We start from the raw sequence: 57,256 nt of genomic DNA on the forward strand, positions 1-57,256 counted from the left end.
GCTGATCACTGCCGCATGCCGATCACCCAACGCCACGACAGATCAGTCGGCGACCCGGCACCGCGACGATCACCCCGCGGGCAACTGCGCATCGACGCCCCGGACCAGGGCAGCCTGGCCGGTGATCTGCTGGGCCAGGTGCTGCTCACCGATCCGGCGACCGGGCAGCCGCGCGGCACCGACCCCGAACGCGGTCTCGCCCTCGAGACCTTGCGCGGCGGCGGCTTCCTCACCTCCGATGTGCAGGGTCCCGCGCAACTGTCGGTCGTGGTGGCCGGCGACGGCGCCCGCGCGCCGGAGAGCAATCGCGGAACCATCCTGGCGCGCTTCGCCGCCGGCCTGCGCGCACATTCGGCCGGAGTGGTGCTGGCGGGTCGCTACGGCGCGGCCGAGGGGCCCGGCGCGATCGCCGTGGCGCGTTCGGAGGCCCCGCTGGCAACGATCACGACCGTGGACAATGTTGACCATCAGATCGGCCGCATCACCACCGTGCTCGGGCTCACCGAACAGCTGAACGGCGGCACCGGGCGATACGGCACCGGGGCCACCGCGACCTCGCTCACAGTCGTGGCGATGCCGCACTGACCGGATCCGGCCGCCGACGGGCAATATTCGCGTTAACGGCGGCCGCCGGGCCGGAATCGAGCGGATGTCCCGCGCGTGGCATTCGATCGGCATCCGGGGTTCGTGTTACCGTGAAGTCCCGTGGGTCAATCACGGATTCCGGCGCGCGCGGCCACGAAACACATCTTCGTCAGCGGTGGCGTTGCCTCTTCACTCGGTAAGGGTCTGACCGCCTCCAGCCTCGGTCAGCTGCTCACGTCTCGCGGTTTGCGCGTGACGATGCAGAAGTTGGATCCGTACCTCAACGTCGATCCAGGCACGATGAATCCTTTCCAGCACGGAGAGGTTTTCGTGACCGAGGACGGCGCGGAAACGGACCTCGACGTGGGTCACTACGAACGCTTCCTCGATCGCGATCTCTCCGGGATCGCGAATGTCACCACCGGTCAGATCTATTCGACCGTGATCGCCAAGGAGCGCCGGGGCGAGTACCTCGGCGACACCGTGCAGGTCATCCCGCACATCACCGACGCCATCAAGGCACGGATCACCGCCATGGCGGAGCCGGACCTGCACGGCCAGATCCCCGATGTGGTCATCACCGAAATCGGCGGCACCGTCGGCGATATCGAATCGCAGCCGTTCCTCGAGGCGGCGCGTCAGATCCGCCACGAGGTCGGCCGGGACAACTGCTTCTTCCTGCACGTCACGCTCGTGCCCTACCTGGGTCCCTCCGGTGAGCTCAAGACCAAGCCGACCCAGCATTCGGTGGCGGCGCTGCGCAATATCGGCATCCAGCCCGATGCTCTGATCCTGCGCTGCGACCGCGATGTGCCGGAACCGCTCAAGAACAAGATCGCGCTCATGTGCGACGTGGACGTGGATGCCTGCATCTCGACCCCGGACGCGCCGTCGATCTACGACATCCCCAAGGTGCTGCACCGCGAGGGCCTGGACGCGTACGTGGTGCGCCGCCTGGGCCTGCCGTTCCGCGATGTGGACTGGACCGTGTGGGGCGATCTGCTCGATCGGGTGCACAACCCGCGCGAGCACGTCACCGTCGCGCTGGTCGGCAAGTACGTCGATCTGCCCGACGCCTACCTCTCGGTCACCGAGGCGCTGCGCGCCGGCGGGTTCGCCTCGCACGCCAAGGTGAACATCCGCTGGGTGCAGTCCGACGAGTGCGAGACCGAGGCCGGCGCGCGTACGCACCTGGCCGACGTCGACGCCGTGCTCATTCCGGGCGGCTTCGGCATTCGCGGCATCGAGGGCAAAGTCGGGGCGATCAAGTTCACCCGCACCCGCGGCATTCCCACCCTAGGCCTGTGTCTGGGCCTGCAGTGCATGGTGATCGAATCCGCGCGTTCGGTGGGCCTGGACGACGCCAACTCGACCGAGTTCGAGCCGGACGTCAAGTACCCGGTCATCTCCACCATGGCCGATCAGGAACAGGCCGTGGCCGGTGAGGCCGACCTGGGCGGCACCATGCGCCTGGGCGCGTATCCGGCGGTGCTGGAGCAGGATTCGGTGGTGGCGCAGGCCTACGGCAGCACGGAGGTGTCCGAGCGGCACCGCCATCGCTTCGAGGTCAACAACACCTACCGGGACAAGATCGCCAAGAGCGGCCTGCGTTTCAGCGGCACCTCCCCGGACGGCCACCTGGTCGAGTTCGTGGAGCTGCCGCAGGACCGGCATCCGTTCTTCGTCGCCACCCAGGCGCATCCGGAGCTCAAGTCCCGCCCGACCCGTCCGCACCCGCTGTTCGCGGCGCTGATCTCGGCCGCGCTGAAGTACAAGGCGGCCGAACAGCTTCCGGTCGAGCTGGCTCCCGAGCCCGCTCCGGCGGCGGAGCCCGCGACGGGCAAGGCCTCGTCGGCCAAGGCCGCCAAGGGCGACAAAGTCAAGAGCTGACGGTCACCGGCGCACCGCCGCCGCTGCCACACCGGCCCGGTCTCGAACGTCCCTCGGGGGTTCGGGACCGGGCCGGTTCGCGTTCGCCCCGACGCTCGCGGCCGGGTCGTCGACCGGGACGGCGGGCGTGGCCGAACAGTTGGTCGTGTTGCGCGGCGAGGCCGGTCGCGTTCGCACGGGGCGCGGGTCGCGGCGGTCCTCCCCGGGCCGCGGAGTGCGCCCGGAGGGGGCGGATACAGTTGGCTCATGGCTGAATCCGCGCCCGGCACGCACGACTTCGACATCGCCTCGAGCCGCACCGTGTACACGGGCGCGATTCTGGCGCTGCGACTGGATCAGGTGGTCATGCCCGGCGGGCGGGTCGCCGAGCGCGAGGTGATCGAGCATCACGCCGCGGTGGCGGTGGCGGCGGTCGACGAGGACGACAACCTGGTGCTGATCAACCAGTACCGCCACCCGGTCGGCCGCCGGCTGCTCGAGCTGCCCGCGGGGCTCCTGGACGAGCCGGGGGAGGATCCGCTGCACGCGGCCAAGCGCGAACTGGCCGAGGAGACCGGGCTGGCCGCGCGCGACTGGTCCGTGCTGGTCGACATCGAGCTCTCGCCCGGCTTCACCGACGAGGCGCTGCGGATCTACCTGGCCTCGGGCCTGTACGAGACCGAACAGCCCGAACCCGAGCACGAGGAAGCCGACCTGCAGGTGCTGCGGGTACCGGTGGCCGAGGCCGCGCGCCGGGCCCTCGCGGGTGAGATCACCAATGCCACCGCGGTCGCGGGTGTCACCGCGTTGCTGGCCGCCCGGGCCGCCGGCCTCGAGCCCCGCCCCGCCGACGCACCCTGGCCCGGCCTGCCCACGAAGTTCCTGGACCGCAAAGCCGCTGAAAAATAGCGGGATTGCGGCACCGCCCGCCGAGCTGCGGTGCTGGTCAGGGCATTTCGAGTCGATCGCGTTCCGCCGGGAGACGCGCGGGCCGGTCGAGGTGCCGTCCGTTGTCGGTGGCCGGTGCCATCATGGCAGCGTGCTGAGCCGCCGAATCGACGCCTACCTGGACCATTTGACGGTCGAGCGCGGTATGGCGCGCAACACGCTCAGCGCGTATCGGCGCGATCTGGGCCGATATCTGGATTTTCTGACCGACCGTGCGGTGGCGGATCTCACCGACGTTCGCGAGTCCGATATATCCGATTTCGTGGTGTGGCTGCGCGCGGGTGACGCGGATCATGCCGCGCTGGCGGCCAGTTCGGCCGCGCGCGCCCTGGTCGCGGTCCGCGGCCTGCATCGTTTCTCGGTCGCCGAGGGCGTCACCGAGGCCGATGTGGCGCATCCGGTCAAGCCGCCGACTCCCGCCCGCCGCCTGCCCAAAGCGCTGCCGTACGACCAGATCTCACGTTTGCTGGACGCCGCCGGCGCGGAGGGCCCCGACGCGCCGCGCGGATTGCGAGACCGCGCGCTGCTGGAATTGCTCTACTCCACCGGTGCGCGCATCTCCGAGATCACCGCCTTGGACGTGGACGACATCGACGCCGCCGAGCGCGCTGTCGTGCTGCGCGGCAAGGGCGGTAAGCAACGCATGGTGCCGATCGGGCGGCCCGCGCTGGCCGCGGTGGACGCCTACCTGGTGCGCGGCCGGCCCGAGCTGTCGAGTCGCGGCCGAGCCACCCCGGCGCTCTTCCTCAATCACCGCGGCGGCCGGCTCACTCGCCAAACCGCTTGGCAGGTACTGCATTCCGCGGCCGAACGCGCCGGAATCGCCGCCGGCGTCTCCCCGCACACGCTGCGGCATTCGTTCGCCACGCATCTGCTGGACGGTGGCGCGGATGTACGCGTGGTGCAGGAGTTACTCGGTCATGCCTCCGTAACCACAACGCAGATCTACACTCTGGTGACTGTCGGCACGCTCCACGAGGTGTGGGCAACCGCCCATCCACGTGCCCGCTAGCGGGGCTGAAGTGCAGCTTTAGGGTGCGTGTCCGAACGTGGGTCTTACGCTGACAGACGGTAGCGTCTATTGGTGACCCGGCCGCACACGCGGTCGGGCGCGTCCCCACCGGCACTTTCGGTCGGGCGGGCAAGGGCAGGTACGTCGAAGGAGTAGCGGACGTGACGAAAGCCGGTGGTGCGGGCCAGCGGATCGAGACCGCCGCGCAAACCCTGTGGGAAGCCGCAGATGTGGCCAGCAGCCCGGAGCTCGGTCCGACCGGGCGCCCGCTGCGCGACATCCCGGACCCGCCGGAGGCCGACCACACGGGGGACGCGCTGGTCGTGGCGATGTGCAACCAGAAGGGCGGGGTGGGCAAGACCACCTCGACCATCAATCTCGGTGCGGCACTGGCCGAATACGGGCGCCGGGTGCTGCTGGTGGATCTGGATCCGCAGGGCGCGCTCTCGGCCGGGCTCGGGGTCGCGCATCACGATCTCGATCTGACCGTGCACAACCTGCTGGTCGGGCCGGGCAAGATCAGCGTGGACCAGGTGCGGATGAACACCAAGGTGGACGGCATGGATCTGCTGCCGTCCAACATCGATCTGTCGGCGGCGGAGATCCAGCTCGTCAACGAGGTCGGTCGCGAGCACACCTTGGGCCGCGCACTGGCGCCGCTGCGCAGTCGGTACGACTACATCCTCATCGACTGCCAGCCCTCGCTGGGTCTGCTCACCGTGAACGCGCTCGCCTGCGCGGACGGTGTGATCATTCCCATGGAATGCGAGTACTTCTCGCTACGCGGGCTGGCGCTGCTCAACGACACCGTGGAGAAGGTGCGGGACCGGTTGAATCCGTCCCTCATCCTGTACGGCATCGTTGTCACCATGTTCGATGCCCGTCTGCTGCATTCGCGCCAGGTCATGACGCGCGTGGTCGAGGTGTTCGGTGACCTGGTCTACGACACCGTGATCTCGCGCACCGTGCGCTTCCCCGACGCCAGCGTCGCGGGTGAGCCGATCACCACCTGGGCGCCGAAATCCGGTGGCGCGGAAGCGTATCGGGCGATGGCGCGGGAAGTCATTCACCGGTCGGGCCGTTGAGCGATGCGGCTGCGCCGTCCGCTGCCGATACCGCGGACGGAGAAACCGGCGTGCCCACCGCCGAAGGCGAGGCCGATTCCGGCGCGAAGACCGGATTTCACCTGCGGCTCACCAATTTCCAGGGCCCTTTCGACCTGCTGCTGCAACTCATCGCCTCGCGCAGGCTCGACGTCACCGAGGTGGCGCTGCACAAGGTCACCGACGAGTTCATCGCCTACACCAAGGCGCTGACCGCGAGCATGTCCGGGGAACAGGGCCTGCGCGCGGACAAGATCCTGGACCTGACCACCGAGTTCCTGGTGGTGGCCGCGACCCTGCTCGATCTGAAGGCCGCGCGGCTGCTGCCCTCGGGCGAGGTCTCGGACGAGGACGATCTGGAATTGCTGGAGGCTCGCGACCTGCTTTTCGCGCGTCTGCTGCAGTACCGCGCCTTCAAACAGGTGGCCGAATTGCTCGGCGAACTCGAGGCCGCTGCGCTGCAACGCTATCCGCGCGCGGTCTCGCTCGAGGAGCGCTACCTGGAGTTGTTGCCGGACGTTACCCTGGGGGTGGATGCCGCGGCCTTCGCGGAGGTCGCCGCGACCGCGTTCACCCCGCGCCCGGTGCCCACCGTCGGGCTCGATCACATTCATCAGCACTCGGTCTCGGTCGCCGAACAGGCGGCCCTGGTCCTCGAGATGCTGAAGAGCCGTGGTGCGGGCGGCTGGACGAGCTTCACCGAGCTGTGCGCCGACTGCGAGGTGCCGGTGCAGATCGTCGCCCGCTTCCTGGCCCTGCTCGAGCTCTACCGTGGCAAAACCATCGAGTTCGACCAGCCCGACCCCCTGGGCCCGCTGGCGATCAGCTGGATCGGCGAGCTCGCGGACCAACCGGCCGAGCCGGTGACGATCGAGGAGGATTACGGTTGACGTTTCCCGCTCTCCTGCGTGGGGAGGGGCATTCGGCCCTCGCGGCCCGACGCTTTCTGCTTCATCGGCGATTGCCGCTCCGGACTGCGCCGTCGAGGCCTTACATCGTCTCCACAGACTGTCACCGCCCGCCCGGCGGCCAAGAGGTTCTTCGCGGCATTCACGTCCCGATCGTGTGCTGCGCCGCAGTCTGCGCACACCCAGAAACGGATCCGAAGCGCAAGGTCTCCGTTTCGCCGGCCGCAGGCGGAGCACAGCTTGGAGGATGGAAACCAGCGGTCGACAACAATCAGTTCTCGCCCGTACCAAGCAGCCTTGTAGGTCAGCATGTCCCGGAACATTCCCCATGCGGCGTCGGAGATTGCTCGGGCCAGTCGTCGGTTCCTGATCATGTTTCGAACAGGAAGGTCCTCGATCACGAGCGTTTGGTTCTCACGGACGAGTCGAGTGGTCAGTTCGTGCAGCTGATTGCGCCGCCGGTCGGCAATTCGGACGTGTGCTCGCGCCAGTCTGATTCGGGCTTTTTTGCGGTTTTCGGACCCCGGAGTCTTGCGGTTCAGCGCACGTCCGGCTCGCGCGACCCGGAGCCGGTCACGCTGTTCGTACTTCGGATTGGCGATCTTCTCCCCGGTGGACAAGGTGATGAGGTTGTGGACGCCGACGTCGATGCCCACTGCGGTGTTGATCCGGGGGAGTGGCTGTATCCGGGAGTCGGCACAGATCATCGATACGAACCAGCGTGCGCCGCTGTCTCGGGTGACGGTCACGCTCGATGGCTCGACGTCCGGAGGCAACGGTCGCGACCAGGAGATGTTCAGGGGTTCTCGCATCTTCGCCAACGTGAGCCGGCCGTCGCTGTAGCGGAAGGCGCTTCGCGTGTACGTCGCGCTCGCTCGAGATCTCTTGCCGGACTTGAATCTCGGATACCTCGCGCGCTTGGTCCAGAAATTTTCGAACGCGGATTGAAGATGCCGGAGTGCCTGCTGCAGCGGGACCGAGGACACCTCGTTGAGGTATCCGAGTTCATCGGTGTGCTTCCAGGACGTCAGCAGCAGCGAGGTTTTGGCGAAGTTGGAGTGCTCGCCGCGCTGTTGCCAAGCCTCGGTCCGTGCTTCGAGCGCGAGGTTGTAGACCTTACGTACGCACCCGAATGTGCGCGCGAGTTGTGCGGCTTGCTCGTCGGTGGGATAGAAGCGATAGCGGAACGCTCTGTTGACCACTGCGTGTGGCACGAGGCGAATCATAGTACGTGTGTTCGAATCATGGTCACTGTTCTCGATACTCGACTCTTGTCGTGTACCCGGAGATCTTTGGAGGAAGTCGTATGACCGAGTCAGTGCCCGGTGTCAGCGACGATGCCGAGGTTGCGGAGCTGCCGAGCACCGCGACGCCGGAGTCGAGCGAATCCGCACCGGATTCGGCCGCTGACGCGAACGTCACAGGTGAGTCCGCACACGTTGCCGGGCCGGTTGAACCCGAGCGAAGCGCGGGCGTCGAGGCTGCCGCCGAGCCCGGGCAGGCGCGGCTGGACTTCGGGGACGAGGCGGAGGCGGGGGAGTTCGACGCCCTCGACGAGGACGAGCTGCGGTCGGCGCTCGAGGCGATGCTGCTGGTCGTGGACGCGCCCGCGCCCGTCGAACTGCTGGCGGCGGCGGTCAACGACACCGCGCGGCGGGTGGAGACCCTGCTGCGGGAGATGTCGGCGGAGCTGACCGTGCGGCGCAGTGGCATGGATCTCAGGTTCGTGGGGGACGGCTGGCGTTACTACACGCGGACGGAGTTCGCGCCCTACGTGGAACGTATGCTGTTGGATGGCGCGCGCTCGAAACTGACCCGCGCCGCTTTGGAAACACTGGCGGTCATCGCGTACCGTCAACCGGTTACCCGAGCCCGTGTGAGTGCGGTGCGCGGAGTGAATGTGGACGGCGTGATCCGCACCCTGCTGGCGCGGGGACTGATCACGGAAAGCGGTACGGACCCGGATACCAATGGCACCCGGTACGCCACCACCGAACTGTTCCTGGAACGGATCGGACTCCCGTCCCTGGCGGAGTTGCCGCCGTTGGCGCCCTTGCTTCCGGGCGTCGACCTGATCGACGAGATCAACGAGAGCCTGGAGACCGACCCCCGGTACACCAGGCTGAAAAAACCAGCCGAGGCGGACATCGACCTCGGCGCCGAGGATTGAAACAAGGACATCGTGAATACTCCCGCTCGCCGAGATGGCACACCGGAACGCAGTAAGGGTTACGAACCCAGAGGGTCCCAGCCGACCCGAGGCAGGGCCGACAGGTCCGCCCGAAGTGGCGATTCTTATGGCTCGCGCGGCGCGTCCGCACCGCGGAGCGGAGCTCGTGGCGACGCGCAGTCCTGGGGCGGCGGCTCCGGCCGCGGCGATTCCCGGGGCGGTTCGCGCGGTGGCGCCGGCTCCTACGACAACTCGCGCGGCAATTCGCGCGGCGCCGGTTCCTCCTACGAGGGCTCGCGCGGCGGCTCGGGGTCGTACGGCGGTTCGCGCGGCGGCTCTGATTCCTACGGTTCGCGAGGCGGTTCCGACTCGCGCGGTGGCGCGCGGGGCGGTTCGGGCTACGGCGAATCGCGGTCGTTCGGCGGCAACTCCGGCCGCGGCGGCTACGAGGGTTCGCGTGGCGGCGGCAACTCCGGCAACTCCGGCCGCGGCGGCTACGAAGGCTCGCGCGGCGGAAACGCTTCGCGCGCTGGTGGTTACGAGGGTGCCCGCGGCGGCAACTCCTCGCGTGGCGGCGGCTACGAAGGCTCGCGCGACGGAAACGCTTCGCGCGGCGGTGGTTACGACGGCTCGCGGGGCGGCAGCTCGGCGCGCGGCGGCTCCTACGAAGGCGCACGCGGCAATTCGCGTGGCGCGGCCCCGTCGGCTCGCACCAATTCTTCGGCTCCCCGCGGCGGCGACGCCCGAGGCACCCAGGGCCGCAGCGGTTTCGGCCGCCCCTCCGCGCCCAGCGCGCAGCCCGCGGCCAAGAAGGTGCACCGGCCCTCGCCCGATGTCTCGGTGCTGCTGAGCAACGCCAAGCCCGCCCGGCACCAGCATGTCGATCAGCCCGAGGCCGGCGGCCCGAAGAAGCTGCCGTGGGGCGAGGGCGAGCGTTTGCAGAAGGTGCTCGCCAAGGCGGGTGTGGCCTCGCGCCGCGCCGCCGAGGAGATGATCGACGCCGGGCGCATCGAGGTCGACGGCAAGATCGTGCGCGAGCAGGGCCTGCGCATCGACCCGCAGAACGCGGTGGTGCGCGTGGACGGCGTGCGCGTCGTGGTGCGGGCCGAGCAGGTCTACCTGGCGCTGAACAAGCCCAAGGGCTGGCAGTCCACCATGAGCGACGAGATGGGCCGCCCGTGCGTCGGCGACATCGTCGCCGAGCGGGTCGCCGCCGGTCAGCGCCTGTTCCACGTCGGCCGCCTGGACGCCGACACCGAGGGCCTGCTGCTGCTCACCAACGACGGCGATCTGGCGCACCGCCTGATGCACCCGTCGTTCGAGGTGTCCAAGACCTACCTGGCCACGGTCAACGGCGAGGTCAAGGAGCGTCAGGTCGCCAAGCTGCTGCGCGAGGGCGTGGAGCTGGAGGACGGCCCGGCCAAGGTCGACAGGTTCGTGGTGCTCGAGGTCGGTCAGGGCCGTTCGCTGGTCAAGGTCGTCCTGCACGAAGGGCGCAAGCACATCGTTCGCCGGCTGCTGGCCGCGGTCGATCATCCGGTCATCGCGCTGGTGCGCACCCATATCGGCCCCGTCGCCCTCGGCGATCAGCGGCCGGGTGCGCTGCGGGTGCTGGGCCGGGACGAAATCGGGAAGCTCTACGAGGCGGTGTCGTTGTGAATGGTGTGGGTTCTCTGATCGACAGGACCGGTGCGGTGACGGGTAGTTCCTCGCTTGTCGTTGCCATGGACGGCCCGTCCGGCACCGGCAAGTCCAGTGTTTCGCGCCTGCTGGCCACGCGCCTGCAGGCGAGCTATCTCGATACCGGCGCCATGTACCGGGTCGCGACGCTGCGCGTGCTGCGCAGCGGCGTGGATCTGGACGATGCCGCCGCGATCGGGGTCGCGGTCAAGGAATTGCCGCTGACCATCGGCAACGATCCGAGCCGCGAGGTCATTCTGCTCGACGGTGAGGACGTGTCCTCGGAGATCCGCGGCGACGCGGTGACCAAGGCCGTGTCCGCCGTATCCGCGGTGCCCGAGGTGCGCGACCTGCTGGTCGCCATGCAGCGCGAGATCGCCGCGGCCGCGGGCCGGATCGTGGTGGAGGGCCGCGACATCGGCACCGTCGTGCTCACCGACGCCGACGTGAAGATCTATCTGACCGCGTCCGCGCAGGCTCGGGCGCAGCGCCGCAACGCGCAGAACGTCGCCGAGGGCCGGGGCGACGATTACGAGGCGGTGCTGGCCGATGTGCAGCGCCGCGACAACCTCGATTCCACCCGCAAGGTGTCCCCGCTGCGTCCCGCCGAGGACGCGATTCTGGTCGACACCAGCGAGCTGAACAAGGACGAGGTTATCGACGAGCTGTATCGCGTTGTGCGGCAGCAGATTTCGGCAGGAGGATCGCAGTGACGCAGGACACCTTCGCCGGTGACGGCATCTGGTCGGACGAATCCGACTGGGAGATCGCCGAACTCGAAGGCGAGGAGAGTGGCGAGTTCCTCGCCATGCCCACCCTGGCCATTGTCGGCCGGCCGAACGTCGGCAAATCGACTCTGGTGAACCGCATTCTTGGCCGTCGCGAAGCGGTGGTCGAGGATGTCCCGGGCGTCACCCGCGACCGCATCTCGTACGAGGCCAACTGGTCCGGACGGCGATTCCTGGTGCAGGACACCGGCGGCTGGGAGCCCGACGCCAAGGGTCTGCAGCAGTCCGTCGCTCGCCAGGCCGAGGTCGCCATGAGCACCGCGGACGCCATCCTGGTCGTCGTGGACGCCACGGTCGGCGCCACCTCCACCGACGAAGCGGTGGCCAAGGTGCTGCGCCGGTCCAAGACCCCGGTCATCCTGGTGGCCAACAAGGTCGACAACCAGAAGATCGAATCCGATGCGGCCGAGCTGTGGTCGCTGGGTCTGGGCGAGCCCAAGATGATCTCCGCCGCGCACGGCCGCGGCACCGGTGATCTGCTCGACGACATTCTGGCCGTGCTGCCCGAGACCCCGCGCGAAGGCACCGGCCAGGTCGGCGGCCCGCGCCGCGTGACGCTGGTCGGCAAGCCGAACGTCGGCAAGTCCAGTCTGCTGAACAAGCTGTCGGGCGCCGAACGTTCGGTCGTGCACGATGTCGCGGGCACCACGGTCGACCCGGTCGACTCGCTGGTCCAATTGGGCGGCAAGACCTGGAATTTCGTCGACACCGCCGGTCTGCGCCGCAAGGTGTCCAATGCCACAGGCACCGAGTTCTACGCCTCGCTGCGCACCAAGTCGGCCATGGAGGCCGCCGAGGTCGTGGTCATGCTGATCGACGCCTCGCAGCCGGTGACCGAACAGGATCTGCGCGTCATCTCCATGGTGGCCGAGACCGGCCGCGCGCTGGTCATCGCCTACAACAAGTGGGATCTGGTCGACGAGGACCGGCGCGAGCAGCTCGAGCGGGAGATCGACCGCGAGATGGTGCAGGTCCGCTGGGCGCAGCGGGTCAACATCTCCGCGCACACCGGTCGCGCGGTCCAGAAGCTGGTTCCCGCGATGGAAACCGCCCTGGATTCGTGGGACAAGCGCATTTCGACCGGCCGCCTGAACAATTGGCTCAAGGAGGTCGTGGCCGCGACCCCGCCGCCGATGCGCGGCGGCCGGCTGCCCCGCGTGCTCTTCGCCACCCAGGCGTCGACCCGCCCGCCGACGTTCGTGCTCTTCACCACCGGCTTCCTCGAGGCGGGCTACCGCCGCTTCATCGAGCGCAAGCTGCGTGAGGAGTTCAACTTCGACGGCTCGCCCGTGCGCGTGAACGTGCGCGTGCGTGAGAAGCGGGACCGGGGCAAGAAGTAGCGGCGCCTCGACCGGCCCTCGATCGCGAGTGAATCCACTTGCGGCCGAGGGCCTTTCGCATTCTCCCTTGGCGGTCCGATCCCGCCCGGCTATGGTTGATCGCATGATCGAGAGAATCGAGACCACCCTTTCCCGGTGAGTGCACCCCACGAGCGCAGTGCGCTCGAGCACCCGGATTCCCTGTTCGACCACATCACCGCCCTGCATCTGCGCAGCCCGGACTCCCCGCTGCCCAAGAGCGGCGACCCCCGCATGGACGCGCTCGAACATCAAGTGCGCGAACGCGGTTCACGGACCAGCCCGCAGAGCCGCGCCGCTGTGTCCGAGATCCTGACCACGTTCTTCGCCGGGCCGGACCAATCCCTGCCCCGGCTGCACGACGCTCTCGCGGATCCGGAGATCGCGATCTCCGCGTTGCGTTTCACCCGTCGATTGATTCCCCTGCCCGCCGTCGGCGCACCTGCTCCGGCTCGGGCCCGCGAGGTGGGCGCCTGGCTGGTGCGCCACGGCCGTGATCCCCGCCCCGTCCTGGTCGGCCTGCGCCTGCTCGAATCCTGTGCCGCCCCCGCCGATATTCCCCTGCTGCGCACGATGGCCCTGCTGCCGTGGTGCGCCGAACGCGCGATATCGATACTGGGCACCGTGCCCGGCGCGGCCTTCGATCTCGTGTGGCTGGGCGAGCGCACCCGTCGCCGGGAGCGCATATTGGTCATGAACGCCCTGGTGAAGCAGGCGGATCCCGCCGCACGCCAATGGCTTTTGCGCAACGCCTTCATCGCCGAGGGGCCCGGCGGCAGCGTCCAGGCCCGCGAGATCGCCAGGGTGACCAGGCTGTCCGACGCACTGGCCGAGGACGGCCGCGACGATCGGCTGCGCGATCAGGCGCTGGCCATCATGGTGCAGTTGATCTCCCATCGGGACTACCGCACCGAGATCGAGAACTATCCGGACGCCCGCCGGGTGCTCGCGCTGCTGGCGGACGATCTGCCCGCCATGGAACCCTCGCTGACGCGTATGGGCGCCTTCGCGGCGCTCATCCAGGACATGCGCACCGGCGCGGCGGCGGGCATGGAATGGCAGCGGGGGGAGCGGGAGTCGCTGCTCGAGCGTATGCGGACCGGGCTGAGTTCGGAGCCGTGGGAGTCCTGTCTGCGGGGAGCTCTCGAGTGGGCCCGCGAGCGAAACCACGAGCACACGCTCTGGCGGGCGCGCTGGATTCGCGATCAGCTCGCAGCGCAGCCCGTCCCGCGCGTTCTGTCGGACCTTCGAGAAGGGCAGAGCCGCTTCGAGATCCGCATCGTCAGCCCGGCGCTACCCGGCCGGGACGTCTGCGGGAATACCGAGGTCAGAGTCCTGGTCGATGGCCATCCCGTCATCGCCACCGCCTTCCCCCACGGACACTCCGAGCCGCCGGAGAATCTGCTGGAAGGCCAGCTGCGGGCGACCGGGGAGCGGCACAGGGTGCGGCTCGCGGTCGCGTACAGCACCGAAGGGTCCGGCGGCGCACTGTATGTCACCGTCGTCCGAGAGGATGACGAGGTCCTCTGGTGCGAGTGGGACAACACGGGTGAGGGTGACTCGCCACCCGAGATGCGTTTTCCCGCATCCGAATACGACCGCGAACTCGATCTCGCCGAGCGGAATACCGACTGGGAGTGGCCCGCCCGCACCCTGAGCCGCCTGCTGTTGCGCGGCCTCCGCGCCGATCCGGGGATCCTGGAACGCTGGAACTGCTCCATCAGCTGGATCTCCGCCTGGGTGCAGGATCTGGACCGCGCCCGCGTCTACCTGTTCTCGACGACCGAACCCCAACCCCGCCAATTCGGCTTCACCGTCCGAGCCGACCCCGCCGATCCCGAAGCCCAGGCCCGAGCCCTGCTCGAGTCGTTCCGCGCCACCGACCCCCGCGAGGTGTCCCGCTCCCACGGCGGCACGACGCCTCCCGCCCCGAAGTGAACCCGCACATCGCGCCCCACGCCCACCGCGGACATCGCCCCACAGACACTTGGGCCGCGGCCGCGTGCCGGCGCGGCGTCCCCGCCGCACCGCGCTCCTGGCGGCGTCCGCCCGCGATCGTGCCGCGAATGAGCAAGGGATCGCGCGGTTCCCGGGCGAGCCCGGTCCGGTAGGCCGTGGCCGCGCGTCTTCGCCGCATCTCCATGGCGCCGCCTCCCCGTCGGCGTCCGCCCGCATTCGTGTCGCGAAACAGCAAGGGTCGCGCGGTTTCCGGGGCGCGCTCGCGATCGGGTGCGAACGTTGTGGGGTCGCGTGGTGGTGAGCCGGCGGCGGCCGGGCCGTCCGGGTCCTGCGGTCAGGGCTCCGGGTTTTCGAAGGTCGCGATGTACTGGGCGTACCCGTCCAGCAGGCGATCCAGGGCGAACGTGAAATCTGCCTCCTCCCAGTTGATTTCGTCGTCGTCGAAAGCGCGGTGGGCTATCGCGCTGGCGACGGCGGGGAAGCGGGCGGGGTCCAGGACCAGGCTCAGGGCGGTGGTGTAGTCGATGTCGCTCTCGACGTTCTTGACCTGGTCGCGCAGGAACCGGGTGCGGCCGATGACGTAGAGCGACAGGTTCACCACCAGTTGCAGGCGAACCGGTTCGGGGGCGGCGATGCCGGACAGGGCCGTCATGCCCGCTTCGAGCCAGCCCATGTTGTTCGGGCCGACCGGGGGAGAGGTAAGCGGAATGTCCAGCCACCAGTCGTGCCGGCGAATGGCGTGGAATTCACCCCAGGCCCAGGCTTCGAGCCCGGTGCGCCAGTCCGCGCCGGTCGGGATCACCGGCGGATCGCCGATTGCCCGGTCCGAGAGCAGCTCGACCAGGGTTTCCTTGCTGTCCACGTAGCGGTAGAGCGACATGGTGGTGAAGCCGAGCTTCTTGGCGAGCTTGCCCATGGAGAGTCCGGCGTAGCCGTCGGCGTCCGCGATCTCGATGGCGGCGTCGAGGATCTGGTCCAGGCTGAGACCGCGTTTCGGCCCACGGGTGCCCGCGCCGTCCGCGTCCCACATGAGCTTCATCGCCGGGGGTAGGACCTGCTCCTCGTGCGCCACCGGGCCTCCTGTTCGTATCCGCCGTGCACATGCCGCGCCTCCATCTTGCGCCATGCCAAGAACTGTGTACGCTATAAACACAGTGTATTGCATACACAGTTTCGCATCGCGATCGGATTCAGAGGACCCCATGACAGCAGTCAGCCGGCAGCCCGCCATCGAAGTCTCCGGGCTCACCAAATCCTTCGGCGACAAACCGGTGCTGCGCGGCATCGACGTGAACGTCCCCGAGGGCACGATCTTTTCGCTGCTCGGCCCGAACGGCGCGGGCAAGACGACCATGGTCCGGATCCTGGCCACGCTCGGCACGCCCGATGCCGGTGAGGTCCGGGTCGGCGGCCACGATCCGGTGCGCGAGCCCGGCGCGGTGCGCGACATCATCGGCGTCACCGGCCAGTTCTCGGCGGTGGACCCGGTGCTGACCGGGCTCGAGAACCTTCGCTTGCTCGGCCGGCTGCTGCACCTGGGTGCGGCGGAAACCGACAGGCGCACAACGCGTCTGCTCGAGCAGTTCAGCCTGACCGAGGCGGCGGGCAAGCGTGCGGGAACCTACTCCGGCGGCATGGTGCGCAGGCTGGATCTGGCCATGAGTCTCATGGGCGACCCGCGCATCATCTTCCTCGACGAGCCCTCGACCGGTCTCGACCCGCGCAGCCGGCGCGAGCTGTGGGCGGTGATCCGCGGCCTGGTCGAGCAGGGCGTCACCATTTTCCTGACCACGCAGTACCTGGAGGAAGCCGATCAGCTCGCCGATCGCATCGCCGTGCTCGACGGCGGTCGCATCGTGGCCGAGGGCACCGCGGAGGAACTCAAGCGCCTGGCCCCCGGCGGTCACCTGCGCCTGAGTTTCGCCGACGCGGAGAGTCTGGCGGCCGCCGCGCGGGCGGTGCCGGGCGCGGAGGTCGACGCCGAGCAATTCGCGCTGCGGGTGCCCTCGGACGGCAGCGTCGCCGACATTCGCGGACTCCTCGATCATTTCGACGGCCACGCCGTGACCCTCGACCAATTGTCCATTCACACACCGGATCTGGACGATGTCTTCCTCGCGCTGACCGGCGCCACCGCGAAAGGCGCACGGCTGTGAACACTCTCGTCCGCGCGGCACAGGACTCGGCCACCATGGCGGGCCGGAGTTTCCGCCACACCCTGCGCAGTCCCGACACCATGCTCATGACGATCGCCATCCCGATCGTCATTCTGCTGATGTTCGTCTACGTCTTCGGCGGCGCCATTCAGGTGGGCGGCGACTACATCGATTACGTGGTCCCCGGAATCATTCTGCTGTGCGCGGGTTTCGGTGCGGCGACCACCGCGGTCAGCGTCGCCACCGATATGCACAACGGCATCGTCGATCGCTTCCGCGCGATGGCGGTATCCCGAACGTCGTTGCTCGCCGGGCACGTGGCCGAGAGCGTGCTGCGTAATCTCGTCACCACCGGTCTGGTCATTCTGGTGGCGGTGGGACTGGGTTTCCGGCCGACCGCCGATCCGCTGCGCTGGCTGGCGGTGCTGGGCGTGCTGGCCTTCTACATCCTGGCGCTGTCCTGGCTGGCCGCGGCCCTGGGCCTGCTGGCCCCGAATCCGGAGGCGGCCAACGGCTTCACCTTCATCTTCATGTTCCTGCCGTACATCAGCAGCGCGTTCGTCCCGGTCGAGACGCTGCCGAGCTGGCTGCGCGGATTCGCCGAACACCAGCCCGTCACCCCGGTCATCGAGACGACCCGCGGCCTGCTCATGGACGCGCCCATCGGGAACAGCGGGGGAGTGGCACTGGCCTGGTGCGCCGCCATCGCGGTGATCGGCTACCTCGCGGCCGGCGCCCTGTACCGCCGCAGCGGCCGGGACTGATTCCACCCCGCTCCACCTCGTCACGGTGATCCGAGTATTTCGGATCACCGTGACATTCCCATACCCGGATATGCGCATCCAGCGATGTGAGCCGTGGGTGTCGTACCCCGCGATCCGGTTCCCTCGCGTCCGGCAAAAACCGCCCCGACCACCGGGGAAGCGGCCGCCGGACATCCTAAGCCGCAGCCGGATTCGAGACGGGGAGGATCTCGGTCGCTGTTGGGTTTCGCACACTCCCTAACAAGCAAATGCTTGGGTTGGTAACGTCGAAGGGGCAGGAGGACGGTGACGGGCAACCAGTCGCAACGCAGCGACAATCGCACTGCCATACCGGACCGCGCGGGCGGTGCCGTCGGAATATCAATGGGGATGTGACCGGGGGCAATTCTTTTCGGCTCGCAGCTGGATCAAGTGTCGGCGTATGTCGTCGCGTACAGCCCGTCACCGGCAACGCAATACGACAGGACAATTTCATGGACAAGACACCCGTACTGCCCGATCCCAACCACCCGCTGCTGCCGTTCGCGCGGGCGTATACGAGCTATTTCACGCCCACGGTGACCGGCATCGAGAACCTTCCGGCTTCGGGTCCCGCGCTGATCATCGGCAACCATTCCTCGATCTACTGGGCGCCCGAGGTGTGGGTCACCTTCATGGCCGCCCTGGATCGCCGCCCGAACGAGCCCACCTATGGCGTCGCGCACGAAATCCTTTTGCGCGCACCGGGAATCGGTGACGGACTGCGCGGCTTCGGTGTGATCCCGGCCTCGCAGGAGGCCGCCGCGACCGGGCTCAAGGACGGCGGCGCGGTCATGGTCTACCCCGGCGGGGACTGGGAAGCCTGCCGGCCGTGGACCGAGCGCGGCAAGGTGGACTTCGCCAATCGCAAGGGTTTCATCCGGCTCGCGCTGAAGCTGGGGGTGCCGGTGATCCCGGCGGTCGCCAACGGCGGGCACGACTCGATCTTCATCCTCAGTCGCGGCGAGGGCACGGCCCGCGCACTGGGCATCGATAAGATGTTGCGCGCCAAGGTGTTTCCGTACACCGTCGGCCTGCCCTTCGGCGTCGCCCCGGTACTGCCCCAGATTCCGCTGCCCTCGCACGTGGACGTCAGCTTCCTGCCGGCCCTGGAGTGGTCCACGCAGCCGGGTGATCCGGAGGACAAGGAGTTGGTGGCCGGCCTCTACGACGAGACCCTCGGTGTCATGCAGGCCGAGCTGGACCGGCTGCGCGCGGCGACCCCCAACCCGGTGCTGACCGGTTTGAAGAACCACGTGGCCGGGCTGCCCGGTCCGCTGGCGGGGCTGGCGAACCTGCTGTAATCGCGCGCGCTCGCGCGGCCGTCGACGAACGGCTCCCGGAGACAGTCTCCGGGAGCCGCTTTCGTTGCCGGCTGTCTTACCGGCGTGCATCCCGGGTGATTTGTCTGTTTTGTGGTTAACTTTCGGCAAGCTTTGGCGGACGGCTTTTCGGCGAGCGGCCCGGTGACGGGCACGGACCGTGGCGCTCGCACCGCCCGGACCGAGAGGCTGGAAACCATGGCGCGCCTTCTGGATTCGTGGCATTCGAGAGGTCCCGCGATAGCGACGGTGGGCGCGCTCGCGGCCATCCTGATCGTTCCGGTGATCGTCGACCACATGGTTCCGACCCGGGAGACCCCGGTCTCGAAAGGCGACACCATCACCCTCGGCGCGGGCGGCGTCGGCGCGATCAGCGGCGGCGTGGATCCGGCCAACGCCATCACCTTCGCGGTGCCCGAGGCCATGGCGCGCATCGCCACCGGCAGCGATTCCACCGCGGTGTTCCGGTCCGAGATCGGCGAACAGCGCCTGGCCATCTCGGTGGTCGACGGCATCACCGATTTCGACACCGCCGCGCCCCGGATGCTGCTGCCCCTGCGCGCGGCCGGTGAAGAGGTGGATTTCGACGGCGGCCGGATAGAGGACGGGTCCTTCCGCGGCCGCACCTGCGTGCTGCCCGGAACCGCGGGCGCGGTGTGCGCGGTGGTCAACAGCGGCGACATCGGGGTGACGATCACCGTGTCCGGACCGACCCGGGAGGCGGGCCGGGCCATGATCGACATGGTGCTCGCGAGCACGAAGGCGGTGGAGCTGTGAGCTGGGTGCAGCGGGATTCGGCGCTGTTCTGGGTGTACTGCGCGGCCCTGGTGCTCGGGCCGGTGCTGTTTCTGGCGCAGGCTTTCGGACTCGTGGTGTACGGCGGCGGCCCGGCGCTGGCGGCCCTGCCGATCACCGCGCTGACCTTCCTGGTGTTCGGCGGAATCCTGTTCTGGCTCGACATGTTCCGGGCGCGCACCCGGCTGCTCGCGCCGATCGTGATGGGTTTCGCGTGGGGATTTCTGGTGTGGCCGGGCACCGCGCTGTGGGCCAACGACCGGGTGACGCGGGTGGTCACGAATCTGGGCGGTGACGAGTTCGCCTCGAACTGGCAGGCCGCGATCGCCGCGCCGATCGACGAGGAGTTCATCAAGGCGATCGGCATCGCGGTGGTGGCGGTGCTGTTCCGGTCGCGGTTGAGCCGCCCGATGCACGGGTTCCTGATCGGCGGCGCGGTCGGGCTGGGCGCGCAGATCTCCGAGGACATGCTGTACAGCCTGCAGACCGCGGTGGCCGCACCGCAGAATCCGGCGCGGGACGTGTTCGTCGTGGCGCTGCTGCGCCTGGTCACCGCGTTCACCTCGCACTGGGCGATGTCGGCGCTGGTGGGCGTGGGCATCGTGGTGCTGCTGACGCGCACCGATCGGTCCTGGGTGTACCGGGTCGCGACCTTCGTGCTGTTCTATCTGCTGGCGGTGTCCATGCACGCGATCTTCGACGCGCCGCGCGCGGCCGGTCCCGGCGTGCTGGCGCTGCTGCTGCCGGTGGTCATCGATCTGGCGATCTTCCTGCTCTCCTACCGCTGGGTGCTGGCCGCGGAACGGAAGTGGTTCCGCGCCACCATCTCCCAGCCGGCCGCGCGTGAGTTCGGCCCGGAGCCGGCGCTGGAGTCGCTGCTGACCCACCGCGGCAGGCACCGGGCGCGGGCGGCGCTGCGCAGCTCGTTCCACTACACGTACGGGCAGGCCAAGCAGTACGAGCGGGATTTGCTGACCCGGATCGCCGCGCTCGCGGACGAATCGGCGCCCGCCGTTCGATACAGTCCGCCGGGCGCGTTGTGGACCGACCAGCAAACCGTTCCCCGGTAGCGCGGAGGTCGCGTTTTTTGCATCGAATGAAATCTCGAGCGCGCCGATAACCTGCCTCTTATGACCCTGGGGCTAGCTTGTTGGGTATGAGTGAGGCCAAATCACTGCCCGCTGATCCCGGAATGGAGCGCACGAACGAGCTGCTGGAGAGACGCCAGCAAGCGCTGTGCAACTACTTGGACGCCAGCGGCGAGGTGGCGGCCGGCCGCATTCGCGCCAATCTCACCGGCTGGCGGCGCTGGCTGCACCGGTTGCCCGGGGCGTCGATCGCGAACGCGGCGGGACGGCGCGATGTGCTGCTGCGCGAGCTCGCGCACCACGGCGTCGGCGCGGAGGACCACGAATGGGGTGTGCTGTCCGGGGGCCTCGTTCGCAGCCTCGGGCGTTCGATCTGCCTCGAGCACACCCTGCAGGATCTGATCGCGGACCACGAGGCGACCGCACCGCACTGGACGCGGCAGTTGCGCGTCATCTTCGAGACCGCCGAGCGGACCCGCCCGCTGGCCGCGTTCGGGGACCGGGCCGCGGTGGCCGAGCTGACCGAGCAGGTGGTCGCGGTCACCCGGGCCGCTCCCGACGAGGATGCCGCGCGCCGCCTGACCGAGCACCTACCCGGCGCGTTGCGCCCGTTGCCGTCGGACGTGCTGGCCCTGCGCCGCGCGGACGCGCCGGCCGAGGTGGTCTTCGATCTGTACGCCGACACCATCAAGCTCGACAACATCACGGTCAATCCGGAGCTGCGCGGTTCGGGTTTCGGCTCCGCGCTGCTGCAGCAGCTGTGCCGGGCGGCGGACGCCCAGCACCTGTACATCGTCGGCCAGCTCGTGCCGACCTTCCGTGACGACGATTCCGCGGTGCCGGCCCTGGCGGCATGGTGCCGCCGGCACGGGTTCGCGGTCAACGAACGACTCGGCGGGCGCATCGTGCGCACGCCCGCCAGCGTCTCGTCCTGATCGCCGGGCCCGCTAGAGCCATTTCCAGTCGGCGACGACCGGGATGTCCTCGCCGTGTTCGCGAGTCCACGCCCGCGCCCGCCAGCGCGCGTCGACCATGTCCTGCCGCAGTTCGGCGGCGTGTTCGCGCAGTGATTCCACGCGGTCGATGACGTCCATGACCAGGTGGTAGCGGTCCAGGTCGTTGAGCATGACCATGTCGAAAGGCGTTGTGGTGGTGCCTTTCTCCTTGTATCCGCGCACGTGCAGCCCGGAGTGGTTGGTGCGCCGGTAGGTCAGGCGGTGCACGAGCCAGGGGTAGCCGTGGAAGGCGAAGATGACCGGTCGATCGCGGGTGAACAGGGTGTCGAATTCGCTGTCGGGCAAGCCGTGCGGGTGATCCTCGCGCGGGAGCAGGCGCATGAGGTCGACGACGTTCACCACCCGGACCCGGAGCTCGGGCAGGCGTTCGCGCAGAATCTGCGCCGCGGCAAGGGTTTCCAGCGTCGGGATGTCACCGGCGCAGGCCAGCACCACGTCCGGGGCGGCGCCGGGCTCGGCGTTGTTGCCCGCCCACGGCCAGATGCCGATGCCGCGCGCGCAGTGCTCGGCGGCGGCCTCGATCGAGAGCCAGCTCTCCTGCGGTTGTTTGCCCGCCACCACCACGTTCACGTAGTGCCGCGAGCGCAGGCAGTGATCGAAGGTGGACAGCAGGGTATTGGCGTCCGGCGGCAGATAGATGCGCACGATTTCGGGGCTCTTGTTGAGCACCACGTCCAGGAATCCCGGGTCCTGATGGGTGAAGCCGTTGTGGTCCTGCCGCCAGACGTGGGAGGACAGCAGGTAATTGAGGCTGGCGATGGGCCGTCGCCACGGCACGGCGGCGCTGGCGTCGAGCCATTTCGCGTGCTGGTTGAACATGGCGTCGACGATGTGGATGAACGCCTCATAGCAGGTGAAGGTGCCGTGCCTGCCGGTGAGCAGATAGCCCTCGAGCAGGCCCTGGCACAGATGCTCGGACAGCACCTCGATCACCCGGCCGGTGCGGTCCAGGCCGACGTCGAATTCCCCGATCTCGCCCTGCCAGTCCCGGCCGGTGACCTCGAGAATGTCCTGGAGCCGGTTGCTGGCGAGTTCGTCGGGGGCGAAGGTCAGGTAGTTGTCCGGGTTGCGGCGGGTGACCTCGCGCAGCCAGCCGCCGAGAACGCGGGTGGCCTCGTGTTTCACCGCGCCCGGGGCGCTGACCTCGACCCCGAAGTCCCGCCAGCGCGGCAGCGACAGATCGCGCAGCAGCGTGCCGCCGTTGGCGACCGGATTGGCGCTCATGCGCCGATCGCCGGCGGGTGATTGCGCGAGCAGTTCCGGCACCGGCCGGCCGGCCTCGTCGAAGAGTTCTTCCGGCCGATACGATTTGAGCCACTGTTCCAGGACCGCACGATGTTCGGCGTTCTGGCGGGCGCTGGGCAGCGGCACCTGGTGGGCGCGGAAGGTGCCCTCGACGGGTTCGCCGTCCACCACCGGCGGGCAGGTCCAGCCCTTGGGGGTGTGCAGCACGATCATGGGCCAGGCCGGTCGCTCCCGGCTGCCGTCCTCGCGGGCGGCGCGCTGGGCCGCGGCGATGCCGTCCAGGGCGGCGTCCAGCGCGGCGGCCATGTCCTGGTGCACCGTGCCGGGGTCGCGCCCGGAGACGAAGTACGGTTCGTAACCGTAACCGCGCAGGAGTGATTCGAGTTCGGTGCGCGGAATCCGGGCCAGCAGGGTCGGATTGGCGATCTTGTACTCGTTCAGCGCCAGAATCGGCAGCACCGCCCCGTCGCGCTCGGGACTGAGGAACTTGTCGGCGTGCCAGCTCGCCGCCAGCGGCCCGGTCTCGGCCTCGCCGTCGCCGATGACGCAGAACACCGTCAGATCCGGATTGTCCAGGGCCGCACCGAAAGCGTGCAGCAGCGAGTAGCCGAGTTCGCCGCCCTCGTGAAAGGAGCCGGGGGTCTCGGGCGCGCAGTGGCTGGGCACGCCGCCGGGGAAGGAGAACTGCGCGAACAGCGCGGCCATGCCGTCCGCGTCCTGTGGGATGCCGCTGTACAGCTCGGAGTAGGTGCCCTCGAGCCAGCCGCAGGCGTTGGGGCCGGGCCCGCCGTGGCCCGGTCCGGCCACGAAGACGGCGTTCAGATCGCGGGCGCGAATGGCCCGATTCGCGTGCGCCCACACTAGATTCAGGCCGGGGACGGTGCCGAAGTGGCCGAGCAGGCGCGGTTTGATGTGCTCGGGTTCGAGCGGGGTGCGCAGCAGTGGATTGTCCATCAGGTAGATCTGGCCGACCGCGAGGTAGTTCGCCGCGCGCCACCAGGCGTCCAGGGCGGTGAGCTCGCCCGGGGTGAGCGGGCCGGGGGCCTCGGACAGGCGATAGGGCTCGGGGGCGATGGTGTCGCCGTCGCCGCTGTCGAGGTTGTCGGCCGAAGTGTCATTGTCGGCCGAAGTGTCGCTCGTAGTGCTCACGGATCGCCTCTCACGGGTCGGGTCGGTCCAGGGGATCGTCCGGTTTCGTGCTTTTCGGGCTCATGGCTGTGCGCTCTCGGGCGCTCGCGCACCGGTATCGAGCGTACGGCAGTCGGTTCGCCGAAGTTAGTAGCGTTTGTGAACTGACTGGCTTACGCTGGGCCGATGAACGAGTGGAAGCCCACGGCCTGCATCCTGTGCGAGTGCAACTGCGGTATCCAGGTCCTGCTCGGGCCAGACGGCCGCTCCTTCGAGAAGATCCGCGGGGACAAGCTGCATCCCGCCTCGGCGGGCTACACCTGCAACAAGGCCCTGCAGCTGGACCACTACCAGAACGGCCGCGTCGGCCGGGTGACCGCGCCGCTGCGCCGCCGCGCGGACGGCGAGTTCGAGGAAATCGATTGGGACACAGCGATTTCCGAGATCACCGCGCGCCTGCAGGAGGTCGGGCTGCGCCACGGCGGGGAGTCGATCTTCTACTACGGCGGCGGCGGGCAGGGCAATCACCTGGGCGGGGCCTACGCGCCCGCGACCATGGCCGCGTTCGGCATGCGCTATCGCTCCAGCGCCCTCGCGCAGGAGAAGACCGGTGACTTCTGGGTGGGCGCGCGGATGTTCGGGTACCCCATGCGCGCCGATGTCGAGCACGCCGAGGTGGCCTTCTTCGTCGGCAAGAATCCCTATCAGTCCCATGGCTTTCCGCGGGCGCGCACGGTGCTCAAGGAGATCGCCCGCGATCCGAACCGGTCCATGATCGTGCTGGACCCGGTTCGCACCGAGACCGCCGAGCTGGCGGACTTCCACCTGCAGTTGCGACCGGGCACCGACGTGTACCTGCTGTCCGCGATGGCCGCGATCATGGTGCGCGACAACCTCATCGACGCCGACTGGCTGGCCGAGCACGCAGAGGGCGTGGACGAGGTGCTCGCGGTGCTTCGCGCGGTACCCATCGAGAAGTACTGCGCCACCGCCGATGTCGACCTCGACCTGGTCACCGCGGCGACCCGGCGGCTGGCTCGCGCGCAGTCGGTGGCCGCGCTCGAGGATCTCGGCGTGCAGATGAACCGCTATTCCACGGTGGTCAGCTACGTGGAGAAGCTGGTGTGGCTGCTGACCGGCAATGTCGCCAAGCCCGGCACCCAGTACGCCTTCACCGGGATGGCCGCCATCGGCCACGATCGCGGGCATCCGGCCGGGGAGGGGCCGGCCTCACCGGTGGCCGGCGCGCCGATCATCAGCGGGCTGGTGCCGTGCAACGTCATCACCGAGGAGATCCTCACCGATCATCCCGCGCGCTACCGGGCCATGTTCATCGAGAGCAGCAATCCGGTGCACTCGCTGGCGGATTCGGCCCGCATGCGCGCGGCGCTGCGCTCGCTGGAACTGGTGGTGGTGATCGACGTCGCCATGACCGAGACCGCCCGCGAGGCGGACTACGTGCTGCCGGCCGCGACCCAGTTCGAGAAGTACGAGGCGACGTTCTTCAATTTCGACTTCCCGCGCAACATCTTCCACCTGCGCCACCCGGTGCTGCCCGCCCCGGACGGCGTGCTCGCCGAGCCCGAGATCCACGCCCGTCTGGTCGAGGCCGCCGGGGTGCTCACCGAGGACGACTACGCGCCGTTGCGCGCCGCGCTCGCCCAGGGCCGCGAGGCCTTCGCCATGGCCTTCCTCGGGGTACTGGCGGATCCGCAGCGCTCGAAACTCGCTCCCGTGCTGCTCTATCGGACCCTCGGGCCGACCCTGCCGGGGGACGCCGCCGCGGCCGCGCTGCTGTGGGCGGCGGCCTACAACTGCGTCCGCAAATTCCCCGACAGCGTCGAACGCGCCGGGTACGGCACGGGATTGGCGGCGGGGGAGCGGCTGTTCGAGGCGATTCTGGCCGGCGAGCACGGCATCGTCATCACCGAGGACGACTACGAGGTGACCTGGAATCGGTTGCGCGGCAAAAAGGTCCGCCTGGTGGTGCCCGAACTGCTGGCGGTGCTGGCCGGGCTGCCCGACGCCGAGGGCGAATCGGGGGAGTGGCCGTTCGTGCTGTCCGCGGGTGAACGCCGGGCCTTCACCGCCAACACCATCGTCCGCGACCCGCGCTGGCGCAAGCGCGACGGCGGCGGCACCCTGCGCATCAGTCTCGCCGACGCCGAACGTCTCGGGCTGGCCCCCGGGGATCTGGTGCGGGTGACCACCCGGCGCGGCAGCACCGAGGTCCCGGTCGAGCCCACCGACCGCATGCGCCCCGGGCACCTGTCCCTGCCCAACGGCTTCGGGCTCTCGGTCACCGGACCCGACGGCGTGCCGGTCACGACCGGGGTGGCGCCCAACGAACTCACCGAATTCGACTCCCGGGACGAGTGGGTCGGTACCCCGTGGCACAAGTACGTGCCCGCCCGCTTGGATATGGTGCCGGTATGAGTCTGGACAGCGTGCCGGTATGAAGCGCACGACCTTCGCGAACTGGCCGTGCACCGTCGCGCGTACCGTCGATCTCATCGGGGATTGGTGGACGCCGCTGATCCTGCGCGAATCCTTCTACGGGGCCAAACGTTTCGACGAATTCGAGCGCACGCTGGGCCTGAGCCGCAATGTCCTGACCCAGCGCCTGAACCGGCTCGTCGAGGAGAACCTGCTCGAGCGGGTGCGCTATCGGGAGCGCCCGCCCCGGTACGAATACCACCTCACCGCGCAGGGCCGCGATTTCTTCCCGGTCATCGCGGCCATGATGCGCTGGGGCGATCGCTGGCTCGCACCCGAGGCCGGGCCGCCGGTCATCCTGCACCACAACACCTGTGCCCACGACACCCACGCCGAGGTGGTGTGCGCGCACTGCCGCGAACCCCTGGCCCACGCGGACGTGTCGGTCCGCCTGGGTCCGGGCTTCCCGGCCCGGCACCGGGAGTCCGCCCTGGCCACCGGCCGCTTCGACGACCCCGATCGCGCGGGTGTCCCCTCGGCCTGAGCGGTTCGGGCACCGGCGCGGACCGGTCAGGAATCGAGAAGCACCGGTCCGGTCGCAGGTCCTAGCGTGGAAGCCATGGAACTCACCATTCAATCCAGCTTCCTGCCGCACGACGACGCGGACGCCGCGATCGCCTTCTACCGGGACCGGCTCGGCTTCGAGGTCCGTCAGGACGTGGGCTACAACGGCCTGCGGTGGATCACCGTCGGCCCGCCCGGTCAGCCGGCGACCTCGATCGTCCTGCATCCGGTCGACGGGGATCCGGGCATCACCGAACCCGAGCGCCGCACCATCGCCGAGATGATGGCCAAGGGCACCTACGGCACCATCGTGCTCGCGGCCGAGGATCTGGACGCGGTCTTCGAGCGGGTGCAGGCCACCGGCGCCGAGGTCGTCCAGGAACCGACCGTGCAGCCCTACGGGATTCGCGACTGCGCCTTCCGCGACCCGGCGGGCAATCAGGTCCGCATCAACGAATCGTCTTGAACCCCACCAGCGCCGGGCCGACCCAGGTGTGCAGGTAGGCGCGCAGCCGAGCGCCGTGCCGCGGCGGCCGGCCGGGATCGATGACGAAGGACTGCACCACCCGCAGCATGTGCTCGGCGAGTTCGTCGAGGGCGGCCCCGGACAGCCCGGCCGCCGCCCAGTCCACCGCGTACCGATCCAGGATCGAACGCCCGAAAGCCAGTGCGACATCGGAGGTCACGCCCGCCGAGAACGCGCCGGCGCGGCCCGGGCTCAGCAGCAGATTCAGGTACTTCTCGTGCGGCAGCCGTTCCAGGGTGTAGGCGATGCCCTCCACGACCGCCTCCGCCGGATCCCGGATATCGCCGACGTGGCGGGCCAGCACGTCCAGGAACGCGTCGGTCTGCGCGATGGCGGTCGCGGTCAGCAGCGCTTCGGCGCTGGGGAAGTACCGGTAGACGGTCTGGCGGGTGACGCCCAGATCGCGGGCCACCTCGGCGATGCTGAAATCGCCGCCCGAGGCGTCGATCGCCCGCCGGGCCGAGGCCAGGATGCGGGCGATGGCCTCGTCGTCGTCGACGGGCGCCGACCCCGACCAGCCATGCGTGCGCACCGAATTCACTCCTTCACCGACTCGTCCGGGTCCGACGGTACCGGGTTGCCCCGCGGCAGACCTTGACCATACACATGGTCATCGATGTATGGTCATCGTGCTTCGACGGAAGGAAGACGATGGCCGCCACCCCGCCCCCGCGCCCCAAACAGCTCGATCACCCCTCGCTCCCGACCATGTTCCGGATCATGGGCCGCGCCCAGGTGTGGATCTTCAAACGCACCGGCGGCCGGATCGGCAACAAGTGGCGCATCGGCGCGGGATTCCGCAAGCCCGTCGCCACCCTGCTGCTCGAACACCGCGGCGCGAAGTCCGGCGCGGACTACACCTCGCCGCTGCTCTACATGCCCGACGGCGACGACATCGTCATCGTCGCCTCCCAGGGTGGCCTGACGAAGAACCCGCACTGGTACCACAATCTGCGCGCCAACCCCGAGACCCACATCCGGATCGGCCGCGAACACCGCCCCGTGCGCGCCGATCTGGCCACCCCCGCCGAACGCGCGCGCCTGTGGCCCCTGCTGGTCGAGACCTACGCCGACTTCGACACCTACCAGTCCTGGACCACCCGCGAGATCCCGGTGTTCGTCCTGCGCCCCCGCTGACCACCGCGTTCCGCGCACGGTCCGGCGCGCCTGTGCCAGACTGACCCCGTTGCGCCGCCCTGACCCACGAGGTGGTGGCCTCCGGTTCGAGCGGTGACCTCGCGTATCTGGTCGCCATCGAGCGCATCACCGCCACCGCCAACGGTTCGCCCGTCACCTACGCGCTGCGCTCGACCACCGTCGCGCGCCGCGAGGACGGCGAATGGCGGGTGGTGCACCGCCACGGCGACAGCTACCGGGACCCCGGCGAGTGATCAGAACTTGCCCGAATGGTGCTCGACGCGGTGGGCCAGGAACGTCGTCAGCTCGGCGACGAACTCGTCGGTCAGGGGCGGCCAGCCCCAGAAGTCCAAAGCCAGTGCGCCCAGGGCGAACTCGTCGGCCCACGTCCACTCGGTGATGGGGCTCGCGGCGGCGCAGGACGGGCAGGTGGCCGTGCCGGAGCCGGTGCGCTCCCAGGACTCGATCGCCGTGGCGAACGGGCGCCAGACCTCGGGATCGGCTTCCCACGCGGTGGGGTAGTCGATGATCACCGTGCGGGCCCCGCAGCGCGGGCACCCCGCCCAAGCGGGTTCGATCTCGCCCTGCCCGCCGTAGTGGGCGTGGCGGCCCACGATCACCGCGACGGGGCCGGGGATCCAGTCCGCGCCCCACTCCCGGGCGATCCCCGGCCACTCCGGGCCGGGCAGGTATCCCGTCTCCGCGTGCAGGCTGTACATCGCCTCGCCCGAGGTCTCGCGTCGCAGCCGGCCGTGCGACACCATCCAGTCCACCGTGCGATCGGCGAGCGAACCCGCCTCGGCGGCGGTCACGTCCAGGTCGATGATGCGTTCGAAGAAGTCACCCACGCCTCGCATACTGCCATCGGTTCCGGGACGCGGCATCCGCGAGTTCCTAGCCGCCCGGGATGTGCGCGGGTGCGGCCGGGAGCGCGTCGCGGGGATCCGCGCCGCGGAAGATCAGCCCGATCGCGAAGCCCGCGACCTCCTCGAGCTGGCGGGCGCGCGCGAGCGGGCCCAGCACCGTCGAGCGCGAGCCCGCGTCCCGGATCAGCGTTTCGGTGACGGCCAGGGCGTGCGGGTCGTCGCCGCAGATCGTCACCGTCACAGGCGGATTGGCGGGATCGCTCCACTGGCCGGCCGGAAACAGGTGAAAGGCCTTCACCACGTGCGCGCCCGGCGCGAGCGCGGCGATGTGCCCGGCCCCGGACGTGCCGGGCGGGGTCAGCAGCGCGCCGACGCCGTGGTCGATGGCATTGGTCGGGTCGATCAGCGTTGTGCCGCCGAGTGTTCGGTCGCCCGCGCCCGCCGCCCGCAGGATGTCCTCGACCCCGCTCCAGGCCACGGCCAGCAGTACCGCGTCGGCCCCGGCCACCGCCGCGCGCGGGGCGCCGGCCCGCGCGCCGAGCCGCCGCGCGGTCTCCTCGGCTCGATCCGGCGACCGCCCCGCCACCACGACCTCGTGCCCGGCCGCCACCCAGCGACTCCCCAGCGCGGCGGCCAGCGTGCCCGTACCCAGAATTGCGATTCGCATCGTGTGCTCCTGCTCGTGGCCGGTGTTTTCGTGTCCGGCGTTCGGGAGCAACGGTAGGCAGGTCGATCCGCACCGATCGGTGCGAAACGACTGCGCGATCATGGACGTATGAGCGCTGCCGGAGACCCGCGCGACGAGCTGGTCGCGGACTGCCGCATGCGTGCGGCCACGGATCTGTTCGCCCACACCTGGGACCCGGTGGTGATCGCCGCGCTGCACGAGGGGCCGCGCCGGCGGCGCGAATTGCGCGCGGGCATCGGGGGACTCAGCGACAAGGCGCTCACCGAGGCCCTGCGCCGGCTGCTCGGCCACGGCCTGATCGAGCGGCGCAGCTACGCGCAGGCCCCGCCGCGGGTGGAGTACGCGCTCACCCCGCTCGGGCAGAGCCTGGTCCGGGGGCCGATGCGCGCGCTGGGCGCGTGGGTGGACGAGCACGGCGACGAACTCCTGGATGCCCAGGAACGATCGGCTCGCGCGCTGCGGGGCTACGGCGCCTGAGCCCGGCCGCGAGCTCGATCACCTTCGATGGCCGTGGCCCGCACCGCGATCCGCCGTACGGAGTCGACCATCGCCTGCTCGAGTCGTCCGAATTGGGCCGAAATCGCCCCCTCGGGGTCCAATCATGGTGCCGCCCCCGCCTCGGCCGCCGGCCGAGGCGGGGGCGGCAACGTCGCTCACGGCTGGATCAGCGTCCACTCCGCGGGCAGCCCCTCGACGCGGACCTCCGTCCCCTCGGCCTCGATGGTGACCGTGGCGGGCCCCAGCCGCAGCTCGGCCAGCCGCACCCGGCCCGCGCGCTCGGGCAGGCGCGGCAGCACGGTCAGGGTGCGCCGGGGCACGTTCGGTTCCAGCCCGAGGAACGAGCGCAGCAGCAGCAACGGCGCGGCGCTGGCCCATGCCTGCGGTGAGCACGAGGTGGGATACGGTACGGGCGAACGGAATTCACCGCGATCGAAGCCGCAGAACAACTCCGGCGGCCGCGCCCCGAACTCGCGGATCGCCTCCAGCAGTCCGCCCGCGAGCCGCTCGGCCAGATCCCAGGCTCCCGGAATGTGCTGGTAGCGAAGCAATCCCGCGACGGCGATGGCGGTGTCGTGCGGCCACACCGAACCGTTGTGGTAGCCCATGGGATTGAACCGCCCCATGGCCGCGGACAGGGTGCGCAGCCCGAAACCGCTGTCCATGTCGGCGCTCGCGAGCCGTTCGATGAGCACGGCCGCGCGCTCGTCGGGGACGATGCCGGTCCACAGCAGCTGCGCCGCGTTGCTGCCGAGTGCGTCGACCGGGCGCTTGGCCGCGTCCAGCGCCATGGCGTACCAGCCCCGCTCGGGCAGCCAGAACGCTTGATCGAAGCGGTCTTTCAGCTCTCGCGCCTGCTCGCGCAACCGGGTCGCGGTGGCGGTATCTCCGGCTGCCTCGGCGATGTCCGCCCGCCCCAGCCGGGCGGCGTACACGTAGCCCTGCACCTCGCACAGCGCGATCGGCGGATCGGCCAGATGCCCGTCGGCGAAGCTGATGGAGTCCCAGCTGTCCTTCCAGCCCTGATTGGCCAGCCCGCGATCGGTCTTGCGCTGATACTCCACGAATCCGTCACCGTCGGCGTCGCCGTACTCGTCGATCCAGGCCAGCGCCGCGTCCGCGGCCGGTAGCAGTTCGGCGATCGCCGCCTGATCCACGCCCCAGCGCCGGCATTCGGTGAGCAGCATGACGAACAGCGGTGTCGCGTCGGCGGTGCCGTAGTAGACCGACCCGCCCAGCACCTGATCGCCGCCGGGCCCGTGCCGCATCTCGTGCATGATCCGGCCCGGCTCCTCCTCGGTCACCGGATTGACCTGCGTGCCCTGCAATTTCGCGAGCTGACGCAGGGTTCCCAGCGCCAGGTCCGAATCCAGCACCAGCGCCATCCACGAGGTGAGCAGGCTGTCGCGCCCGAACAGCGCCATGAACCAGGGCGCGCCCGCCGCCACGTAGGCCGTCCCGTCTGCGGGATCGTCCATGCGCAGCGCGCCCAGATCGCTCTCGGTGCGCTGCAGCACCGCGGTCAGTCCGGGGCCGGTGGCGGCCAGCGACGTCGCGGTGGAACGCCACTGCCGGATCTTGTTCGACGGATTGCCCTCGTCCTCGCAGGCCAGGTTCATCGGCACCGCGCGGTGCTCGAGAATCGGCTGGCACTGCACCGTCGTCTCCCAGCTGCCGCGCCGCGGCACCACGATCTGCCAGGTCAGCGTCCCCGGCTGGACCAGCGGATCGTTGTCGGCGGTGATACTGAGCCCGCGCCCCGAATCACGCCGATCACTCAGGTGCAGTACATGATCCACGGCCCGCAGCTCACAACCGCCGCTGGTCACCCGGCCCTCCTTGACCGCGAACAGATCCGCGAAATCGGAGTCCGCGTGCAGGGTGACCGTCATGGCGGTGTCCTCGTCACCGAGGTTGCGCACCACGATGATCTCGCGCATGCCGTCGCCGATCATGCGCCGGCGCAGCACCAGCACCGTGGCGTCGGCCACGCCCGGACTCGGCGGTTTGCGCGCGACGAACCGGGCCCGGAAGGCCTCCGGCATCATCACCGAAAGCTGTTCCGGCGCACGGCCGTCCAGTCGCAGTTCCCACCGGGCGAGGACGCGGGCATCGCGATAGAAGAGTCCCTGCGCGGTGCCCGCGTGCATATCTCCGAGCGCGTCCGACAGACAGAACGTGCTCGCCTCGACCATGGTCACGATGCCGCCGTGATCCTCTGTCACCGGCGGCTGACCGGCATTGAAAATCGTCATGTCCGGCTGGGCACCATCTCGTCCGCCAGTCCGGCCACCGCGGGCACCATGATGCGATGCGCGCGTGCGGCCGAAACCCGTTGCGGCCCCGCGTTCACCGCCCGCCGGTACGCCGCCTCGTAGCCCTGCGCCAGGCGATCCGCGGCGAACAGTTCCTCCACCCGGGCCCGGCAGGCGTACGGATCGATCTCGTCGATCCGCGCGATCGCGACGGGCAGTTCCTCGGGGTCGTCGCAGATGAACCCGGTGACCCCGTCCTCGATGACCTCGGCGACGGCGCCGCCGCGCAGCGCGATCACCGGGGTGCCGCACACCATCGCCTCGATCATCACGATGCCGAACGGCTCCTCCCAGGTGATCGGGAACAGCAGGCAGCGCGCGCCGGCGAGCAGCTGGCGCTTGGCGGTGGCGTCGGCTTCACCGAAGACGTCGTCGGCGTCGGTGAGCAGGGGCCGCACGACCTCCTCGAAGTACTTCTTCTCCGGCGGTTCGTTGCACTTGCCCGCCAGGATCAGGCGCAGGCCGGCGTCGTGCGCGGCCCGCAGGGCCAGATCCGGCCCCTTGTAGGGCGCGTAACGGCCCAGAAAGAGCGCGTAATCCATTTTCTGGGTCCGGAAGGGCCATTCCTCGGGGCAGATCGCATTGTGCACCCGGGCGATCCAATTCAAATCCGGGGCCAGCGCCTGCTGCCGATCGCTGATCGCCACGAGTTGCACGCTCTGGTCGAAAGACCGGTAATACTCGTCCATATCGGCGTCGACCGGCCCGTGCACGGTGACGACCGTGGGGATTCCCATCATTCGATAGGCGGCGGCGTTACCCGGACCGGCGAAGGTGTGATCGTGAACGATATCGATCGGATCCTCGGCGTGTAATTTCTCGATCACCCGCATTGCCTTGAACGCGTTCACGATCTCCGGATACGGCTCGCCGAGCCGATGGGTCAGCACGTCGTCCCACACCCGGATGAAGCGCGCCTTCGTGCCTTCGCGCCCGGCTGCGAGCAGGGTGACCCGGTGCCCGCGGTCGACCAGCTCGTCGGCGAGGGTGGCCACGATGGCCTCGACGCCGCCGTAACCGGCCGGTGGAATATCGAAGTAGGGCGGCGCGACCATAACGATGTGCAGGGGCCGTTCGGTCGTGATGCCCGAACGGGGTGAGCGTAAAGCAGACGAGCGAGGAATAAGGGAGAAAACCGGAGCAGATAATTCTTCTTCGGATTCGGGCCCTTCGAAACTCATTCCGTGCCTCCTCGTTGAGGTGAATGGCAATCGCAAGCAACATTCCACCGATATCGGCGATCCAAACCTTAGCAAGGTCAGCGAGCGAGAAAGCGATTCGAACGGGCCGGACACGAGCCGCGGTCTCGCGCGGCAGGGCGTGAACGCCCGCCCGAGACGCGAACCGATCGTATCCATCCGGGGCGCGCCGCGGTAGGGCCGGTGTCCGCCCGAGACGTTCTGGACGCCTGACCGCGAGCCGCGCCGCGACCCTCGGATCCCCAGGCCGGGGGCCGGATCGGCCGGACCGGAATCCGGTGCCGCGAGGTGGCGAATTCGCGTCGGCGGCCCCGGCCGCCCGGCTAGGCTGACCGCCCGTCCAGTCCTGTCCGGGGCCGGCGGTCGCTGATGGAAGTGGTCGGGATGAACAAGGATTCGCGTTCGGCGCGGGCGGGGGCCGGAATGCTCGCCGCGCTGACGTTCGCGGGGATCGTCGGGACGGGACCGGCGCGCGCCGAGACCGGGGACGGCTCCTGCGTGGGGGAGCGCTGGGTGGGTGCGTGGACAGCGAGCCCCTCGGACGCGGTGGGGCTGATCGATCCGCTGCTGCGGCCCATCGCTTCGATCGGGGAGCAGACCTATCGCGTCGTGGTGACCCCGCACCGGGGCGGACGCCAGGTGCGGATCAAGCTGACCAACAGGTTCCGGCCGCTGCCGCTCACCGTCGGCAGGGTCACCGTCGCGGGGCAGACCGCGGGGGCGGGGGTCGAGGCCGCGACGCTGCGGCCCGTGACCTTCGGTGGGCGCGCCGGCGTCACCGTGGAGCCGGGCGGGGAACTGCTCAGCGACCCGGTCGAGTTCGCTTCCACCGCATGGGAATCGCTCGCGGTGAGCGTGTATCTGCCCGGGCCTGCGCCCGCGCTGAGCGGGCACTTCAACGGCAACGCCACCAGCTACTACACCGCGCCCGGCAGCGGCGACAGTGCCGCGGACGTCACCGGCGCTGCCTACGGTCTCACCACCACCTCGGCGCCGCTGGTGTCCGCGGTCGAGGTCACCGCCGGGCCCGCGGTCTCCGCCGTTGTCGCACTGGGCGATTCGATCACCGACGGCTACGTCTCGGCCGACTACCTGGGCGTGCCACAGCATTCGGGGATTCTGGACGCCGACGCCCGCTACCCGGACTTCCTGCAGCGCCGCATCGACGCGGCCGGGCTGCCGCTGGTCGTGCTGAACGCGGGCATCTCCGGAAACGAGCTGGTCGACGACGGCATCATCCCGATGTTCGGGCCCGGCCTGGTGTCCCGCCTGGACTCCGATGTCCTTGCCCAGGCGGCGGTTTCGGACGTCATCGTGCTGGCGGGCATCAACGACCTGGACTCACCGCTGGGCACGGACTACGACGGCCTGGTGGCCGGTTACACCGCCCTGATCGCCCGCCTGCACGCCGCCGGGCTCCGCGTGCACCTGGGAACCCTGACCCCGGCCGGTGATTCGCTCATCGGCGACACCCTGGCTCCCCGCCAGAACCCGATTCGCCTGCGCGTCAACGACTGGATCCGCGCCCAGCGCCTGTCGGACTCGGTCATCGACTTCGCCGCCGCCCTACAGGATCCGGCCGATCCGGACAGGCTCGATCCGCGCTACGCCGGACCCGATCTGCTGCACCCGAATCCGGCGGGCTACCACGCCATGGCCGAGGTCGTGGATCTGAGCGCGCTCGGCGGAAACGGCTGCGACACGGAGTAGATCCGCCTCGGGAACGCTGCGCACGAGAAAGCGGGAGGGATCCATATATGGATCCCTCCCGCTTTCTGTGCGAGTACGGGCCGGATGCCCTGCGTGGGTGTGGGTTTAGATGCCCATGCCCTGGGCCAGCAGCGGCCAGGACTCGTGCAGCGCCTGCTCCCAGTACGGCCAGTAATGGGTGCCGACCGGGTTGAACTGGTACGTGGCCGGGATGCCCAGGCCGTCCAGGCGGCTCTTGAGGTTGGCGGTGCAGCCGTTGACCGCGGCCTCGATGATGACGCCGAGGCTCAGGTTCACCACGCCGCTGATGCCGGGCGCGCTGTCGAGGTAGTACTGCACGTCCTCCATGACCGGGATGCCGCTACCGGTGGAGATGTACAGGTGGGTGCCGCGCAGCTTCTCGGCGTTGAGAACCGGATCGTTCTCTTTCCACAGCGGGCTGTCGGCCGGTCCGTACATGTTCTCGGTCTTGCCGCCCGCCCAGGTCTCGGCGGAGAGCTTGACGAACTGCTGCCCGACCGGGTCGGCGATCTGCGCGCAGCCGCTGTAGGCCGCGACGGTCTTCCACAGGCCCGGCTTGGCCTCGGCCAGCTGCAGCACCGAGGTGCCCGAGGTGGACAGGCCGGTCAGCGCGTTGAGACCGGTGGAGTTCAGCTCAGCGTCCAGCAGCGGGGGCAGCTCCTGGGTGAAGAAGGTCGTCCACTTGTTCACACCGAGCCGCGGATCCTCCTTGATCCAGTCGGTGTAGTAGCTGCCCATGCCGCCGATCGGCTGAATGACGTTGACCGGCTTGTCCGAGAGCCACTGCAGCGCGTCGGTGCGGGCCTTCCAGTTGGCGGTGCCCTCACCGCCGTCGAGGCCGTTGAGCATGTAGAGGTTGGGCGCGGGAACCGAATCATCGGCCGGGCGCTGCACGTCGACCGTGATCTCCTTGGCCATCGCGGCCGAGTACACCTTCAGGTGCCAGGTGCGGCCGTCCTTCTTGACGGAGGTGATGGAGGAGGGCTTCTGCGGCTCCGCCGAGGAGACACCGCTGAACGTCGCCACCGAGAGGGCGGCGGTCAGCGCTATCGCGGTGATCCGGAGAGCGGCCGCGCCGCGTCGAGCAGAGAACTTCATCGAACAGTCAATTCCAATCCAAAGGGTCAACGTCGGCCACGTCGTCGGTCTGCACCGTACATCCTCACCTAAGTCTTTGATCTAGGTGAAATTGTTACTCGACATTCCTTTTCGGGGCTGGCGCGAGTCCCTGTCAGTGGTGCAGTCGTCGTGGCTATCGTTTACCCGGCGAGCAGTACCGCCGTCAATGCCAGCGCACCCGGCAGAGCCTGAACATAGAGGATTCGCCTGCTGGCGGTGGTGCCGCCGTAGACCCCCGCGACGACCACGCAGATGCAGAAGAAGATCTGGGCCGCCCGCCCGACCGGATCCCCGGCGATCAGTCCCCAGATCAGTCCCGCGGCCAGAAAGCCGTTGTACAGGCCCTGGTTCCCGGCCAGCACCTTGGTGTCCTCGGCGAATTCGGCGGTCATTCCGAATGCCGCGCGCACCCGGGGCGTGGTCCACAGGAACATCTCCATCACCAGGATGTAGATGTGCAGCAGGGCGAGCAATCCCACCAGAATCTCAGCCACAACCCGCATGTCGAACCGCCTTCCGTTCGTGCCCGCCGACGCCGGAGAATTCCCCCATCGTAAATTCCGGCGCGGCGCGCGACGGCCCGCCGCGCCCGAACCGGTCGGTCTGCTTACGGGTCGGCTCGCGCCCGCCGGGCGGAGTTGTCGGAGCCCTCGTCTACGGTCGACGAGCCGGATGCAGCGGCCGGGCGCAGCGGCCCGGATCGCGCCGATCGAGTCGAGGGAGCCGCATGCCGCGGGAGTTGGTTGATCTGCCGTTCGCACGTCATCTGGAGCCGCACACCGAGGTCGGCATCGAGGGCGAATACGACTGCGGCCATTTCGACGGCCTCGACCTGGACGACGTCAACATGCGCGGGGCCAGTTTCACCGAATGCGCTATCTCCGGCACCACCGTCTCCGGCGGCTCCCTGTCCTTCGCCCGCTTCAACGACGTGTGGATTCACAGCACCCAGTGGATCCGCGCCGACCTCACCGAATCATCCTGGCTGGACACCGAATTGGTGATGAACGCGCTGTCCGGCGTGGAGGCCTTCGGTGCGCGCGTGCGCCGGGTGAAGTTCTACAACTGCAAATTCGACTCGGTGAATCTGCGCGGTGCGACCCTCACCGACGTCTCGTTCGTGGATTGCCTGCTGCGGCACGTGGATATCAGCGAGGCGAAACTGACCTCGGTGACGTTCCCCGGGTCGGAGATCGAGGCGCTGTCCATGCGCAAGGCGGTGCTGAAGAAGGTGGATCTGCGCGGCGCCAGGTCCGTGGGCATCTACGAGGGCGTGGAGTCGCTGGCGGGTGCGACCATCGCACAGACTCAGCTGTTCGATCTGGCCCCGACCCTGGCCCATGCCCTGGGCATCATCGTCTCGGACCGTTAGCCCCTGGCCGTAGGACTAGCCGTCGGACCACTTACCCGTCGGACCGCTCAGCCGTCAGACCCCGTAGCCGCCGTCGATGTCGAGCTTCTGGCCGCTGATGAAATCCGCGCGGTCCGAGGCCAGGAAGCACACCGCCTCGGCGATGTCCTGCGCGTCGCCGAAGCGCCGCAGCGGAATGTTGCCGCGCGCCACCTCCAGGGCGTGCTCGTCCAATTCGCCCGCGGCGATGAGCCTTTCGGCCATGCCGTCGGTGGTCATGCCCGGCCCGACGCAGTTCGCGCGGATACCGTACCGGCCCTCCTCGGCCGCGATGCCCCGAATCAGCGCCTCCACCGCGGCTTTCGGCGCGCTGGAGAGACCGTCGCGGATGGGGAACCGCACGGTGGCGGCGGTGGTGACCGCGACGATGTTTCCGGCACGCTCGCGCAGGAAGGGCAGGGCGGCGTGCGCGGCCGCGAAGAATCCGGCGGTGTCGTCCAGGAGCTGGGCGCGGAAGTCCGCGGGCGCGACCCGGCTCAGGTGGCGCATGGGAATGTGCGGGCCGGCCGCGTAGACCAGGGTGTGAATCCCGTCGAATTCGGCGGCGGCCTGTGCGACGACCCGCGCGACCTGGTCCGCGTCCGAAAGGTCGAGCTGCCAGCCCCGCGCGCGCCGTCCCGCCTGCTCGGCCGCGGCCAGTACCGGATCGAGCTTGCTCGCCGAACGGAACCAGGTCAGTGCGACGTCGCTGCCGCGGTCCAGGAACATGCGCGCGATGGCGCCGCCCAGGCCGCCGCTGGCGCCCAGCACCAGGGTGGCGCCGGAGCGGTGTGCGAAGTCGTCCATCGGTGTCCTTCGGTGTGGTTCGCGTCGGAGGGCGCGACGCGGGTGTACGTCCATTGGTAGCTCACCGCACAAAAACAAGCAACTGCTTGGTTCTGCTAGTGAAGCCGGGATGGCCGCGCCGACCAGGGCAATCTGGACGACTGACCACAAACTGGCCGACTTGTCGCTTTCGCCGCTCTGAACTGTGCGATAGTCGGTGCGCAAACGTGTTCTCGGGTTCGTCGTAGCGAGTGGTGGTCCAGTGAGTGAATCGGTTCTGATCGTCGGCGCCGGCCCGGGTGGACTCGCCGCGGCGGCCTGTCTGCGCGACAGTGGCTTCGACGTGACGATCGTCGACAAGGCGTACACCGTCGGCTCGGCCTGGCGCGGGCACTACGAACGCCTGCATCTGCACACCATCCGCGCGCACTCGCATCTGCCCGGCTTCAAGATCCCGCGCGCGTACGGGGATTGGGTCGCCCGCGCGAACGTGGTGCGCTACCTCGACGCCTACTCCCGTCACCACCGCATCGAATTGCGTTCGGGCACAACGATCGATCGGCTCGACCGGGTGGACGGGCGCTGGATCGCGCGCAGCGCCCAGGGTGATCTCACCGCCGACCGGGTCATCGTGGCCACCGGCTACAACCACACCCCGCTGATCCCGAATTGGCCGGGCCGCCAGGACTTCCCGGGCGAACTCGTGCACTCCTCGAAATACCGCAACGCCGCGCCCTACATCGGCCGTGAGGTCCTGGTGGTCGGCACCGGCAACACCGGCGCCGAGATCGCGGTCGACCTGGTCGAGGGCGGCGCGTCCCGGGTCTGGCTCGCCGTGCGCACCGTGCCGACCTTCGTGCGCCGCCAGGTCGCGCCCAAGATCGGCCAGAGCTCGGCGGGCATCGTGCTGCGCCACCTGCCGGTTCCGCTGGTCAACCGGATCATCGCGCTGTCGAGCCGGATGACGACCCCGGACCTGTCCGCCTTCGGCCTGCCCCGCCCCGCGCCCGACGCGTACACCCGCCTGCTGGCCGACGGCGCGGTGCCCATCATCGACGTCGGGCTCATCGACCTGATCCGCGCGGGCAAGGTCGAAACCGTTTCGGCGGTCACCGGTTTCGAGGACGGAAAGGTGCTGCTCGCCGGTGGCGGGAGTATCGCGCCCGAGGCCGTCATCGCCGCCACGGGCTTCGATCACGGCCTCACCGAACTGGTCGGGCACCTCGGTCTGCTCGACGCGCAGGGCAGGCCCACCGTCCATGGCGGGCAGGAGCATCCGAACGCTCCCGGGCTGTATTTCACCGGCTTCACCAACCCGATCAGCGGCATGTTCCGCGAGCTCGCCCGCGACGCTCGCCGCATCGCGCGCGCACTCGGAAAGGCGCGCTGAGGCGGCGATTGTCCGCGCCCAGGTTTGCGAGTCCCGATTCCGGTAACTGCGTGAAGGTCTACGCACCCCTCGGGAAGGACTTCACATCATGGCTATGCGACGACTTGCCCGGCCACTGCTGGCGACTGCGTTCGTCGTCGACGGGCTGGACGCCCTCACCGATCCGCAGGAGCGCGCCAAGGCCGCCGCGGATCGCGTGACCCAGATTCAGCGCCGGCTGCCCGAGCAGTACGCGGCCAAGGTGCCCGATGCCGGGCGCATCGTGCGGGTCAACGCCGCCGCTCAGATCGGCGGCGGACTGCTGCTGGCGCTGGGCCGGGCCCCGCGTCTGGCGGCCGCGATTCTGGCGGTCACCGTCATCCCGGCCACGGTCACCGAACAGGATTTCTGGGCGGAGCAGAATCCGGAGCTGCGCTCGGCCAAACGTACCGCCTTCCTCAAGGATCTGAGCCTGCTGGGCGGCCTGCTCATCGCCTCCACCGATCACGGCGGGCGCCCCCCGCTGTTGCGCACGATCGCCGAAAAGGCCGCCGCGGGAGCGGGTTCCGCCGCCACGGCCGCCGAGATCCGCGCCGCGCACCTGGCCGAGACGGCCAAGGAACGCGGTTCGGACGTCGCCGAGGTGGTCAGGGAACGCGGTTCGGAGGTCGCGGGCGTGGTCAAGGAACGCGGCTCCGACGTCGCGCGCACGGTCAAGGACCGCGCCCCCGAGGTGGCCGACGCGGTCAAGGAGCGCGGCGCCGAGCTCGGCGAGGTGATCAAGGACCGCGGTGCGGAACTGGGCGAGGCCCTCAAGGACCGCAGCGCGGAATGGGGTGAGGTGCTCAAGCACCGCGGCTCGGATTTCGGCGATGTGGCCCGTGAACGCGGCAGCGAACTGGCCGGCGTGGCCCGGGTCCGCGGCGCGGAATGGGCCGATGTGGCCCGCGAACGCGGCGCGGAACTGGCCGAGGTCGCCAAGGATCGCGGCGCGGAACTGGGCACGGTAGCCAAACACCGCGGCTCCCGCTTCGCCCGCTCGGTACGCCGAAGCCGGTAACGGCAGGTAGGTGTTCCACACCGCGACCCCGGCGGGCGCTCGCCCCCCGGGGTCGCGCTCTGCCGCCCGCTCCCGTCGGACCGGGTCTGTTCGTGCCATCGGGGTCGGCTACCGCGCGCCATGACCACGCCAACGGGCCCGGAGCCGGGGCCGCAGGACTCAGCTCAGCAGCGCCCGCACGATGCGGTTCACCGTGGCGTGCGGGTCGAAATTCGTTGCGGGGCTGGTCAATTCATGGAGGGCGGCACCGTCCAGGTAGTCGACGAGCAGCTTGGCGTCGGTATTGCCGGGGGAAATATTGCCGATCATGTCCGCTATCCAGGCGGTCAGGCGTTCGTGACCGCGTCGCACGCTCTCCTGTAGCGCGGGCACGGTCTGGGCCTCGAGGAACAGCGCGTAGCGCGCCAGGGTCCGGGTGCGGTCGGTGCGCACCGCGTGGGTCAGCACCGTGGCCAGGCCGTCGGCGAGTTGGGTGAGGGTGGCGGGTGCGGGGGTTCGGCTCATGGCGTTCCAATCCGCGTAATCGCGTTCCTCGAGGCGTTCGGCGATGCCGCAGAGCAGGGCCTCACGGGTGCGGAAGTAGTTGGAGGCCGATCCGGCCGGCATCTCGGCCAGGCTGTCCACCGCGCGATGGGTCAGTGCGCGCGGACCGCGGGTGCCGAGCAGTTCGATCGCGGCGTCCAGTATCTGTTCCCGCTTGGTGGGCATCCCTGGACACTACATCAGTAGTGAATTCCACTACATCGGTAGTGTTGAAACTACACCTGTAGTAACTTCCCTGTATCGGGCTCCCCATCGGAGCCGGGATCGAAGGGAAGTGCGCCATGTCGAAAGCGCTCATCGTCGGCGGCGGAATCGCCGGTCTGGCAACGGCCATCGCGTTCGACCGCCGGGGCTGGGAGGTCGAGGTGCTCGAGCGCGCCCCGGAGCTGACCGCGGTCGGCGCGGGAATCTCGCTGTGGTCCAACGCTTTGCGCGCACTCGACGAGCTCGGCGTGGGGGAGCGGATCCGGGAGCGCGCCGTCGAGGATGCCGCCGCCGGAATCCGTGACGCGCGCGGCCGCTGGCTCTCGCGCACGGACACCGCCGCCCTGCGCGCCCGCCACGGCAGCCCCGTGGTCCTGCATCGTGCCGATCTGCTGGAGATCCTGCGCGCCGCGGCCCCCGAATCCGCCGTGCGCACCGGCATTTCCGTGACCGAGGCGCGGGCCGACGGTTCGGTGCTGCACTCGGCGGGGGTCTCGCGCGGCGACGTGGTCGTGGGCGCGGACGGCATTCACAGCGTGGTGCGCCGCGCCGTGTGCGGCGTGGTCGAACCGCGCTACAGCGGCTACACCGCCTGGCGGATGGTGGTCACCCCCACCGAGCCCCTCGGTGACCTCGGTGAAAGCTGGGGTCGCGGTGAGCGTTTCGGCTTCGCCGCGCTCGCGGACGGCCGGGTGTACTGCTTCGCCGCGGCGAACATCCCCGCGGGAGCCCCCGACGGCGGCCTGCCCGAACTCCGCCGCCGCTTCCGGGACTGGCACGCGCCGATCCCCGCGCTGCTGGCCGCCGCGGACGCGGACACGGTGCTGCGCAACGACATCTACGAACTCCCGCCCCTGGACACCTATGTCTCGGGCCGGCTCGTTCTGGTCGGCGACGCCGCCCACGCCATGACCCCCAACCTCGGCCAGGGCGCCTGCCAGGCCCTGGAGGACGCGGTCGTGCTCGCGCGGGTGGTCGCCACCGGCGGGAAGTTGAGCGCGTACGACGCCGAACGCCGCCCGCGCACGCGGATGATCGCGGACCGCTCGGCGCGGATCGGCACGGTCGCCCAGTTGTCCACCCCGCTGCTGGCGGCCGCGCGCGATGTGGTCATGCGCGCGATGCCCGCGTCGGCGCAGGCACGGGCGCTGGCCCCGATTCTGGACTGGACTCCCGGCGAGCCCGGCACCGTTCAGCGCCCGCGCACGGGCGGAGACGTCCGATCGCACACGAACACCTGATTTCCGCCCCCGCGTTTGGCCCGGTACATCGCGGTATCCGCGCGCCGCAGCAGCTCGTCGGGGGTGGGCCTGGGCCCGATGCGCCCGTCGTAGGCGGCGATCCCGATGCTCACCGTCACCGGGATGTCGGGGTCCGCGGCCACCGCGTGCCGCACGGTTTCCGCCTGGGCCAGGGCCGCCTGCGGATCGAGGTAGCCGACCAGCGCGAACTCTTCGCCGCCGGTGCGCGAGACCACCATGTCGTCCCCGGCGAGCGAGGAGAGCAGTTCGGCGGTGCGGATCAGCACCCGATCGCCCGCGGGATGGCCGAGCAGGTCGTTCACGCCTTTGAACTGGTCGAGGTCGGCGACCATGACGCAGATGCCGGGCCGGTCCCGCACCCCGAACATGCCGGAGAGCTGGAATTCCAGCCCGCGCCGATTCAGCAGCCTGGTCAGCGGATCGGACAGCGATTCCACCCGGACCAGCCAGAACATGAATTGCAGGGACGGCAGGGTCACCACCACCGCGCTCACCATGGTCAGCACGACGACGACGGCGAGCGGGAAGTCACCGCTGCCCGCCACCATCCGCGCCGACAGCACCAGAACCGAGAGCAGCGACCAGGCCGCGTGCGCCGCAAGGACTTTGGGGCTGTGGAAGAACGTCAGATATCCGCCGGTGACGACCAGCAGCATGGCTCCCAGCGCGCCGTACACCCGATCGGAGTCCTGCAAACAGGCCACGGTGATCATGACGTCGGCCGCGGCGAACATCAGCAGCGATTCGCGTTGGCTCGGCCAGGGCAACAGCCACCAGCGCAACGCCCACAGCAGCGCGCCGAGCGCGATGCCGAGCATGATGACATCTCCGGCGAGGTGCCGTGGCCCGGCGCTGGAGAACGAGGCGGCCACGGCGATGACCGCGAAGAGCAGCCCGCCCATGCCGACGACCGCGCGTTGCAGCGGCACCGTGGAATGGGATTCGAGCACGTGAGTTAGCCAGCGGTGGTCTACCGGATCTCGCCACCACGCTCTGAGCAGTGCAACGGTATTACCCATGGGTCCCGTTCGGTGTGGACGCTGGTGCCGGACTCCACCGTATACGCCGTTTCTGGCAGACGGAATATCGGCCGCGCGGGGTGTGGTGTTACCCATAGCCGCAGGTCGGATGGGCGTGCGGCGTCGGGGCGCGTTACTCGGCGCCGACCGCCGCCGCGACGAACCGCCAGAGTTCGCCGGTCGTCTCGTCCACCGCGGGCCGAGGGTGGCGGCGAAGTTGCTCGGCGATGCCGTGCCGGATCGCGCCCATGACGCAGGCTCCGGCCAGGTCGGGGTCGATGCTCGCGTCGAGTTCGCCGCTGCGCTGGCCCTGCCGGATGTTGCGGCCCGCCGATTCGATGACGCGCGCGAGGTTGGCGGCGTCGACCTCGGCGACTTCGGGTTCGGTGCTGATTCGCCCGAGCAGGAGTTCGGCGAGCGGTTCGGCGAAGTGGTAGGCCACGAAATTGCGGGTCCGCGCGCGCTCTCGCGCGGCCCAGCCCACACCGGCCGGGAGTGTCTCGTCCGCGATGGCGGCGACCAGTCCGGCGTGGAATTCCTCGTAGATGGCCACCAGTAGACCGGCTTTGGAGCCGAAGTGGTGGTAGAGCGCCCCGGTGCTCAGTCCGGACCGCCGTTTGAGGGCGTTGAGATCCACCACGCCGTTCCCGGCGAGCAGTTCCGCGCGCGCGGCGTCGAGAAGTTGTTGACGTCCGAGTGGAGCCCGTGCCATGCTCCGAACCATAACAGAACTCAGTTATGTTAGGGGAACGCCCGTGAGCGCCGAAGTCTCCTCCGTCACCGATCTGGCCGGTGACCTGGCCGGAAAGTATCGCCGCACGCCCAGCGGCGGACAGGATGTCGATCCCGCGGTGGCGGATGCCGACGTCGAAGCCGTGCTGCGCGACGGCTACGTCATCCTGCCGGACCTGCTCACCGCGGCGGAGCTGCGCGCCATTCGCGCCGACGTGGATCCGCTGCTGGACCTCAAGGGCCGCAACAATTTCGAGGGCCACGCCACCCAGCGCGTGTACAGCGTCCTGAACAAGACCCGCACCTGCGACCGCATGGCCGCCCACCCGCGGGTGCTCGCGCTGCTGGACCGGCTGCTCATGCCCAACTACCTGCTGTCCATGCTGCAGATCATCAACATCCTGCCCGGTGAGGCCGCCCAGATGCTGCACACCGACGACGGCTTCTATCCGCTGCCGCGCCCGCGCCCCGCGCTCAGCGCCGCGACCATCTGGGCCATCGATGACTTCACCGCGGACAACGGCGCGACCGAGATCGTGCCCGGCAGTCACCGGTGGGGTTCCGAACTCCCGCAACCGGGTTCGGCGGATCGCCGGCCGGTCGTCATGTCCGCCGGATCGTGCGTGTTCTTCCTCGGCACGCTGTGGCACGGCGGCGGTCCCAATCGCTCGGGCGCGCCCCGGCTGGCGGCGACGGCCCAGTACTGCGAGCCCTGGCTGCGCCCGCAGGAGGCGTTCACCCTGTCCACCCCGCGCGAGATCGCGCGCGTGGTCGACGAGGACATTCGCCGCATGCTCGGCTACAACATCCACCCGCCGTTCATCGGCCAGGTGGACGGCATGCACCCCAAGCGCCTGCTCGAGGACTAGCCGCGCGGGCCGGTGCGCCGAAACCCGGCGTTAGCCAGGCCATTTCCGGTGTGTTACCTACTGCGCACCGGTGTGATTGTGCAATGGTGAGGAGTGTCTCCACCTGAGAGCCGATCCATTGGGTACGGTCGAAGGGAGTCGCGCACCGCGATTCACTGGACGATTGCGACCGTACCCAGACGTGACAAGACGGTAGTTCCTGAAAGGGGATTGTTGTCATGGCGTGGTTGGTTCTGGTGATTTCCGGCGTACTCGAGGCCGTGTGGGCGACCGCCCTCGGGAAGTCCGAAGGTTTCACGAAACTCGCACCCTCGGCGGTGTTCGCGACCGCTCTCGTGCTGTCCATGGCCGGGCTCGCCTACGCGATGCGCACCCTGCCGGTCGGCACCTCGTACGCGGTGTGGGTGGGCATCGGCGCGGTGCTGACCGTCACCTACGCCATGGCGACGGGCGCCGAGAGCGCTTCAGCGGTGAAGATCGCCCTGCTCATCCTGATCGTCGGCGGCGTGGTCGGCCTCAAGCTCGCGCACTGATCGCGAGCGCGGCCCGAGTCCGGAACCGCCGCAGGCACTCTCGGCGGTTCCGGCCTGGACGCCCCTGTCGCGCACTCTCCTTCGCGCGGGATCGATAGCCGATGTGCTCCAGACCCGAAAACTGTGGGCTGGCGCACATCTGAAACATAGGCTATCCAGAGAGTGAACCTCGATCTTGTTCGGCCCCGCGGCCGAGCCGGGCACCGTGCGCCGGCGCGATCGGGGGTGATGGGAGAGCAGAGTGCAGGTGCTTGGTCCGTGGTCCGATTCGGCGGTGATCGATGAACTCGCGGGCGGCAAGGCGCGTGGGCTGTTCGCACTGTACGACGGCGGGGTGCGGGTGCCGGACTGGGCGGTGCTCGGCGGCGATGTCTTCGAGAGATTCGCCGCCGATGCCGGATTGACCACGGCCATAGCGGAATTCGCGGCCCTGACCGACCTGGAACCGGCGCTCGCCCGGGGGGCGGAGCTGCGTGCGGCGGTGGCGGGCGCACCGCTGCGCGGGCCGGTGTTCGAGGTCTTCGCCGAGGCGGTCGAACGCGTGGGCGCGGACCCGATCGCGGTGCGATCCTCGGTGCACGCCGAGGACGGTGCCGCCAATTCCTTTGCCGGGCAGTTCGATACCTACCTCAATGTGCGCGGTGTCGAAGCCGCGGCCGCGCGGGTGCGCGACTGCTGGGCCTCGGCCTTCTCCGAGCGGGCCATCCGCTACGCCTTTGCCCGGGACCTGCCGCGCGCCGCGGTCCCCGCGGTGGTGCTGCAGCGGTTGATCGCCGCCCGGGTCAGTGGCGTGGCGTTCACCGCCAACCCCGCCACCGGCGCTCGGGACGAAGTGGTCATCAGCGCGGTGTACGGGCTGGGCGAGGCGCTGGTGTCCGGTGCGGTGGACGCGGATTCGACCACGGTGGACAAGCTCGACGGCACGATCCTCGACGTCGTCCTCGGCGACAAGGACTGCCGCTACGAACCCGATGCCGGCCAGGGCTGGGTGCGGCGCGAGGTCGAGGCGGACCTGCGCGTCGCGCCGGTGCTCTCCGCCGCCGAGCTCGCGGAGCTGACCGACATCGCCCGCGAACTCGAAACCCACCGCGGCGCACCGCAGGACATCGAGTGGGCCATCGACGACACCGGGGTGTGGGTGCTGCAGTCCCGGCCGATCACCACCCTGGCCGCGCCGGACATCGCGGGCCGCACCGCCGAGCTGCGCGGCGCGGGCGAGACGATTCCGGCGGGGGAGCAGCGCATCTGGGACAACTCCAACATCATCGAGAGTTTCAGCGGCATCACCTCCCCGCTGACCTACACCACCGCCGCAGACATCTACGGCCGCGTGTACCGGGGCTACGCGCGTTCGCTGCGGGTTCCCGCCGCACAGCTCGCCCAGACCGATGCCTGGACCCCGGTGCTGCTGGGCACCTTTCACGGTCACGTCTACTACAACCTGCTGCACTGGTATCGCATGGTCGGCATCGCGCCCGGCTATCCGCTCAATCGCAAGGTGCTCGAGGCCGCGCTCGGCGTGGCCGAACCCCTGCCCGACGAGCTGGCGAAGACGCTGCGGCCCTTCACCTTCGACAGCACCGTCGCCCGGCTGCGCTCGCGCGCGCGGACCACGGCCGTCTACGTGCGCCGCATCGCGACCATCGACGCCATGATGGAGCGCTTCAGCGCCGAGTTCTACCGCGTCTACGACGAATTCGACGCCCTCGACCACGCCGGGCCGACCGGCCCGCAGGCCTACGCCGCCTATCGCAGGGTGGATCACGACCTGGTCGAACGCTGGGGCCCGATGATGGTGCTGGACGCCATCCTGCTCACGCTCACCGGCTGCACGTACCTGCTCACGAAACTGCTGCTGCCCCGGGCCCCGGAGTGGTTCCTGTACGCGGTCGTCGGCCCGGGCGCCGATGTCGAATCGGCCGAGCCCGCCCGCGCCATGACCGAACTCGCCCGGCTGGTGCGCGCCGACGACGAGCTGACCGCCATCGTCGATTCCACCGCGCCGGAACAGGTTTACCAGCGCCTGCGCGAGGGTGACCACACCGACTTCCTGGCCCGGGTCGAGGAGTACATCGACCGCTACGGCTATCGCAGCCTGGACGAGCTCAAACTCGAGACCCCGGATCTGCGCGAGGATCCGGCCGCGCTGTTCACCATGCTGCGCAGCGCCGCCGGTCGCGCCGGCGACACTACCGGGCCGAGCCGATCGGCCGAGGCGGATGCCTACCTGGACGACCACCTGAGCGGACTGCGCCGCCGCCTCTACGAAGGCTTGCGCGCCAAGACCTCTCGCTGCGCCGCGCATCGCGAGAGCCTGCGCTTCTGTCGCACCCGGGCCTTCGGCATGATCAAACGCCTGATCCGGGTGATGGGCCGGGACCTGGCCGCCCGCGGCGTCCTGGACGAGTTCGCGGACGTCTTCCAGCTGACCGTCCAGGAGCTGCGCGCCTGCTACGAGGGCGCGGACACCGCGGGCCTGCGCGATCTCGTCGCCGCCCGGAAAGCGTTGCGCGCCAGAGATGCCACGCTGGTGGCGCCCGCCCGCTTCCACACCGCCGGACCGCGCCTGGGCCGGGCCGAACTGGCCGCCCAGGGCTGGGTGCCGCGCACCGCCACCGCCGCCGCGACCGCCGGCACCGTGCTGACCGGCACGCCCTCGGCGGCGGGCGTGGTCGAGGGCCCGGCGGTGGTGGTGGACGCGCCGCGTGACGTCGCGGGCGGAATCCTGGTCGCCTACCGCACCGATCCGGGCTGGGTGGCCGCGCTGCCCTCGGCCACCGCGCTGGTCATCGAGCGCGGCAGTCCGCTCACCCACGTGGCCATCGTCGCGCGCGAACTGGGCGTGCCGACCGTGGTCCAGGTCAAGGACGCCGCCACCCGCCTGCGCACGGGTATGCGCCTGCGCGTCGATGGCGTCAACGGCACGGTCACCGTGCTCGCCGAAGGAGATCGACCCTGATGACCTACGCCGAAGACATTGCGCGCGTGCGGGATTGGCTCGTCGACCCCGCACGCGACACCGGCATCCACCTCGCTGACGACGCCGACGGCTGGGAGTACCGCAGTTACGCCGAGATCGCCGAGCAGAGCTGGGCCATCGCCGCGCGCATGCGGGAGCGGGGATTCGGCGCCGGCGACGGGGCCTGCGTGCTCATGCCGACCGGGTTTCCGTGCTTCGCGGCGTTCTACGCGGTGTGGGCCTGCGGCGGCGTCTTCACCCCCGTGGCCCCGCCGGTGTTCAGCGACGTGGACCAGATCGTCGCCCAGCTCGCGGGCATCCTGGAGCAGGCCGGCGCGCGCCTGGTGGTGACCGCGCCGGAGTTCGAGACCTTCGTGCGCCGGGCCGCGACGGCGGCGGGCCGCGCCGACGCGGTGCTGGTGGTGGATGCGGAGACCCTCGGCTCCGCGCCCGCCGCACGCGAACTCGCCGAACCGGGGGAGGTGGCGCTGCTGCAGTTCACCTCCGGGTCCACCGGTACCCCGCGCGGGGTGCGGGTGAGCTGGGCCAATCTGGCCAACAACATCGGCATGATCAGCGCCCTGCTGGATTGGCGGCCCGGCGAGGCCATGGTGTCCTGGCTGCCGCTCTATCACGACATGGGCCTGGTCGGCACCTTCCTGACCACGGTGACCAATCAGGCCGAGCTGCGCATCATGCGTCCCGATCAGTTCGTGCGCGATCCGCTGCGCTGGCTCCGCGCCGCGGCGGGCGCACAGCATTCGATGTCGCCGTCGTTCGCGCTGGGCTACGTGGCGCATCGGCTGCGGCCCGAGGACATCGCCGGGCTGGACCTGTCGGGGTGGCGCACCCTGGCCGTGGGGGCCGAGCCGGTGGAGGTCGCCGACCTTCAGGCTTTCGCGGAGCTTGCGAGGCCGCAGGGGTTTTCGATGAACGCCTACACCCTCGCCTACGGCTTGGCCGAAGCGACGCTCATGGTCACCGCCTCCATCCCCGACCGGCCCATCGTCGCGCTGCGCATCGACAATCCGGCGCTGCGGTTCGGCCGGCGAGTGCCCGTCCTCGAGGAAGCCCGCATCGACGACGCGCGCCGGGTGGACGGCGCGGGCTGGATCACCGGACTCGGGACCTCGACGCCCGAATGCACGGTCGCCGTGGTCGACGACGAGGGCCGCGAACTGCCCGACGGGGTACTCGGGGAGATCGTGGTCACCGGCGATTCGGTCGCCCTCGGCTACTCCGGGGCCTCCGGAGCGGGCTCGTCCACCTATTTCAGCGGCGGGCGGCTCTACACCGGTGACGCCGGATTCCTCTACCGCGGTGAGGTATTCGTACTCGGCCGCATGGGAGCGAGCCTCAAGGTGCGCGGCCGCTCGGTCTTCATGGAGGACGTCGAATCCCGGATCGCGCAGGAAACGGGTTTGACCAAGGGGAAATTGGCCGCCGTCGGCGTCACCGACGCCGGGGAGCGGGGCATCGCGCTGTTCGCGGAGGCGGCTCCCGGCCCCTGGATCACCGAGGCCCGCAAAATCATTCGGGCCAACCTGGGCCCCGCGCACACCGTGCACATCGTCACTGGCCCGCGGGGGCTCATCCGCCGCACCTCGAGCGGCAAGCCGCGCCGCCGGCACATGTGGCAGCTGCTGCGCGACGGCGTCCTGGACGGCGCGCTGAGGCACGCGAGCGAGCTCGTGCACGACGGGAGCGCACCGCTGGGCCTGCCCGAGCAGCGCGTGCGCCAACTGCTGGAATCGGCCCTGGAAGTCGTCGCGGTGCCGAGCGCGGCCGCGGTGCTGTTCGAGGGATCGCTCGCCGAGGGCTTCGGCAACGAAGGCTCCGATATCGACTTCCTCGTGGTATCCCCGGGATCGGAGGAGTTGCCGACGCTGCCGACCGTGCTGTTCCTGGACGGGCGGCGGGTGGAGGTGCGGACCCGCTCGGTGGCTCAGCTGCGCAGGCAGCTCATCGAGGTCGCGATCGCGCCGACCGAGGATCTGCTCAATCGCTGCCAGCGTTTCCTGCGCGCCACGGTGATTCGCGAGGGCGCGGTGGATCTCGCGGAACTGCGCGGAGTGCTCACCCACGACGACCTCGCCACGATCGCGGCCGACTGGTGGGCCGGGCGCGCGGTGCAGAACCTGCGTTTCGCGGTCGCGCTGCGGGCCTTCGGCGCCCGAGCCGAGTCCGCCGAATGGGCCCTGGACGGTTTGCAGCAGGCCGTCAAGGGCTGGGCGGCCCGCCGCGGCGAGACCTACATCGAGACCAAATGGCTGCCGCACCAGCTGGATCGGATCGGCGCGCACGATTACGTGGTGCGCTACCGCGCCCTCACCGGAGCCCGCACCGTCCTGGATCAGGCCCGCTGGGAACAGGTGCTGATGCTGGCCGCCGAACTCGGCGCGGCGGTCTGCGACGACCCGCACCAGATCGTGTTCACCCGCAGGCCCCGGATCACCACGTGGGCCATCGGCGCCCGCGTACACGTCCTGCGCGCGGACCGGGAGGTCTTCGTCCTGTCCGACGCGGCCGCCGCGGCGTGGCGTTCGGTGGTGTTCCGGCACTCGATTCGTGACGTCCTGGCCCGCGCCACCCGCGAGATCGGCCCGGCCCTGGCCGAATTCGTGCACCTGGGCCTGGTCGGGCTGCAGTGGCGCGGGGCCGAAGCCGTCGAACCCGCACTGGCCATGTGCAAACCGCCCAAGCCCTACACCCCGGTGCCGAGCGCCGCCGCGCCCGCCCTGGGTCTCGCGGGCGGTGTGCCCGAGGACGACATCGCCACGCTCGCACCGTTTTCCGCCGCCACCTTCGCCGAGTGCGGCATGAACCTGGTGTGGGCCAACGTGGTGGTGGAGAACGCCCGCGAAGATCTGGTCGGGGCCATCAAGAGCGCACAGGGCGCGGTCGCCGACATCGCCGCGCATCGGCTGCTGGCCATGGGAACCCGGGTGGTGCTGACCGCGTTCGGGGTGTACCCGCTGCCCGCCGACGTGGCGCCGCTGTCCGCGCTGGCCCGGCTGGTGCCCGCGCGCACCCCGCGCCGCGCCGAACTGCTCGCCACCCTGGAAGCCGCCCAGCGAGTGCGGTTCCCCGAGCTGTTCGCCGACGGCGGCGAGCCGCTCGAAGCCCTCGCCGTCATCGACGAGTTCATCGGCCTGGCCCGCGTCGTCGCCGGGGAACCCGATGCGGCTCAGGGCTTCCCGGCCTCCTTCGACTCCCGCGAGCAATGGCAGCGCACCCTGGCCATCGGCTACGACTGGCTGCGCCTGGCGGGCTACCTGAACACCGATCTGCCGCTGGACGAAACCCGCGACCTGCTCGCCAGTGGTGGACATCAGCCGCATCTGCGGGAAAGCGAGCATTCATGAGCACCGACCGCGCCGCCCGGATCCGCGACATCGTGACCGCCATGGCGCCGCAACCGCCCGCGGCCGTGACCGGCGCGCACCGGCTCATCGAGGACCTGGGCTACGACTCCCTGCGCCTGATGGAACTGACGGTGGTCCTCGAACGCGCCTTCGACCTGCCCCGCTTCCGGCCCGAGGATCTGGTGGACGTGCTGCGGGTGGACGCGGTCATCGCGCTCGTCGATCGGACGGTGCACGCGTGATCGGGCCGCGCGGCGGTCTTCGCACACCGGGCGGCACGGCATGAGCGGGGGAGACGGCGTGCTGGTCACCGGTGCCAGCGGACTGGTCGGCGCCGAGGTGGTCGCCCGCCTGCACGCGGCCGGGCGACCGGTCACCGCTGTGCTGCACAGCAATTCGGCTATCACCCGCAACGACGGCACGCCGCTCGAGCTCGGCGACCGGATACCGGGGGACATCCGCCGGCCGGGCTTCGGCCTGGCCGCGCCGGAGCTGACCGCCCTCGGGGCCCGGGTGGGGCTGATCGTGCACTGCGCGGCGACCACCGCGTTCGACGCCACCGCCGAGGTCTACGAGGAATTGAACGTGCGCGGCGCCGCGCACGCCATCGACCTGGCCCTGGCCTGGGACGTCCCGCTGGTGCACGTCAGCACCGCCTACGTGTGCGGTATGCGCGGCGGCTCGATCCCGGAGGAGGCCGCCGCGGCCGGGCACGGATTCGGAAACGGATACGAGGAGAGCAAGTTCCGCGCCGAGGCGCTGGTGCGCGCGGCCGGCGACCGCGGACTGCGCTGGACGATCGTGCGGCCCGGCATCGTCACCGGCGACAGCCGCACCGGCGTCATTCGCGACTACAAGAACCTGTACACGGTGGTCAAGCTCATGGTCGAGGGCAAATTCCGCACCCTGCCCGGCCGCTACGACGCCACCCTGTCCCTCGCCCCGGTCGACCACGTCGCCGAGGTGATCGTCGCCGCCGCAACGCGTTTCGACGCGGTCTGCGGCCGGACCATGCACGCGCTGGGCCGCGACACCCTGTCCCTGCGCGAGGTCTCGGATGTGCTGGCCGAATACCCGTCCTTCGAAGTCGCCACCTTCGTCCCCGAAACCACTTTCCGGGCGGCGGAACTCGATCCGATCGAGCGCGAGTACTACCTGCGCATCGGCACGCTCTACACCAGCTACTTCAAGCGCCGCATGGTGTTCGACACGGTCGTCGCGGATGCCCTGCTGGACCGGCTGTCCCCGGCCACCGGCAAGGATTACCTGCGACTGGTCCTGGATCACTGCCTGGACTCGGGCTACCTGGGCCTGCCGTTGCCGTCGATCGCGGACATGCTGGCGCGTCTCGAGATCGGCGGTCGCGCGTGACGGCCGATCCGGTACGCACCCTGCTGTCCGCGCTGACCCCGTCGCGAGCCAAGGTCGAGGCCTATCTCGGCGACACCTACGTGCTCGAGACCGTCGAACACCTCGAGCGCCTGGGCGTGGATGCCACCGGCTTCGCCCGCGAACACTCGCTGCTGCTGCTCAAACCGGACGCCATCGTCGCCCGCGCGGTGGAGCCCACCCTGGAATGGCTCGGCGACAACGGTTTCCGCGTCGTGGCCGCTCGCCGGGTCGCGGTGGATCGCCATGTGGCCCGGGCCCTGTGGTACTACGCCTGGAACATCGCCTCCCCGGAACGCCGCCGCCTCGCCGATCTGCTGGTCGGCATCTCCGACGTGCTGTTGCTCGTCGTGCACGCCCCGGACGGCGAACCGCCGGTTCCGGTGCGGCTCACCGCCGCCAAGGGCGCCACCGACCCGCGCAAGCGCCGCCCGGGCGAGCTGCGCCACCTGCTCGGGCGGCACAGCTACCTGCTCAATCTCGTGCATTCGCCCGACGATCCGGCCGACGTGCTGCGCGAACTCGCCATCTACTTCGACGAGCGCGAGCGCACGGGAGTGTTCGAGCAGGCCGCCGCGCGCCTGGACCGCACCGGTGAGGCCGCGGTGCTCGGGCACGAGCTGTACGCCACGGTCCCCGCGCGCGGCTTCGACCGCGCGGACGCACTCACTCGCCTGTGCGGCGAACTCGGTGTGCCGGAACCGGATTCCGACGCGGACTGTGCCCGGCTGCTCGAGACGGCGTGGTCCGCGGGCCGCGACCTGGATCCCTGGTCACTGATCGTGCTCGGGTCCTACGTATTTCCCATGCGCGTCGGCACCCGGGCGCAGACCCTGCGGCCGATCAGCGCGCACGATTGGTTGGAGGCACGACCGTGATGCACACCCGGGCCATGACGGCGACCCATATCCGCACCATCCCGCGGACCCTGGCCCACCGGCACGCCATCGCGGAGGTGTTCGTGACCTCCCTGGACACCCTGGCCCCCGACACCTTCCTGGTCGGGGCCCAATTGCCGCGCATGCACGGCCATTACGGCGATCACGCCGGCGCGCTGGGCCTGCGGCACGACCTGGTCGCGGTGATGGAGGCGGCCCGGCAGGCGTCCATCGCGGTGACGCACGAGTTCTACGGCGTTCCCACCGACCGCGCCTTCCTGGTCCGCACCTTCAACGGCACCGGACCCGACACCGCGGCCTGGGAAATCGGTTCCGCCCCCGCCGATCTGGTCATGCGGGTGCGCGCGCTGCGTACCCACTATCGCGGTGACGACCTGCAGGGACTGGACCTCGTCCTCGACATCGGCTGCGACGGTGTGCCTTTGACCACGGTCGACGGCTCGTTCTCCTGGGTCGCGCCCGGGCAGTGGGCCGCGATCCGCGCGGGGTTCCGGAAGCAGCTGGGCCTGGGTGACTTCGAGGGCGCGCTCGGGGTCGGTGAACGCGCACCCGCCGCCGTCGTCGGCCGGGAGAACTGGCGCAACGTGGTGATCGGACCGCCCGTCACGGCCGCCGGCCGCACCCGGGCCGAACTGGTCGCCGACACCTCGCATCCGATTCTGTTCGACCACCAACTCGATCACGTGCCCGGCAACCTGCTCATCGAGGCGTGCCGTCAGACCGCGCTCGTGGCCCTGCGGCCGAACCTGCGCCGACTGATCGGCGTCACCAGCACCTTCCATCATTTCGTCGAACTCGACCGCATCGCCGAGTGCGTCGCCGAGGTCACCGACGCGGGCGTCGACGCCACCGTGGTGCGCTGCGAGATCCAGCAGCAGGGTCTGATCGCGGCGAGCATCGACCTCGAATTCGCCGCGCCCACCGACGAAACGGACCGCTGATGGGCCTGGACCTGCTCACCACCACGCGCGCTTTCCGCCGCCGCTTGGACCTGACCCGCCCGGTGGACCCGGCCGACCTGCTCGCCTGCCTCGACATCGCCACCTACGCCCCCAGCGGCACCAACCGCCAGCCCTGGCGCTTCGTGGTCGTCCGCGATTCCGATCTCAAACGGCAGGTCGCCGACTACTACCGCAAAGGCTTCGCCGCCTACCTGTCCGCGCGCACACCGCGCCCGGACCAGCTCGCGGATCTGGCCTCGGGCCGCTACCTGGCAGAGCATCTGCACGAGGTCCCGGCGCTGGTCGTGGTGTGCGCGCTCGGCCGCCCGCCCGCCGAGCCTTCCGTGCCGGGCGCGGCGAGCTTCTACGGCTCGATCTATCCGGCGGTCTGGAATTTCATGCTGGCCCTGCGCGAACGCGGCCTGGGCGCCACCCTGACCACCGCGCACCTGCGCTACGAGCACGAGGTCGCCGAGGTGCTCGGCATCCCGGACACCGAGGCGACCCAGGTGGCGCTGCTGCCGGTCGCGCACCTGCTGCCCGGCCCGGACACCCCCGCACCCCGGCGCACCCCCGCCGCCGAGCTCACCGGCTGGGACGGGTGGAACCGGCCGCTGACCGGGGAGCGGACATGACCGAAGCGCTCGCCACCCGCCGGAGCCCACTCGAATCCCTCGGGCGCATAGCCACTTTCACCCGGGTGATGTACAAACCGCACTACCTGCTCTACGGGGTGCTGTGGGTGCTCGCCCTGGAGGGAACGGCCGCGCTGGTATCGCACCCCGATATCGGGTGGCGGCCGACGGGCGCGACCTGCGCGCGCATCGCGATCGTGGCCATCGTGCTGCTGTACCTGCGCATGGTGGACGAGCAGAAGGACCTGCGGTACGACCGGGTGCACAATCCGGACCGGCCGCTGGTCACCGGCGCGGTCGACGCGGGTGA

Annotated in this window: 51 protein-coding genes and 1 pseudogene (1 of these 52 cut by a window edge); 38 read left to right on the forward strand and 14 right to left on the reverse strand. The window is 69.7% G+C overall.

Features of this window, described 5'->3' with window-relative positions:
- The 6 genes from ABZ319_RS20235 to ABZ319_RS20260 form a co-directional block, all read left to right on the forward strand.
- On the forward strand, positions 1 to 585 hold a 585-nt coding region (locus ABZ319_RS20235), incomplete at its 5' end, for a copper transporter (RefSeq protein ID WP_354987979.1).
- Between the two features lie 120 nt (positions 586 to 705).
- Entirely contained in the window at positions 706 to 2,475 is a 1,770-nt protein-coding gene (locus tag ABZ319_RS20240) for a CTP synthase (RefSeq protein ID WP_354987980.1), read from the forward strand.
- A gap of 246 nt (positions 2,476 to 2,721) precedes the next feature.
- Positions 2,722 to 3,363 carry an NUDIX hydrolase gene (locus ABZ319_RS20245; protein ID WP_354987981.1) on the forward strand — a complete coding sequence of 214 codons (642 nt, stop codon included), beginning with the start codon at positions 2,722 to 2,724 and terminating at the stop codon, positions 3,361 to 3,363.
- Between the two features lie 130 nt (positions 3,364 to 3,493).
- Positions 3,494 to 4,414 carry a site-specific tyrosine recombinase XerD gene (gene xerD, locus ABZ319_RS20250; RefSeq protein WP_354987982.1) on the forward strand — a complete coding sequence of 307 codons (921 nt, stop codon included), beginning with the start codon at positions 3,494 to 3,496 and terminating at the stop codon, positions 4,412 to 4,414.
- A gap of 191 nt (positions 4,415 to 4,605) precedes the next feature.
- Positions 4,606 to 5,499 carry a ParA family protein gene (locus ABZ319_RS20255; RefSeq protein ID WP_354988032.1) on the forward strand — a complete coding sequence of 298 codons (894 nt, stop codon included), beginning with the start codon at positions 4,606 to 4,608 and terminating at the stop codon, positions 5,497 to 5,499.
- A 50-nt stretch (positions 5,500 to 5,549) separates the two neighbouring features.
- On the forward strand, positions 5,550 to 6,407 hold the full coding sequence (locus ABZ319_RS20260) for a segregation/condensation protein A (RefSeq protein ID WP_354987983.1): 858 nt from the start codon (positions 5,550 to 5,552) through the stop codon (positions 6,405 to 6,407).
- Here the strand turns inward: ABZ319_RS20260 and ABZ319_RS20265 are convergent.
- Positions 6,398 to 7,639: a transposase gene (locus ABZ319_RS20265; protein ID WP_354987984.1), complete on the reverse strand. Its 1,242-nt coding sequence runs from the start codon at positions 7,637 to 7,639 to the stop codon at positions 6,398 to 6,400. The two genes, ABZ319_RS20260 and ABZ319_RS20265, sit on opposite strands and share 10 nt — an antisense overlap.
- Before the next feature lie 293 nt (positions 7,640 to 7,932).
- Between ABZ319_RS20265 and scpB the strand changes: the two genes are divergently transcribed.
- From scpB to ABZ319_RS20290, 5 genes and pseudogenes are all read left to right on the forward strand, one after another.
- Complete coding sequence (gene scpB, locus ABZ319_RS20270; protein ID WP_354988033.1) at positions 7,933 to 8,595, forward strand: SMC-Scp complex subunit ScpB; 663 nt, start codon at positions 7,933 to 7,935, stop codon at positions 8,593 to 8,595.
- 846 nt (positions 8,596 to 9,441) lie between these two features.
- Positions 9,442 to 10,254, forward strand: a pseudogene (locus tag ABZ319_RS20275) (pseudouridine synthase); the annotation flags it as partial.
- 65 nt (positions 10,255 to 10,319) lie between these two features.
- A complete protein-coding gene (gene cmk, locus ABZ319_RS20280) occupies positions 10,320 to 10,988 on the forward strand; it encodes a (d)CMP kinase (protein WP_354988034.1) in 669 nt (222 codons plus the stop codon).
- Complete coding sequence (gene der, locus ABZ319_RS20285) at positions 10,985 to 12,403, forward strand: ribosome biogenesis GTPase Der (RefSeq protein WP_354987985.1); 1,419 nt, start codon at positions 10,985 to 10,987, stop codon at positions 12,401 to 12,403. Before cmk ends, der begins: the two co-directional genes overlap by 4 nt.
- Before the next feature lie 135 nt (positions 12,404 to 12,538).
- Entirely contained in the window at positions 12,539 to 14,359 is a 1,821-nt protein-coding gene (locus ABZ319_RS20290; RefSeq protein ID WP_354987986.1) for a hypothetical protein, read from the forward strand.
- A 355-nt stretch (positions 14,360 to 14,714) separates the two neighbouring features.
- Here the strand turns inward: ABZ319_RS20290 and ABZ319_RS20295 are convergent, their stop codons facing one another.
- The gene (locus tag ABZ319_RS20295; protein WP_354987987.1) at positions 14,715 to 15,452 is read right to left on the reverse strand and encodes a TetR/AcrR family transcriptional regulator; all 738 of its coding nucleotides are present in this window, start codon (positions 15,450 to 15,452) and stop codon (positions 14,715 to 14,717) included.
- 130 nt (positions 15,453 to 15,582) lie between these two features.
- Here ABZ319_RS20295 and ABZ319_RS20300 point away from each other — a divergent pair, with 130 nt between their 5' ends.
- From ABZ319_RS20300 to ABZ319_RS20325, 6 genes are all read left to right on the forward strand, one after another.
- On the forward strand, positions 15,583 to 16,536 hold the full coding sequence (locus tag ABZ319_RS20300) for an ATP-binding cassette domain-containing protein (RefSeq protein ID WP_354987988.1): 954 nt from the start codon (positions 15,583 to 15,585) through the stop codon (positions 16,534 to 16,536).
- A 35-nt stretch (positions 16,537 to 16,571) separates the two neighbouring features.
- The gene (locus tag ABZ319_RS20305; protein WP_354988035.1) at positions 16,572 to 17,300 is read left to right on the forward strand and encodes an ABC transporter permease; all 729 of its coding nucleotides are present in this window, start codon (positions 16,572 to 16,574) and stop codon (positions 17,298 to 17,300) included.
- 473 nt (positions 17,301 to 17,773) lie between these two features.
- Entirely contained in the window at positions 17,774 to 18,622 is an 849-nt protein-coding gene (locus tag ABZ319_RS20310; RefSeq protein WP_354987989.1) for a lysophospholipid acyltransferase family protein, read from the forward strand.
- A gap of 216 nt (positions 18,623 to 18,838) precedes the next feature.
- A complete protein-coding gene (locus tag ABZ319_RS20315) occupies positions 18,839 to 19,417 on the forward strand; it encodes a hypothetical protein (RefSeq protein WP_354987990.1) in 579 nt (192 codons plus the stop codon).
- Positions 19,414 to 20,505 (forward strand): PrsW family intramembrane metalloprotease, encoded by a 1,092-nt coding sequence (locus ABZ319_RS20320; RefSeq protein WP_354987991.1) that lies wholly within the window; start codon positions 19,414 to 19,416, stop codon positions 20,503 to 20,505. The genes ABZ319_RS20315 and ABZ319_RS20320 overlap by 4 nt, the downstream gene beginning before the upstream one ends.
- An 86-nt stretch (positions 20,506 to 20,591) precedes the next feature.
- On the forward strand, positions 20,592 to 21,458 hold the full coding sequence (locus ABZ319_RS20325) for a GNAT family N-acetyltransferase (protein WP_354987992.1): 867 nt from the start codon (positions 20,592 to 20,594) through the stop codon (positions 21,456 to 21,458).
- A 12-nt stretch (positions 21,459 to 21,470) separates the two neighbouring features.
- On the opposite strand, the gene ABZ319_RS20330 is transcribed toward ABZ319_RS20325, so the two are convergent.
- Complete coding sequence (locus ABZ319_RS20330; protein WP_354988036.1) at positions 21,471 to 23,858, reverse strand: phosphoketolase family protein; 2,388 nt, start codon at positions 23,856 to 23,858, stop codon at positions 21,471 to 21,473.
- Positions 23,859 to 24,098: 240 nt separating this feature from the next.
- On the opposite strand from ABZ319_RS20330, the gene ABZ319_RS20335 reads away from it, so the two are divergent.
- The 3 genes from ABZ319_RS20335 to ABZ319_RS20345 all read left to right on the forward strand — a co-directional run bounded on the left by ABZ319_RS20335 (position 24,099) and on the right by ABZ319_RS20345 (position 27,378).
- Positions 24,099 to 26,348 (forward strand): molybdopterin-dependent oxidoreductase, encoded by a 2,250-nt coding sequence (locus ABZ319_RS20335; RefSeq protein WP_354987993.1) that lies wholly within the window; start codon positions 24,099 to 24,101, stop codon positions 26,346 to 26,348.
- A 19-nt stretch (positions 26,349 to 26,367) separates the two neighbouring features.
- Positions 26,368 to 26,892, forward strand: coding sequence for a helix-turn-helix domain-containing protein (locus tag ABZ319_RS20340; RefSeq protein ID WP_354987994.1), 525 nt, complete (start codon positions 26,368 to 26,370; stop codon positions 26,890 to 26,892).
- A 75-nt stretch (positions 26,893 to 26,967) separates the two neighbouring features.
- Positions 26,968 to 27,378: a VOC family protein gene (locus tag ABZ319_RS20345; RefSeq protein ID WP_354987995.1), complete on the forward strand. Its 411-nt coding sequence runs from the start codon at positions 26,968 to 26,970 to the stop codon at positions 27,376 to 27,378.
- Here ABZ319_RS20345 and ABZ319_RS20350 read toward each other — a convergent pair.
- Positions 27,362 to 27,970, reverse strand: coding sequence for a TetR/AcrR family transcriptional regulator (locus tag ABZ319_RS20350; protein WP_354987996.1), 609 nt, complete (start codon positions 27,968 to 27,970; stop codon positions 27,362 to 27,364). The two genes, ABZ319_RS20345 and ABZ319_RS20350, sit on opposite strands and share 17 nt — an antisense overlap.
- 119 nt (positions 27,971 to 28,089) lie before the next feature.
- Between ABZ319_RS20350 and ABZ319_RS20355 the strand changes: the two genes are divergently transcribed.
- Both ABZ319_RS20355 and ABZ319_RS20360 read left to right on the forward strand, forming a co-directional pair.
- Positions 28,090 to 28,575: a nitroreductase family deazaflavin-dependent oxidoreductase gene (locus ABZ319_RS20355; RefSeq protein ID WP_354987997.1), complete on the forward strand. Its 486-nt coding sequence runs from the start codon at positions 28,090 to 28,092 to the stop codon at positions 28,573 to 28,575.
- Between the two features lie 74 nt (positions 28,576 to 28,649).
- Complete coding sequence (locus ABZ319_RS20360; protein WP_354987998.1) at positions 28,650 to 28,829, forward strand: nuclear transport factor 2 family protein; 180 nt, start codon at positions 28,650 to 28,652, stop codon at positions 28,827 to 28,829.
- On the opposite strand, the gene ABZ319_RS20365 is transcribed toward ABZ319_RS20360, so the two are convergent.
- Positions 28,830 to 29,432, reverse strand: a complete 603-nt coding sequence (locus ABZ319_RS20365) for a hypothetical protein (protein ID WP_354988037.1) — start codon at positions 29,430 to 29,432, stop codon at positions 28,830 to 28,832.
- 37 nt (positions 29,433 to 29,469) lie between these two features.
- Positions 29,470 to 30,108, reverse strand: coding sequence for an NAD(P)-binding domain-containing protein (locus ABZ319_RS20370; RefSeq protein ID WP_354987999.1), 639 nt, complete (start codon positions 30,106 to 30,108; stop codon positions 29,470 to 29,472).
- Between the two features lie 108 nt (positions 30,109 to 30,216).
- On the opposite strand from ABZ319_RS20370, the gene ABZ319_RS20375 reads away from it, so the two are divergent.
- A complete protein-coding gene (locus tag ABZ319_RS20375) occupies positions 30,217 to 30,606 on the forward strand; it encodes a helix-turn-helix domain-containing protein (RefSeq protein ID WP_354988000.1) in 390 nt (129 codons plus the stop codon).
- Positions 30,607 to 30,782: 176 nt separating this feature from the next.
- On the opposite strand, the gene ABZ319_RS20380 is transcribed toward ABZ319_RS20375, so the two are convergent.
- Together ABZ319_RS20380 and ABZ319_RS20385 are read right to left on the reverse strand one after the other, a co-directional pair.
- Positions 30,783 to 32,882: a glycogen debranching N-terminal domain-containing protein gene (locus tag ABZ319_RS20380; RefSeq protein ID WP_354988001.1), complete on the reverse strand. Its 2,100-nt coding sequence runs from the start codon at positions 32,880 to 32,882 to the stop codon at positions 30,783 to 30,785.
- Positions 32,879 to 33,997, reverse strand: a complete 1,119-nt coding sequence (locus ABZ319_RS20385; protein WP_354988002.1) for a glycosyltransferase family 4 protein — start codon at positions 33,995 to 33,997, stop codon at positions 32,879 to 32,881. Before ABZ319_RS20385 ends, ABZ319_RS20380 begins: the two co-directional genes overlap by 4 nt.
- 528 nt (positions 33,998 to 34,525) lie before the next feature.
- On the opposite strand from ABZ319_RS20385, the gene ABZ319_RS20390 reads away from it, so the two are divergent.
- Complete coding sequence (locus ABZ319_RS20390) at positions 34,526 to 35,851, forward strand: GDSL-type esterase/lipase family protein (RefSeq protein WP_354988003.1); 1,326 nt, start codon at positions 34,526 to 34,528, stop codon at positions 35,849 to 35,851.
- 105 nt (positions 35,852 to 35,956) lie between these two features.
- On the opposite strand, the gene ABZ319_RS20395 is transcribed toward ABZ319_RS20390, so the two are convergent.
- A complete protein-coding gene (locus tag ABZ319_RS20395; RefSeq protein ID WP_354988004.1) occupies positions 35,957 to 36,970 on the reverse strand; it encodes an alpha/beta hydrolase family protein in 1,014 nt (337 codons plus the stop codon).
- A 161-nt stretch (positions 36,971 to 37,131) separates the two neighbouring features.
- On the reverse strand, positions 37,132 to 37,494 hold the full coding sequence (locus ABZ319_RS20400) for a DUF1304 domain-containing protein (protein WP_354988005.1): 363 nt from the start codon (positions 37,492 to 37,494) through the stop codon (positions 37,132 to 37,134).
- A gap of 224 nt (positions 37,495 to 37,718) precedes the next feature.
- Here ABZ319_RS20400 and ABZ319_RS20405 point away from each other — a divergent pair, with 224 nt between their 5' ends.
- A complete protein-coding gene (locus ABZ319_RS20405; RefSeq protein WP_354988006.1) occupies positions 37,719 to 38,363 on the forward strand; it encodes a pentapeptide repeat-containing protein in 645 nt (214 codons plus the stop codon).
- Between the two features lie 54 nt (positions 38,364 to 38,417).
- Here ABZ319_RS20405 and ABZ319_RS20410 read toward each other — a convergent pair whose 3' ends face one another.
- Positions 38,418 to 39,188, reverse strand: a complete 771-nt coding sequence (locus ABZ319_RS20410; RefSeq protein ID WP_354988007.1) for an SDR family oxidoreductase — start codon at positions 39,186 to 39,188, stop codon at positions 38,418 to 38,420.
- Between the two features lie 241 nt (positions 39,189 to 39,429).
- On the opposite strand from ABZ319_RS20410, the gene ABZ319_RS20415 reads away from it, so the two are divergent.
- Both ABZ319_RS20415 and ABZ319_RS20420 read left to right on the forward strand, forming a co-directional pair.
- Positions 39,430 to 40,557 (forward strand): NAD(P)/FAD-dependent oxidoreductase, encoded by a 1,128-nt coding sequence (locus ABZ319_RS20415; protein WP_354988008.1) that lies wholly within the window; start codon positions 39,430 to 39,432, stop codon positions 40,555 to 40,557.
- Positions 40,558 to 40,645: 88 nt separating this feature from the next.
- A complete protein-coding gene (locus tag ABZ319_RS20420; RefSeq protein ID WP_354988009.1) occupies positions 40,646 to 41,596 on the forward strand; it encodes a DoxX family membrane protein in 951 nt (316 codons plus the stop codon).
- A gap of 159 nt (positions 41,597 to 41,755) precedes the next feature.
- Here the strand turns inward: ABZ319_RS20420 and ABZ319_RS20425 are convergent, their stop codons facing one another.
- Complete coding sequence (locus tag ABZ319_RS20425; protein WP_354988010.1) at positions 41,756 to 42,304, reverse strand: TetR family transcriptional regulator; 549 nt, start codon at positions 42,302 to 42,304, stop codon at positions 41,756 to 41,758.
- A 116-nt stretch (positions 42,305 to 42,420) separates the two neighbouring features.
- Between ABZ319_RS20425 and ABZ319_RS20430 the strand changes: the two genes are divergently transcribed.
- Entirely contained in the window at positions 42,421 to 43,584 is a 1,164-nt protein-coding gene (locus tag ABZ319_RS20430) for an FAD-dependent monooxygenase (protein WP_354988011.1), read from the forward strand.
- Here the strand turns inward: ABZ319_RS20430 and ABZ319_RS20435 are convergent.
- Both ABZ319_RS20435 and ABZ319_RS20440 read right to left on the reverse strand, forming a co-directional pair.
- Positions 43,536 to 44,555 (reverse strand): GGDEF domain-containing protein, encoded by a 1,020-nt coding sequence (locus tag ABZ319_RS20435; protein WP_354988012.1) that lies wholly within the window; start codon positions 44,553 to 44,555, stop codon positions 43,536 to 43,538. The two genes, ABZ319_RS20430 and ABZ319_RS20435, sit on opposite strands and share 49 nt — an antisense overlap.
- A 202-nt stretch (positions 44,556 to 44,757) precedes the next feature.
- Positions 44,758 to 45,336 carry a TetR/AcrR family transcriptional regulator gene (locus ABZ319_RS20440; protein WP_354988013.1) on the reverse strand — a complete coding sequence of 193 codons (579 nt, stop codon included), beginning with the start codon at positions 45,334 to 45,336 and terminating at the stop codon, positions 44,758 to 44,760.
- 43 nt (positions 45,337 to 45,379) lie between these two features.
- On the opposite strand from ABZ319_RS20440, the gene ABZ319_RS20445 reads away from it, so the two are divergent.
- The 10 genes from ABZ319_RS20445 to ABZ319_RS20490 form a co-directional block, all read left to right on the forward strand.
- Complete coding sequence (locus tag ABZ319_RS20445) at positions 45,380 to 46,225, forward strand: phytanoyl-CoA dioxygenase family protein (RefSeq protein WP_354988014.1); 846 nt, start codon at positions 45,380 to 45,382, stop codon at positions 46,223 to 46,225.
- A gap of 218 nt (positions 46,226 to 46,443) precedes the next feature.
- Positions 46,444 to 46,758 carry an SMR family transporter gene (locus ABZ319_RS20450; protein WP_354988015.1) on the forward strand — a complete coding sequence of 105 codons (315 nt, stop codon included), beginning with the start codon at positions 46,444 to 46,446 and terminating at the stop codon, positions 46,756 to 46,758.
- Positions 46,759 to 46,999: 241 nt separating this feature from the next.
- Positions 47,000 to 49,717: a phosphoenolpyruvate synthase gene (locus ABZ319_RS20455; protein WP_354988016.1), complete on the forward strand. Its 2,718-nt coding sequence runs from the start codon at positions 47,000 to 47,002 to the stop codon at positions 49,715 to 49,717.
- Entirely contained in the window at positions 49,717 to 53,082 is a 3,366-nt protein-coding gene (locus ABZ319_RS20460) for an AMP-binding protein (protein WP_354988017.1), read from the forward strand. The genes ABZ319_RS20455 and ABZ319_RS20460 overlap by 1 nt, the downstream gene beginning before the upstream one ends.
- Complete coding sequence (locus ABZ319_RS20465; RefSeq protein ID WP_354988018.1) at positions 53,079 to 53,324, forward strand: acyl carrier protein; 246 nt, start codon at positions 53,079 to 53,081, stop codon at positions 53,322 to 53,324. The genes ABZ319_RS20460 and ABZ319_RS20465 overlap by 4 nt, the downstream gene beginning before the upstream one ends.
- Before the next feature lie 40 nt (positions 53,325 to 53,364).
- Positions 53,365 to 54,453, forward strand: coding sequence for an SDR family oxidoreductase (locus tag ABZ319_RS20470; RefSeq protein WP_354988019.1), 1,089 nt, complete (start codon positions 53,365 to 53,367; stop codon positions 54,451 to 54,453).
- Entirely contained in the window at positions 54,450 to 55,349 is a 900-nt protein-coding gene (locus ABZ319_RS20475) for a nucleoside-diphosphate kinase (protein ID WP_354988020.1), read from the forward strand. The genes ABZ319_RS20470 and ABZ319_RS20475 overlap by 4 nt, the downstream gene beginning before the upstream one ends.
- Positions 55,349 to 56,311 carry a ScbA/BarX family gamma-butyrolactone biosynthesis protein gene (locus ABZ319_RS20480; protein WP_354988038.1) on the forward strand — a complete coding sequence of 321 codons (963 nt, stop codon included), beginning with the start codon at positions 55,349 to 55,351 and terminating at the stop codon, positions 56,309 to 56,311. The genes ABZ319_RS20475 and ABZ319_RS20480 overlap by 1 nt, the downstream gene beginning before the upstream one ends.
- The gene (locus ABZ319_RS20485) at positions 56,311 to 56,946 is read left to right on the forward strand and encodes a nitroreductase family protein (RefSeq protein WP_354988021.1); all 636 of its coding nucleotides are present in this window, start codon (positions 56,311 to 56,313) and stop codon (positions 56,944 to 56,946) included. Before ABZ319_RS20480 ends, ABZ319_RS20485 begins: the two co-directional genes overlap by 1 nt.
- A protein-coding gene (locus ABZ319_RS20490) for a hypothetical protein (RefSeq protein ID WP_354988022.1) crosses the window boundary here: on the forward strand, positions 56,943 to 57,256 show its 5' end (the start). 625 nt of this gene lie beyond the right edge of the window; only the first 314 of its 939 coding nucleotides appear in the window; it begins with the start codon at positions 56,943 to 56,945; its stop codon lies beyond the right edge, outside the window. The genes ABZ319_RS20485 and ABZ319_RS20490 overlap by 4 nt, the downstream gene beginning before the upstream one ends.

This window comes from Nocardia sp. NPDC005978, assembly GCF_040614455.1.
Classification (GTDB): domain Bacteria; phylum Actinomycetota; class Actinomycetes; order Mycobacteriales; family Mycobacteriaceae; genus Nocardia.

Coding starts and splice junctions, on each gene's coding strand:
- ABZ319_RS20395 (WP_354988004.1), bottom strand. CDS start 36,970: ATGAAGTTCTCTGCTCGACGCGGCGCGGCCGCTCTCCGGATCACCGCG.
- ABZ319_RS20470 (WP_354988019.1), top strand. CDS start 53,365: ATGAGCGGGGGAGACGGCGTGCTGGTCACCGGTGCCAGCGGACTGGTC.
- ABZ319_RS20305 (WP_354988035.1), top strand. CDS start 16,572: ATGGCGGGCCGGAGTTTCCGCCACACCCTGCGCAGTCCCGACACCATG.
- ABZ319_RS20450 (WP_354988015.1), top strand. CDS start 46,444: ATGGCGTGGTTGGTTCTGGTGATTTCCGGCGTACTCGAGGCCGTGTGG.
- ABZ319_RS20390 (WP_354988003.1), top strand. CDS start 34,526: ATGAACAAGGATTCGCGTTCGGCGCGGGCGGGGGCCGGAATGCTCGCC.
- ABZ319_RS20460 (WP_354988017.1), top strand. CDS start 49,717: ATGACCTACGCCGAAGACATTGCGCGCGTGCGGGATTGGCTCGTCGAC.
- ABZ319_RS20315 (WP_354987990.1), top strand. CDS start 18,839: ATGGCGCGCCTTCTGGATTCGTGGCATTCGAGAGGTCCCGCGATAGCG.
- ABZ319_RS20400 (WP_354988005.1), bottom strand. CDS start 37,494: ATGCGGGTTGTGGCTGAGATTCTGGTGGGATTGCTCGCCCTGCTGCAC.
- ABZ319_RS20385 (WP_354988002.1), bottom strand. CDS start 33,997: ATGGTCGCGCCGCCCTACTTCGATATTCCACCGGCCGGTTACGGCGGC.
- ABZ319_RS20405 (WP_354988006.1), top strand. CDS start 37,719: ATGCCGCGGGAGTTGGTTGATCTGCCGTTCGCACGTCATCTGGAGCCG.
- ABZ319_RS20440 (WP_354988013.1), bottom strand. CDS start 45,336: ATGGCACGGGCTCCACTCGGACGTCAACAACTTCTCGACGCCGCGCGC.
- ABZ319_RS20245 (WP_354987981.1), top strand. CDS start 2,722: ATGGCTGAATCCGCGCCCGGCACGCACGACTTCGACATCGCCTCGAGC.
- ABZ319_RS20370 (WP_354987999.1), bottom strand. CDS start 30,108: ATGCGAATCGCAATTCTGGGTACGGGCACGCTGGCCGCCGCGCTGGGG.
- ABZ319_RS20345 (WP_354987995.1), top strand. CDS start 26,968: ATGGAACTCACCATTCAATCCAGCTTCCTGCCGCACGACGACGCGGAC.
- ABZ319_RS20375 (WP_354988000.1), top strand. CDS start 30,217: ATGAGCGCTGCCGGAGACCCGCGCGACGAGCTGGTCGCGGACTGCCGC.
- ABZ319_RS20335 (WP_354987993.1), top strand. CDS start 24,099: ATGAACGAGTGGAAGCCCACGGCCTGCATCCTGTGCGAGTGCAACTGC.
- ABZ319_RS20380 (WP_354988001.1), bottom strand. CDS start 32,882: ATGACGATTTTCAATGCCGGTCAGCCGCCGGTGACAGAGGATCACGGC.
- ABZ319_RS20410 (WP_354988007.1), bottom strand. CDS start 39,188: ATGGACGACTTCGCACACCGCTCCGGCGCCACCCTGGTGCTGGGCGCC.
- ABZ319_RS20355 (WP_354987997.1), top strand. CDS start 28,090: ATGGCCGCCACCCCGCCCCCGCGCCCCAAACAGCTCGATCACCCCTCG.
- ABZ319_RS20325 (WP_354987992.1), top strand. CDS start 20,592: ATGAGTGAGGCCAAATCACTGCCCGCTGATCCCGGAATGGAGCGCACG.
- ABZ319_RS20425 (WP_354988010.1), bottom strand. CDS start 42,304: ATGCCCACCAAGCGGGAACAGATACTGGACGCCGCGATCGAACTGCTC.
- cmk (WP_354988034.1), top strand. CDS start 10,320: ATGGACGGCCCGTCCGGCACCGGCAAGTCCAGTGTTTCGCGCCTGCTG.
- ABZ319_RS20480 (WP_354988038.1), top strand. CDS start 55,349: ATGCACACCCGGGCCATGACGGCGACCCATATCCGCACCATCCCGCGG.
- ABZ319_RS20365 (WP_354988037.1), bottom strand. CDS start 29,432: ATGCGAGGCGTGGGTGACTTCTTCGAACGCATCATCGACCTGGACGTG.
- ABZ319_RS20340 (WP_354987994.1), top strand. CDS start 26,368: ATGAAGCGCACGACCTTCGCGAACTGGCCGTGCACCGTCGCGCGTACC.
- ABZ319_RS20465 (WP_354988018.1), top strand. CDS start 53,079: ATGAGCACCGACCGCGCCGCCCGGATCCGCGACATCGTGACCGCCATG.
- ABZ319_RS20430 (WP_354988011.1), top strand. CDS start 42,421: ATGTCGAAAGCGCTCATCGTCGGCGGCGGAATCGCCGGTCTGGCAACG.
- ABZ319_RS20310 (WP_354987989.1), top strand. CDS start 17,774: ATGGACAAGACACCCGTACTGCCCGATCCCAACCACCCGCTGCTGCCG.
- ABZ319_RS20485 (WP_354988021.1), top strand. CDS start 56,311: ATGGGCCTGGACCTGCTCACCACCACGCGCGCTTTCCGCCGCCGCTTG.
- ABZ319_RS20300 (WP_354987988.1), top strand. CDS start 15,583: ATGACAGCAGTCAGCCGGCAGCCCGCCATCGAAGTCTCCGGGCTCACC.
- ABZ319_RS20420 (WP_354988009.1), top strand. CDS start 40,646: ATGGCTATGCGACGACTTGCCCGGCCACTGCTGGCGACTGCGTTCGTC.